Annotated in this window: 56 protein-coding genes and 1 pseudogene (1 of these 57 only partly in view); 33 read left to right on the top strand and 24 right to left on the bottom strand. The window is 70.7% G+C overall.

Translation table 11 applies throughout. The annotated features are described in order from the left end of the window. Positions 1 to 354, top strand: partial view of a sulfate transporter family protein gene (locus tag VQ03_RS17130; protein ID WP_048452100.1) — the 3' end only. 396 nt of this gene lie to the left of the window's left edge; only the last 354 of its 750 coding nucleotides appear in the window; its start codon lies beyond the left edge, outside the window; the stop codon is at positions 352 to 354. 40 nt (positions 355 to 394) lie between these two features. Then, the gene (locus tag VQ03_RS17125) at positions 395 to 2,017 is read left to right on the top strand and encodes an isovaleryl-CoA dehydrogenase (protein WP_048452099.1); all 1,623 of its coding nucleotides are present in this window, start codon (positions 395 to 397) and stop codon (positions 2,015 to 2,017) included. A gap of 195 nt (positions 2,018 to 2,212) precedes the next feature. Here the strand turns inward: VQ03_RS17125 and VQ03_RS17120 are convergent, their stop codons facing one another. Then, complete coding sequence (locus tag VQ03_RS17120) at positions 2,213 to 2,638, bottom strand: DUF2306 domain-containing protein (protein ID WP_342586467.1); 426 nt, start codon at positions 2,636 to 2,638, stop codon at positions 2,213 to 2,215. Positions 2,639 to 2,792: 154 nt separating this feature from the next. Here VQ03_RS17120 and VQ03_RS17115 point away from each other — a divergent pair, with 154 nt between their 5' ends. The 7 genes from VQ03_RS17115 (at position 2,793) to VQ03_RS17085 (ending at position 10,143) form a co-directional block, all read left to right on the top strand. After that, positions 2,793 to 4,421, top strand: a complete 1,629-nt coding sequence (locus tag VQ03_RS17115; protein WP_048452098.1) for an ABC transporter substrate-binding protein — start codon at positions 2,793 to 2,795, stop codon at positions 4,419 to 4,421. Positions 4,422 to 4,708: 287 nt separating this feature from the next. Beyond that, on the top strand, positions 4,709 to 5,662 hold the full coding sequence (locus tag VQ03_RS17110) for an ABC transporter permease (protein ID WP_048452097.1): 954 nt from the start codon (positions 4,709 to 4,711) through the stop codon (positions 5,660 to 5,662). A gap of 4 nt (positions 5,663 to 5,666) precedes the next feature. Then, positions 5,667 to 6,578, top strand: a complete 912-nt coding sequence (locus VQ03_RS17105) for an ABC transporter permease (protein WP_048452096.1) — start codon at positions 5,667 to 5,669, stop codon at positions 6,576 to 6,578. Further along, on the top strand, positions 6,575 to 7,615 hold the full coding sequence (locus VQ03_RS17100) for an ABC transporter ATP-binding protein (RefSeq protein WP_048452095.1): 1,041 nt from the start codon (positions 6,575 to 6,577) through the stop codon (positions 7,613 to 7,615). Before VQ03_RS17105 ends, VQ03_RS17100 begins: the two co-directional genes overlap by 4 nt. Positions 7,616 to 7,622: 7 nt before the next feature. Beyond that, complete coding sequence (locus VQ03_RS17095; RefSeq protein ID WP_048452094.1) at positions 7,623 to 8,636, top strand: ABC transporter ATP-binding protein; 1,014 nt, start codon at positions 7,623 to 7,625, stop codon at positions 8,634 to 8,636. Between the two features lie 113 nt (positions 8,637 to 8,749). Further along, positions 8,750 to 9,076, top strand: a complete 327-nt coding sequence (locus VQ03_RS17090; protein ID WP_053078623.1) for a (2Fe-2S) ferredoxin domain-containing protein — start codon at positions 8,750 to 8,752, stop codon at positions 9,074 to 9,076. 11 nt (positions 9,077 to 9,087) lie between these two features. Continuing rightward, complete coding sequence (locus VQ03_RS17085) at positions 9,088 to 10,143, top strand: lysylphosphatidylglycerol synthase domain-containing protein (protein ID WP_048452092.1); 1,056 nt, start codon at positions 9,088 to 9,090, stop codon at positions 10,141 to 10,143. Here VQ03_RS17085 and VQ03_RS17080 read toward each other — a convergent pair. Beyond that, a complete protein-coding gene (locus tag VQ03_RS17080) occupies positions 10,140 to 10,700 on the bottom strand; it encodes an ankyrin repeat domain-containing protein (protein ID WP_245292110.1) in 561 nt (186 codons plus the stop codon). The two genes, VQ03_RS17085 and VQ03_RS17080, sit on opposite strands and share 4 nt — an antisense overlap. A 245-nt stretch (positions 10,701 to 10,945) precedes the next feature. Here VQ03_RS17080 and VQ03_RS17075 point away from each other — a divergent pair, with 245 nt between their 5' ends. Together VQ03_RS17075 and VQ03_RS17070 are read left to right on the top strand one after the other, a co-directional pair. Continuing rightward, positions 10,946 to 13,330 (top strand): bifunctional diguanylate cyclase/phosphodiesterase, encoded by a 2,385-nt coding sequence (locus VQ03_RS17075; protein ID WP_048452091.1) that lies wholly within the window; start codon positions 10,946 to 10,948, stop codon positions 13,328 to 13,330. Between the two features lie 118 nt (positions 13,331 to 13,448). After that, complete coding sequence (locus VQ03_RS17070; protein ID WP_048452090.1) at positions 13,449 to 15,074, top strand: alpha-D-glucose phosphate-specific phosphoglucomutase; 1,626 nt, start codon at positions 13,449 to 13,451, stop codon at positions 15,072 to 15,074. A 67-nt stretch (positions 15,075 to 15,141) separates the two neighbouring features. Here the strand turns inward: VQ03_RS17070 and VQ03_RS17065 are convergent, their stop codons facing one another. Next, positions 15,142 to 16,044, bottom strand: a complete 903-nt coding sequence (locus VQ03_RS17065) for a DMT family transporter (RefSeq protein ID WP_053078622.1) — start codon at positions 16,042 to 16,044, stop codon at positions 15,142 to 15,144. 105 nt (positions 16,045 to 16,149) lie between these two features. On the opposite strand from VQ03_RS17065, the gene VQ03_RS17060 reads away from it, so the two are divergent. The 9 genes from VQ03_RS17060 (at position 16,150) to VQ03_RS17020 (ending at position 24,570) form a co-directional block, all read left to right on the top strand. Next, positions 16,150 to 16,962, top strand: coding sequence for an IclR family transcriptional regulator (locus tag VQ03_RS17060; protein ID WP_048452088.1), 813 nt, complete (start codon positions 16,150 to 16,152; stop codon positions 16,960 to 16,962). A gap of 178 nt (positions 16,963 to 17,140) precedes the next feature. Next, a complete protein-coding gene (locus tag VQ03_RS17055) occupies positions 17,141 to 18,514 on the top strand; it encodes an MFS transporter (protein WP_048452087.1) in 1,374 nt (457 codons plus the stop codon). A gap of 69 nt (positions 18,515 to 18,583) precedes the next feature. Then, complete coding sequence (pcaH, locus tag VQ03_RS17050; protein ID WP_048452086.1) at positions 18,584 to 19,312, top strand: protocatechuate 3,4-dioxygenase subunit beta; 729 nt, start codon at positions 18,584 to 18,586, stop codon at positions 19,310 to 19,312. Positions 19,313 to 19,316: 4 nt separating this feature from the next. Then, positions 19,317 to 19,952, top strand: a complete 636-nt coding sequence (gene pcaG, locus VQ03_RS17045) for a protocatechuate 3,4-dioxygenase subunit alpha (RefSeq protein ID WP_048452085.1) — start codon at positions 19,317 to 19,319, stop codon at positions 19,950 to 19,952. 149 nt (positions 19,953 to 20,101) lie between these two features. Continuing rightward, the gene (locus tag VQ03_RS17040) at positions 20,102 to 20,950 is read left to right on the top strand and encodes a 3-oxoadipate:acetyl-CoA acetyltransferase (RefSeq protein WP_048452084.1); all 849 of its coding nucleotides are present in this window, start codon (positions 20,102 to 20,104) and stop codon (positions 20,948 to 20,950) included. Between the two features lie 4 nt (positions 20,951 to 20,954). Further along, complete coding sequence (locus VQ03_RS17035) at positions 20,955 to 22,313, top strand: class-II fumarase/aspartase family protein (protein WP_048452083.1); 1,359 nt, start codon at positions 20,955 to 20,957, stop codon at positions 22,311 to 22,313. A gap of 26 nt (positions 22,314 to 22,339) precedes the next feature. Then, the gene (gene pcaDC, locus VQ03_RS17030) at positions 22,340 to 23,521 is read left to right on the top strand and encodes a bifunctional 3-oxoadipate enol-lactonase/4-carboxymuconolactone decarboxylase PcaDC (protein WP_048452082.1); all 1,182 of its coding nucleotides are present in this window, start codon (positions 22,340 to 22,342) and stop codon (positions 23,519 to 23,521) included. A 69-nt stretch (positions 23,522 to 23,590) separates the two neighbouring features. Next, positions 23,591 to 24,238, top strand: coding sequence for a TetR/AcrR family transcriptional regulator (locus tag VQ03_RS17025; protein ID WP_048452081.1), 648 nt, complete (start codon positions 23,591 to 23,593; stop codon positions 24,236 to 24,238). Positions 24,239 to 24,312: 74 nt separating this feature from the next. After that, positions 24,313 to 24,570, top strand: a complete 258-nt coding sequence (locus VQ03_RS17020; protein WP_157064142.1) for a hypothetical protein — start codon at positions 24,313 to 24,315, stop codon at positions 24,568 to 24,570. 21 nt (positions 24,571 to 24,591) lie between these two features. Here the strand turns inward: VQ03_RS17020 and VQ03_RS17015 are convergent, their stop codons facing one another. Further along, the gene (locus VQ03_RS17015; protein WP_048452080.1) at positions 24,592 to 25,377 is read right to left on the bottom strand and encodes an SDR family NAD(P)-dependent oxidoreductase; all 786 of its coding nucleotides are present in this window, start codon (positions 25,375 to 25,377) and stop codon (positions 24,592 to 24,594) included. 53 nt (positions 25,378 to 25,430) lie between these two features. Beyond that, complete coding sequence (locus VQ03_RS17010; RefSeq protein ID WP_048452079.1) at positions 25,431 to 25,880, bottom strand: cupin domain-containing protein; 450 nt, start codon at positions 25,878 to 25,880, stop codon at positions 25,431 to 25,433. Between the two features lie 306 nt (positions 25,881 to 26,186). Between VQ03_RS17010 and VQ03_RS17005 the strand changes: the two genes are divergently transcribed. From VQ03_RS17005 to VQ03_RS16990, 4 genes are all read left to right on the top strand, one after another. After that, entirely contained in the window at positions 26,187 to 26,585 is a 399-nt protein-coding gene (locus VQ03_RS17005; RefSeq protein ID WP_167376105.1) for a copper chaperone PCu(A)C, read from the top strand. 142 nt (positions 26,586 to 26,727) lie between these two features. Then, complete coding sequence (locus VQ03_RS17000; protein WP_048452078.1) at positions 26,728 to 28,494, top strand: PQQ-dependent dehydrogenase, methanol/ethanol family; 1,767 nt, start codon at positions 26,728 to 26,730, stop codon at positions 28,492 to 28,494. Between the two features lie 69 nt (positions 28,495 to 28,563). Then, a complete protein-coding gene (locus VQ03_RS16995; protein ID WP_048452146.1) occupies positions 28,564 to 29,073 on the top strand; it encodes a c-type cytochrome in 510 nt (169 codons plus the stop codon). Continuing rightward, the gene (locus tag VQ03_RS16990; RefSeq protein ID WP_048452077.1) at positions 29,051 to 29,677 is read left to right on the top strand and encodes a hypothetical protein; all 627 of its coding nucleotides are present in this window, start codon (positions 29,051 to 29,053) and stop codon (positions 29,675 to 29,677) included. Before VQ03_RS16995 ends, VQ03_RS16990 begins: the two co-directional genes overlap by 23 nt. Before the next feature lie 19 nt (positions 29,678 to 29,696). Here the strand turns inward: VQ03_RS16990 and VQ03_RS16985 are convergent, their stop codons facing one another. Together VQ03_RS16985 and VQ03_RS33110 are read right to left on the bottom strand one after the other, a co-directional pair. Then, the gene (locus VQ03_RS16985; protein ID WP_048452145.1) at positions 29,697 to 31,778 is read right to left on the bottom strand and encodes a methyl-accepting chemotaxis protein; all 2,082 of its coding nucleotides are present in this window, start codon (positions 31,776 to 31,778) and stop codon (positions 29,697 to 29,699) included. 217 nt (positions 31,779 to 31,995) lie between these two features. Further along, positions 31,996 to 32,226 (bottom strand): hypothetical protein, encoded by a 231-nt coding sequence (locus tag VQ03_RS33110; RefSeq protein WP_157064140.1) that lies wholly within the window; start codon positions 32,224 to 32,226, stop codon positions 31,996 to 31,998. Between the two features lie 65 nt (positions 32,227 to 32,291). On the opposite strand from VQ03_RS33110, the gene VQ03_RS16980 reads away from it, so the two are divergent. After that, positions 32,292 to 32,657: a hypothetical protein gene (locus tag VQ03_RS16980; protein WP_053078620.1), complete on the top strand. Its 366-nt coding sequence runs from the start codon at positions 32,292 to 32,294 to the stop codon at positions 32,655 to 32,657. Between the two features lie 4 nt (positions 32,658 to 32,661). Here the strand turns inward: VQ03_RS16980 and sfsA are convergent, their stop codons facing one another. Then, positions 32,662 to 33,369, bottom strand: a complete 708-nt coding sequence (sfsA, locus tag VQ03_RS16975) for a DNA/RNA nuclease SfsA (RefSeq protein WP_048452076.1) — start codon at positions 33,367 to 33,369, stop codon at positions 32,662 to 32,664. 138 nt (positions 33,370 to 33,507) lie between these two features. On the opposite strand from sfsA, the gene VQ03_RS16970 reads away from it, so the two are divergent. The 4 genes from VQ03_RS16970 to VQ03_RS16955 all read left to right on the top strand — a co-directional run bounded on the left by VQ03_RS16970 (position 33,508) and on the right by VQ03_RS16955 (position 36,453). Continuing rightward, positions 33,508 to 34,260: a competence/damage-inducible protein A gene (locus tag VQ03_RS16970; protein WP_048452143.1), complete on the top strand. Its 753-nt coding sequence runs from the start codon at positions 33,508 to 33,510 to the stop codon at positions 34,258 to 34,260. Between the two features lie 6 nt (positions 34,261 to 34,266). After that, positions 34,267 to 34,773 carry a xanthine phosphoribosyltransferase gene (gene gpt, locus VQ03_RS16965; RefSeq protein WP_048452075.1) on the top strand — a complete coding sequence of 169 codons (507 nt, stop codon included), beginning with the start codon at positions 34,267 to 34,269 and terminating at the stop codon, positions 34,771 to 34,773. A gap of 176 nt (positions 34,774 to 34,949) precedes the next feature. After that, positions 34,950 to 35,600 carry a transglutaminase-like cysteine peptidase gene (locus VQ03_RS16960; protein WP_048452074.1) on the top strand — a complete coding sequence of 217 codons (651 nt, stop codon included), beginning with the start codon at positions 34,950 to 34,952 and terminating at the stop codon, positions 35,598 to 35,600. Positions 35,601 to 35,745: 145 nt separating this feature from the next. Further along, on the top strand, positions 35,746 to 36,453 hold the full coding sequence (locus VQ03_RS16955; protein WP_048452073.1) for a transglutaminase-like cysteine peptidase: 708 nt from the start codon (positions 35,746 to 35,748) through the stop codon (positions 36,451 to 36,453). Positions 36,454 to 36,477: 24 nt separating this feature from the next. On the opposite strand, the gene VQ03_RS16950 is transcribed toward VQ03_RS16955, so the two are convergent. From VQ03_RS16950 to VQ03_RS16945, 3 genes are all read right to left on the bottom strand, one after another. Then, entirely contained in the window at positions 36,478 to 37,017 is a 540-nt protein-coding gene (locus VQ03_RS16950) for a BTAD domain-containing putative transcriptional regulator (RefSeq protein ID WP_053078619.1), read from the bottom strand. Positions 37,018 to 37,056: 39 nt separating this feature from the next. After that, on the bottom strand, positions 37,057 to 37,218 hold the full coding sequence (locus VQ03_RS33105; RefSeq protein WP_157064139.1) for a hypothetical protein: 162 nt from the start codon (positions 37,216 to 37,218) through the stop codon (positions 37,057 to 37,059). Positions 37,219 to 37,327: 109 nt separating this feature from the next. Next, positions 37,328 to 37,657, bottom strand: a complete 330-nt coding sequence (locus VQ03_RS16945) for a DUF6949 family protein (RefSeq protein WP_048452072.1) — start codon at positions 37,655 to 37,657, stop codon at positions 37,328 to 37,330. A gap of 253 nt (positions 37,658 to 37,910) precedes the next feature. Here VQ03_RS16945 and VQ03_RS16940 point away from each other — a divergent pair, with 253 nt between their 5' ends. Continuing rightward, positions 37,911 to 38,618: a hypothetical protein gene (locus VQ03_RS16940; RefSeq protein ID WP_053078618.1), complete on the top strand. Its 708-nt coding sequence runs from the start codon at positions 37,911 to 37,913 to the stop codon at positions 38,616 to 38,618. A 90-nt stretch (positions 38,619 to 38,708) separates the two neighbouring features. On the opposite strand, the gene VQ03_RS16935 is transcribed toward VQ03_RS16940, so the two are convergent. From VQ03_RS16935 to VQ03_RS16920, 4 genes are all read right to left on the bottom strand, one after another. Then, entirely contained in the window at positions 38,709 to 38,906 is a 198-nt protein-coding gene (locus VQ03_RS16935; RefSeq protein WP_210344710.1) for a DUF3126 family protein, read from the bottom strand. 281 nt (positions 38,907 to 39,187) lie between these two features. Then, complete coding sequence (gene cysE, locus VQ03_RS16930) at positions 39,188 to 40,027, bottom strand: serine O-acetyltransferase (protein ID WP_048452071.1); 840 nt, start codon at positions 40,025 to 40,027, stop codon at positions 39,188 to 39,190. A 135-nt stretch (positions 40,028 to 40,162) separates the two neighbouring features. Then, positions 40,163 to 40,954, bottom strand: coding sequence for a response regulator (locus tag VQ03_RS16925; protein WP_048452070.1), 792 nt, complete (start codon positions 40,952 to 40,954; stop codon positions 40,163 to 40,165). A gap of 201 nt (positions 40,955 to 41,155) precedes the next feature. Continuing rightward, positions 41,156 to 41,383 (bottom strand): hypothetical protein, encoded by a 228-nt coding sequence (locus VQ03_RS16920; RefSeq protein WP_048452069.1) that lies wholly within the window; start codon positions 41,381 to 41,383, stop codon positions 41,156 to 41,158. Between the two features lie 314 nt (positions 41,384 to 41,697). On the opposite strand from VQ03_RS16920, the gene VQ03_RS16915 reads away from it, so the two are divergent. Then, a complete protein-coding gene (locus tag VQ03_RS16915; RefSeq protein ID WP_048452068.1) occupies positions 41,698 to 43,446 on the top strand; it encodes an ATP-binding response regulator in 1,749 nt (582 codons plus the stop codon). 139 nt (positions 43,447 to 43,585) lie between these two features. Here VQ03_RS16915 and VQ03_RS16910 read toward each other — a convergent pair whose 3' ends face one another. From VQ03_RS16910 to VQ03_RS16875, 9 genes and pseudogenes are all read right to left on the bottom strand, one after another. Next, complete coding sequence (locus VQ03_RS16910; RefSeq protein ID WP_048452067.1) at positions 43,586 to 44,065, bottom strand: DUF2306 domain-containing protein; 480 nt, start codon at positions 44,063 to 44,065, stop codon at positions 43,586 to 43,588. A 122-nt stretch (positions 44,066 to 44,187) separates the two neighbouring features. Beyond that, entirely contained in the window at positions 44,188 to 44,478 is a 291-nt protein-coding gene (locus tag VQ03_RS16905) for a formate dehydrogenase subunit delta (RefSeq protein ID WP_048452066.1), read from the bottom strand. Between the two features lie 10 nt (positions 44,479 to 44,488). Beyond that, the gene (gene fdhD, locus VQ03_RS16900) at positions 44,489 to 45,310 is read right to left on the bottom strand and encodes a formate dehydrogenase accessory sulfurtransferase FdhD (RefSeq protein WP_083468055.1); all 822 of its coding nucleotides are present in this window, start codon (positions 45,308 to 45,310) and stop codon (positions 44,489 to 44,491) included. Beyond that, positions 45,297 to 48,158, bottom strand: a complete 2,862-nt coding sequence (gene fdhF / locus VQ03_RS16895) for a formate dehydrogenase subunit alpha (protein WP_048452064.1) — start codon at positions 48,156 to 48,158, stop codon at positions 45,297 to 45,299. The genes fdhD and fdhF overlap by 14 nt, the downstream gene beginning before the upstream one ends. Before the next feature lie 11 nt (positions 48,159 to 48,169). Further along, the gene (locus VQ03_RS16890) at positions 48,170 to 49,732 is read right to left on the bottom strand and encodes a formate dehydrogenase beta subunit (protein ID WP_048452063.1); all 1,563 of its coding nucleotides are present in this window, start codon (positions 49,730 to 49,732) and stop codon (positions 48,170 to 48,172) included. Further along, positions 49,729 to 50,226 carry a formate dehydrogenase subunit gamma gene (locus tag VQ03_RS16885; protein ID WP_048452062.1) on the bottom strand — a complete coding sequence of 166 codons (498 nt, stop codon included), beginning with the start codon at positions 50,224 to 50,226 and terminating at the stop codon, positions 49,729 to 49,731. The genes VQ03_RS16890 and VQ03_RS16885 overlap by 4 nt, the downstream gene beginning before the upstream one ends. 61 nt (positions 50,227 to 50,287) lie before the next feature. Then, positions 50,288 to 50,521 (bottom strand): hypothetical protein, encoded by a 234-nt coding sequence (locus VQ03_RS33100; protein WP_157064138.1) that lies wholly within the window; start codon positions 50,519 to 50,521, stop codon positions 50,288 to 50,290. 123 nt (positions 50,522 to 50,644) lie between these two features. After that, positions 50,645 to 50,839, bottom strand: a pseudogene (locus VQ03_RS16880) (methyl-accepting chemotaxis protein); the annotation flags it as partial. A 15-nt stretch (positions 50,840 to 50,854) separates the two neighbouring features. After that, positions 50,855 to 51,763, bottom strand: coding sequence for a LysR family transcriptional regulator (locus tag VQ03_RS16875; RefSeq protein WP_048452060.1), 909 nt, complete (start codon positions 51,761 to 51,763; stop codon positions 50,855 to 50,857). A gap of 300 nt (positions 51,764 to 52,063) precedes the next feature. Between VQ03_RS16875 and coxB the strand changes: the two genes are divergently transcribed. Beyond that, on the top strand, positions 52,064 to 52,936 hold the full coding sequence (coxB, locus tag VQ03_RS16870) for a cytochrome c oxidase subunit II (RefSeq protein WP_048452059.1): 873 nt from the start codon (positions 52,064 to 52,066) through the stop codon (positions 52,934 to 52,936). An 83-nt stretch (positions 52,937 to 53,019) separates the two neighbouring features. After that, a complete protein-coding gene (ctaD, locus tag VQ03_RS16865) occupies positions 53,020 to 54,648 on the top strand; it encodes a cytochrome c oxidase subunit I (RefSeq protein ID WP_048452058.1) in 1,629 nt (542 codons plus the stop codon). Positions 54,649 to 54,693: the final 45 nt, after the last annotated feature.

The raw sequence follows: 54,693 nt of genomic DNA, 5'->3' as shown, positions 1-54,693 counted from the left end.
AACCTCGCGGCCCTGGCGCTGCTGCTGGTGCCGGGCATCAACGTCGCGGCCTTCTTCCTCGCCAACACCTACCTTCTGGGCCGCGAGTATTTCGAGCTCGCCGCCGCCCGGTTCCGGCCGCTCCCCGAAGCGGGGGCGATGCGGCGCCATCACACCGCGACCGTGATGCTGGCCGGCGCCCTGCTCGCCGGGTTGATGCTGGTGCCGATCGTCAACCTGATCACGCCGCTCTTCGGCATCGCCCTGATGGTCCACGTCCACAAGGGCCTGAGCCGCGACCGGCTGCTGAAGGCGCCGGCCGCCCGCCCGCCGCTGGCGATGGACCGCGACCGGATCGACGCGGGCCGGCGCTGAGGCGGTTGCGGATCGCCCGCCTCCGGCGCACCCTGGCGCCATGCCCGGCGACACCCGAGACGTCCTGAACCAGACCCCGTCCTTCGGCGACGTGAACCTGTTCTCCGCCGATGCGCCGCTGCGAGGTGCCCTCGCGGCCTTCGGTGCCTCCACGGATGCGGACGGGCTGGCGGAGTTCGGCGCGCGCTGGGGCGCGGCCGAGCGGCTCGATCTCGGCCGCCTCGCCAACGCGCATCCGCCGATCCTGCGCACTCACGACGCGAGCGGGCGCCGGGCCGACCGGATCGAGTTCCATCCGGCCTACCACGCCCTGATGGCGGCGAGCGTCACGGATGGACTGCACGCCTCGATCTGGGACGGGGCGGATCCGAGCCGCCCCCGGGCCCGCGGCCATCTCGCCCGGGCGGCGCGCCACTACATCGTGGCCGGCGTCGAGAGCGGGCATCTCTGCCCGATGACCATGACGAGCGCGGCCGTCGCGGCGCTCGTCCCCGCCCCCGACCACCTCGCCGCCTGGCTGCCGCGGATCGCGAGCCGGAGCTACGACCCGTCCTTCCGGCCCTGGTACGAGAAGGCCGGCGTCACCCTCGGCATGGGGATGACCGAGAAGCAGGGCGGCACGGATGTCCGCGCCAACACCACCCGGGCCGAGCCCACCGGCGGCGGCACCTATGCGCTCACCGGCCACAAGTGGTTCTTCTCGGCGCCGATGTCCGACGGTTTCCTGGTGCTGGCCCAGGCCCCCGGCGGGCTGACCTGCCTCCTGGTGCCGCGGCACCGGCCCGACGGCACCGTGAATGCCCTGCACCTGCAACGCCTGAAGGACAAGCTCGGCAACCGCTCGAACGCCTCGTCGGAGGTCGAGTTCGACCGGGCCTTCGGGTGGCGCATCGGCGAGGAGGGCCGCGGCGTCCCGACCATCCTGGCGATGGTGCAGCTCACCCGGCTCGACTGCGCCGTCGCCTCGGCGGGCCTGTGCCGCATGGCCCTGGTGCTGGCCCTCCATCACGCCCGCCATCGCCACGTCTTCCAGAAGCCCCTCGTCGACCAGCCGGCGATGCGCCGGGTGCTGGCCGACCTCGCCCTCGAGAGCGAGGCGCAGACCGCACTCGCGTGCCGCCTCGCGGCCGCCTTCGACCGGAGCGAGACGGCGCGGACCCGGTTCCTCACCCCGGCGGTGAAGTACGCGGTCTGCAAGGCCGCGCCCGGCTTCGTCTACGAGGCGATGGAGGCGCTCGGCGGCAACGGCTACGTCGAGGAGAGCCCCCTACCCCGGCTCTATCGCGAGGCGCCGGTGAACGCGATCTGGGAAGGGTCCGGCACCGTCATGGCCCTCGACGTGCTGCGCGCCGCCTCCCGCGCGCCGGAGGAGGTCGTGGGCCTCGTGGCGGAGCTTGCCGAGGAGGCGGAGGGGCTGCCGGGCGTGCGCGAGGCCGAAGCCGACATCGTCGCGGCGCTCCAGGCCCCCGACGCGGAGGCCCGCGCCCGCTTCGCCACCGGCCGCCTCGCTGCCTTGGCCGCCGCCGCCTCCCTGGCCACCTGCGCGCCGCCGGCCATCGCCGAGGCCTATGCGGCGACGCGGCTCGCGCGGGAGCGGGCGCTCTACGGGGCGAACGGCATCGGGGCGGTGACGGAGGTGGCGCTGGGGCGGGCTTTGGGGTGAATTTTCCCTGTGCGCTTTCAATCTGACGACGTGTTGCACGACTGAATTTCTAAGCAAACGCCATTCATTGACCATCACATTGCCAACTCACTGTGTCATCCCGGTGCTCGCCGAAGTCGAGAACCCGAGATGACGTCGAGGATTTGAGCACCGTCGCGTGGAGCGACAGCGCTGGGAAGCCGGGAGTTGACATCCTCACCCGAACACCACGTGCCCCATGATCCGCCCCGGCAGGAGGGTGAACAATCCGGTGATCACCAGCGCGCCGAGATAGAGCCCGATCATGGTCCAGCGATGGGCCGCGACGTGTCCCCGCCTCGCGTAGAGCACGGCCCGCACCAGAAGAACGAGCGTGATCACCGACAGGAGGTGGATCCAGCTGAACGGCCCGACCTGACGCAGGCCCGAGATGCCGAACGAGCTGAGCGCCACCGCGGCCATCGGCCCGACCCAGAGCCGGCCCATCAACCGATGCCGTACGCCGCCGCGCCTCAGGCCGAATTGGAGCGCGCCGAGACCCAAGGCGGCGAGGGCCGCCGCGGCCTGGGCCCTGGTGCACGGCCTCGCCCATCTCGTCGCCGACCGGCAGATCGATGCCGCTCGGGCGGAAGCCTGCCTCACATGAGAGCAACTTCAATGTGGATCGTTCGCCCACGAACGAAGTCGCCTTGAATTTAGGCATTTCCGCTGCCCGGAAACCGGGCTCACCGCCGCGTCACAGTTGGCAGGGCTCTTGCAGCCTTCTCCCCGCCAGTCACCACGGGGACATTCCACGATGCCGCTGCCTACCCGCCTGCCCTTGCGCCGGTCCGCGCTCGGGCGAACCCTGTCCGGGCTCGCCCTCACCCTCGCGCTGGTGGGGCCTGCGAGCGCACAGGGCGTGCTGCGCATCGGCATGACCGCCTCGGACATCCCGCTCACCACCGGCCAGGCCGACAATGGCGGCGAGGGCATGCGCTTCACCGGCTACACGGTGTACGACGCGCTCATCAACTGGGACCTCAGCCGGGCCGACAAGGCCTCCGACCTGACGCCCGGCCTCGCCACCTCCTGGACGATCGACCCGGCCGACAAGACCCGCTGGACCTTCAAGCTCCGCCCCGGGGTCACCTTCCACGACGGCTCGGCCTTCGACGCCAACGCCGTGGTGTGGAACCTCGACAAGCTGCTGAAGTCGGACAGCCCGCAATTCGATCCGCGCCAGTCGGCGCAGGGCCGCACCCGCATCCCGGCGGTCGCTACGTACAAGGCCGTCGATCCGCTGACCGTCGAGATCGTCACCAAGAACCCGGACGCCACCTTCCCCTACCAGCTCGCCTGGATCCTGATGTCGTCTCCCACCAACTGGGAGAAGCAGGGCAAGAGCTGGGACGCGGTCGCCAAGGCGCCGTCCGGCACCGGGCCGTGGAAGGTGACCGGCTTCGTGCCGCGCGAGCGCCTGGAGCTGGTGCCGAACAAGGAATACTGGGACAAGGGCCGCGTTCCGAAGCTCGACAAGATGGTGCTCGTGCCGCTCCCCGAGGCCAATGCCCGGGTGGCGGCGCTCCGCTCCGGCCAGGTCGACTGGATCGAGGCGCCGGCGCCGGACGCGGTGCCCTCGCTCAAGGCCGCGGGCTTCGCGCTGGTCACCAACCTGTACCCGCATAACTGGACCTGGCACCTGTCGCGGGCCGAGGGCTCGCCGTGGAACGACATCCGCGTGCGCAAGGCCGCGAACCTCGCCGTCGACCGCGAGGGCCTGAAGGAATTTCTGGGCGGCCTCGCCACCCCCGCGCAGGGCTTCCTGACACCCGGCCATCCGTGGTTCGGCAAGCCGAGCTTCAAGGTCTCGTATGATCCGGAAGCCGCCAAGAAGCTCCTCAAGGAGGCCGGCTACGGACCGAACAAGCCGCTGACCACCAAGGTGCTGATCTCGGCCTCGGGCTCGGGCCAGATGCAGCCGCTGCCGATGAACGAGTTCATCCAGCAGAACCTCGCGGAGGTCGGCATCAAGGTCGATTACGAGGTCGTGGAGTGGAACACGCTGATCAACATCTGGCGTGCCGGCTCCAAGTCCGACAGCGCCCGCGGCGGCACCGCGATGAACTACTCCTACCTGATCCAGGATCCGTTCACCGCCTTCATCCGCCACGCCCAGTGCAACCTGGCGCCGCCGAACGGCACCAACTGGGGCTTTTACTGCGATCCGGCGATGGACAAGTTGTTCGACGAGGTGCGCACGACCTTCGAGCCGAAGGATCAGGTGGCAGTGTTGCAGAAGATCCACGAGAAGTTCGTGGATGACGCCCTGTTCCTGATGGTCACCCACGACGTCAACCCGCGGGCGATGAGCAAGAAGGTCCAGGGCTTCGTCCAGGCCCAGAGCTGGTTCCAGGACTTCTCGCCGATCACCATGGCGAAGTAGCCGCCCGCCTCCCCCTGGGAGGCCAACGATCGAACTGAAGCCATCGCGTCATTCCGGGGCCGCGCAGCGGAGCCCGGAATCCAGACGCCCAGGTTCTTCAGGACGAGGCGGGCGGCGTTCCGCTTCGTTCTGCACCACCTGCGGTTCTGGATCCCGGGCTCCGCTACGCGGCCCCGGGATGACGCGGAGGGTGGCGGACCCGTCGGGGCACAACAGGCCCCTCACCACCACGACCCCGCCCAACCCCGACCGGGCGGACCCACGACACCGACAACCGGCGCCGCCTCATGATCCTCTTCATCCTCAAGCGCATCGGCTACGCCGCCCCGGTCGCCCTGGGCGTCAGCCTGGTGTGCTTCCTCCTGGTCCACCTCGCCCCCGGCGATCCCTTGAGCGCGATCCTGCCGGTGGACGCCACCGCCGAGATGCAGGCGCAGATGCGGGCGGCCTACGGCTTCGACAAGCCGCTGCCGGTCCAGTACGGCCTCTGGCTCTGGAAGATTCTGCACGGCGACCTCGGCACCTCGATCGCCACCGGCCGTCCGGTCCTGTCGGAGGTCGGCCGCGCCGTCGGCAACAGCCTGATCCTCGCCTCGGTGGCGACGCTGATCGGCTTCACCTTCGGCACCTTCTTCGGCTTCGTCGCCGGCTATGCCCGGGATTCCTGGCTCGACCGGGCGGCCTCGTCCATCGCGGTGTTCGGGGTCAGCGTGCCGCATTACTGGCTCGGCATCGTGCTGGTGATCGTGTTCTCGGCCACCCTCGGCTGGCTGCCGCCGACCGGCGCGGGGCCGCAGGGCTCGGGCAACTGGGTCCCGGATGTCGAGCACCTGCGCTACATCCTGCTGCCGGCCATCACCATGTCGGTGATCCCGATGGGGGTGATCTCCCGCACCGTCCGGGCGCTGGTCGGCGACATCCTGCACCAGGACTTCGTCCAGGCATTGCGCGCCAAGGGCCTGTCGGAATTCGGCGTCTTCCGGCACGTGGTCAAGAACGCCGCCCCCACCGCCATCGCCATCATGGGCTTGCAGCTCGGCTACCTGCTCGGCGGCTCGATCCTGATCGAGACGGTGTTCGCCTGGCCGGGCACCGGGTTCCTGCTCAACGCCGCGATCTTCCAGCGCGACCTGCCGCTGCTCCAGGGCACGATCCTGGTGCTCGCGATGTTCTTCGTCACCCTCAACCTCCTGGTCGACGTGGTGCAGACCGCCCTCGACCCCCGCATCGAGAGGGCCTGATCCCATGTCGATCCAGACCTCCCTCACGGGCGATCCCGTCGCTTCGGTGCCGGCGCCCGAGATCCCGGTCGTGGCCTCCCGCGGCTACTGGGGCAGCGTGCTGCGGCGGCTCGCCCGCGATCCGGTGGCGATGACGGCGGGATTCGTGATCCTCGCCATCGTGCTCGCGGCGATCTTCGCGCCGCTGATCGCCCCGATGGACCCGTTCAAGGGCTCGATGGTCCGGCGCCTGCGCCATGTCGGCGATGCGACCTACTGGCTCGGCTCGGACGAGCTCGGCCGCGACATGCTCACACGGCTCCTCTATGCCGGCCGCCTGTCGCTGTTCATGGGCGTGCTGCCGGTCGTCATCGCGTTCTTCGTCGGATCGGCCCTCGGCATCCTGGCGGGCTATGCCGGCGGCCGGGTCAACACGCTGATCATGCGCGTGGTCGACGTGTTCTTCGCCTTTCCCTCGGTGCTGCTCGCCATCGCGCTCTCGGGGGCGCTCGGGGCCGGCATCCTCAACTCGATCGTGTCGCTGACGGTCGTGTTCGTGCCCCAGATCACCCGAGTCGCCGAGAGCGTCACGGTGCAGATCCGCAACCGCGACTACGTCGAGGCGGCGCGGGTCTCGGGTGCGAACCCGTTCACGGTGGTGCGGGTGCAGGTGCTCGGCAACGTGCTCGGGCCTGTCTTCGTCTATGCCACCAGCCTGATCTCGGTCTCGATGATCCTGGCCTCGGGCTTGTCCTTCCTCGGCCTCGGCGTGAAGCCGCCGGAGCCGGAATGGGGCCTGATGCTCAACACCCTGCGCACCGCGATCTACGTCAACCCGGTCGTCGCGGCGCTCCCCGGCGTGATGATCTTCATCACCTCGATCTCGTTCAACCTTTTGTCGGACGGCCTGCGCTCGGCCATGGAGGTGCGCCAGTGACCGATCTCGATCCGCGCGACCGCGGCGGTCCCGCCCAGCCGCTCCTCACCGTCGAGGGCCTGGTGAAGCATTTCGCCGGCAAGGGCGGCCTCCTCGGCAAGGGCCCTGCGGTGCGCGCCGTCGACGGCGTCGATTTCTCGGTGATGAAGGGCGAGACCCTCGGCGTCGTCGGCGAATCCGGCTGCGGCAAGTCGACGACGGCGCGGCTGCTGATGCAGATCGCCCGGCAGGACAAGGGCGACATCGTCTTCGACGGCGAATTGCTCGGCTCCCGCGCCCTCGACCTGAAGGCCTATCGCCGCCAAGTGCAGATGGTCTTCCAGGACTCTTATGCTTCGCTCAACCCGCGCTTGACGGTCGAGGAATCGGTGGCCTTCGGGCCGAAGGCGCACGGCCTGTCCTCCGCGGCGGCGCTCGCCCGCGCCCACGACCTCTTGCGCAGGGTCGGCCTGGAGCCGCGGCGCTTCGGCGGGCGCTACCCGCACGAGGTCTCGGGCGGCCAGCGCCAGCGGGTCAACATCGCCCGGGCGCTGGCCCTGGAGCCGCGGCTGCTGATCCTCGACGAGGCGGTCTCGGCCCTCGACAAGTCGGTGGAGGCGCAGGTGCTGAACCTGCTCACCGATCTCAAGCAGGAATTCGGCCTGACCTACATCTTCATCTCGCACGACCTCAACGTCGTGCGCTTCATGTCCGACCGGGTGATGGTGATGTATCTCGGCCGCGTCGCCGAGATCGGCCCGGCCGACGCGATCCTGTCCACCCCGCGCCATCCCTACACGGCGGCGCTCCTCGCCTCCCAGCCCTCGACCGACCCAAACGCGCGCCTGGAGGAGGCACCGCTCACCGGCGACCCGCCGAACCCGATCAACCCGCCCCCGGGCTGCCGCTTCCACACGCGCTGCCAGTTCGCGGCGGACATCTGCCGGACGCGCGAGCCCGGCCTTGACCCGGTGGCGCCGGCGCATTTCGCCGCGTGCCACATGGCCGTGGCCGGCTCCGGCCATCCGAAGGCTCCCCCGGTCCCGATGGCGGCGTGAGGCCCTCATGAACGCACCCTTACGCACATCCGACACCGCCACCTCCGGCGCCCTGATCGAGGTCCGCGACCTCACGGTCGACTTCCTCGGTGGCCGCAGGCCGGTCCGGGCGGTCGGCGGAGTCGATTTCACGATCCGCGCCGGCGAGGCCCTGGCGCTCCTCGGTGAATCGGGCTCCGGCAAGTCGGTCACCCTGCGGGCCCTGATGCGGCTCCTGCCCGAATCCCGCACCCGCATCGGCGGGCACCTGCGGGTCGATGGGCACGACGTGCTCGCGCTCAGACCCAAGGCCCTCTCGGCCTATCGCGGCGGCACCGTCGCGATGATCTTCCAGGATCCGGGCCTCGCCCTCGATCCGGTCTACCGGATCGGCGACCAGATCGCGGAAGCCGTCATGCGCCACGAGGGCGTCTCCCGCGCCGCGGGTCGCGCCAGGGCGCTGGAGCTGTTCGAGCGCGTCCACATCCCCTCCCCGGCCCGCCGCCTCGACGCCTATCCGCACGAGATGTCGGGCGGGATGCGCCAGCGGGCGATGATCGCGCTCGCGCTGGCCTGCCGGCCGAAGGTCCTGCTCGCCGACGAGCCGACCACGGCGCTCGACGCGACGGTGCAGATCCAGATCCTGCTGCTCCTGCGCGAATTGCAGCGCGATCTCGGCCTGGCGGTGATCTTCGTCACCCACGATGTCGGCGTGGCGGTGCAGGTCGCCGACCGGGTGGCAGTGATGTATGGCGGCCACCTCGTCGAGGTCGGGGCGAGCGGCGAGGTGATCGGCACGCCGGCCCATCCCTATACGCAGGGCCTGCTCGCCTCCCGCATCACCCCGGATTCGCCGCGGGGCGTGCGGCTGCCCACCATCCCGGGCTCGCCGCCCGACCTCAGCGATCCGCCGCCCGGCTGCCCGTTCGAGCCCCGCTGCGGCGTCGTCGTTCCGGCCTGCCGGGCGGGCCTGCCGGCGCGGGTGGCCGTGGCGCCGGGCCATGCGGCACGCTGCGTGCGGCTGGGCGAAGGAGCGCCGTAGTCGATCCTCCGTCGCGTCATGCCGCGTTGCGCCCGCTCCGGCCGGAGGCTAACTCCAGCCTGGAATCGATCGCGCAGACGGGAGACCGGGACACGGTGAGCAAGGCGCCGGTTATGAAACGCGGACCGGCCAAGGGAGCAGCCAAGGCGGCGGCCGCCCCCTTCGCCGAGATCGTGATGGTGTGCGCCAAGTGCGCCAAGCGGCAGGGAATCGGCGCCAAGGCGGTGCGGGGCGGGCTCAAGCGCGCCCTCAAGGCGGATCACCGCGGCCGCAAGGTGCGGGTCGTCGAGACCGGCTGCCTCGGCCTGTGCCCGAAGCGCAGCCTGACGCTCGCCACCGCCGGCTCCCTGGGCGAAGGCCGCCTGCTGGTGCTCGACCCGGCCCTCGAACCCGCAGCGATGCTGGATGCCCTGCTGCCCATGCGGGCCGAGGCGCCGTGAGGTCCGGGACCATGCAGGGGGCCGGGCCGCGCCCGAGCCTCGGCCGCCGCCTGCTGCGGCGGGTGCCGCTCCTCGGTGCGGCGTTCGGCGTGGTGCTGGCCCTGTGGCTCGTCGCCGCCAACGACGTCGGCGCGGTGGCGGACGCCTTCGGGCGCGTCGGCATCCTCGGCATCGCCACGGTGGTGCTGGTGCGGGTGCTGATCATCGGGCTGTGCGGCGTGGCCTGGGCCCGGGTCCTCACGGGTCTCGTCGGCGTCACCGCCGGCCCGTTCGTGCTGCTGCGCTTCGTGCGCGAGGGCGTCAACGTGCTCCTGCCCGTCGCCTCGGTCGGCGGCGAGGTGCTGGGCGCACGCCTCCTCACCTTCTGGGGCGTCACCGGCGCGGCGAGCGCCGCCGGCATCCTGGTCGACATGTTCTTCCAGGTCGTCACCCAGGCGCTGTTCGCGCTGACCGGCGTCGTGCTGCTGTCGCAACTCGAGGGCGAGCAGGCCGCGACGCTGACGGCCTGGTGCGCCAAGGGGCTCGCCCTGAGCGGCGTCGTGCTCGCCGCCTTCTTCGCGGTGCAGCGCTACGGCGGCGCCGCCTTCGTCGAGCGGCGGGTCACCGCGCTCGCGCGGCGCTTCGCGGCGGAGGGCGGGACGGCACCGGCCGGCGGCGGCGTGCAGGCGGCCCTCGACGCGGTCTGGGACCGCCGGCGCTGGCTGCCCCTCAGCCAAGGCGTCCTGCTCCACCTCGCGGCCTGGTTCCTCGGTGCCCTGGAGATCTGGATCGCCCTGCACTGCATCGGCATCGAGGGGGTGACGCTCGCCGAGGCGGTGGTGCTCGAATCCCTGAGCCAGGCGATCAAGTCCGCGGCCTTCCCGGTCCCGAGCGGGCTCGGCGTGCAGGAGGGCGGCTTCGTGCTCCTCGGCAGCCTGTTCGGCATCGATCCGCACACGGCACTCGCCCTCTCTCTGGTCAAGCGGGTGCCGGACGTGGTGCTGGGCCTGCCGGCGCTGATGGCCTGGCAGGCGATCGAGGCCCGGCGCGGGCTGATGGCGGCGAAGCCGGTGCCGCCGACGGTCTAGCGCCGCTCGCCTCCGGCGACGGCCCGGGCCAGACGATCCGGCGTGTCGGGCGCGTTCATCGCGCGGGCGGCGCTCTCGGCAGTGTGGCCGCTCGCGTCGCGGCGGGCGGGGTCGGCCCCGCGGGCGAGCAGCGCCTCCACCATCTCGACGCGGTTGAACATCGCCGCCGTCATCAGGGCGGTGCGCCCGTCCGGCCCGGCGCCGTCGATGGCGGCCCCGCCGTCGAGGAGGGCCAGCACCACCGGCATCGTGCCCTTGAACGCCGCCGCGGCGAGCGGAGTCTGGCCACGATCGTTGGCGATCTCCGGATCGGCCTTGTGCGCCATCAGCACGGCCACCGTCTCGACATGGCCGTGATAGGCCGCGAGCATCAGGAGCGTGTCGCCCTTGTCGTTGCGCAGGTTGGGCGGCAGGCCCATGCCGAGCAGCTCGCCCAGCTCCGCGTGGTGGCCGAGGCGGGCATACTGAAAGACCCGGCCCGCGAAGGCGATCGTGTCCTCGTCCAATGTCGGCTGCGCCGGGGTCCCCGGCTCCTCGTTCTGCATCGTGCTCAACATCCATGGCTCGTGGGTGGCGGATATCGCGCGAAGGGGCCGGCCGCCAAGGGGGCGGCCAGGAGATCGGCCAAGGGGTCGGCCAAACGGGTGGCCAAGAACCAGTCCCTGCGCGGCCGCGTCATCCCGTTAGGACGTCATTCACTACGCATCATAGAAATCCTGATCGGATCGAACGATGATCCAGATCTTCACTACAACCCGCGCACGGTGATGGCCACTATGAGCCCGAGCGCGAGACGCATGTTGTGACCACTCTCTACAATTGTATTTTTGAGAATCACGACCTCAAGTTGATCGTCCTCGCGGCGGTCGTCTGTACCCTCGCGGCGGCGACCAGCCTGACGCTTCTCGACCATGCCCGTCGCAATGCGGGCCGGGAGCGCCGGCTCTGGCTCTCGGTGGCCGCCGTGGCGGGCGGAATCGGAATCTGGGCGACGCATTTCATCGCCATGCTGGCCTTCTCGCCGGGGATCGCGTCGGCCTACGAACTCGGCCTGACCGGGCTGTCCCTGGTGATCGGGATCGGGATGACGGCGGCCGGATTCTGGATCGCCCTGCGGCCGGGCCTGCCCGGCGCCGCCTGGCTCGGCGGCGCGCAGATGGGCCTCGGCGTCGGCGCCATGCACTTCACCGGCATGGCGGCCTTCGAGGTCGCGGGCCGGGTCGCGTGGGATGCCGGCTTCGTCCTGGCGGCGCTCGCGGCCGGTACGGGGCTCGGCGGCCTCGCCCTTGCCACCGCCCTGCGGGCCAGCGCGATGCGCGAGAGGCTCGCCGGGGCCGGCCTGATGGTGGCCGGCATCTGCGGCCTGCACTTCACCGCGATGGCCGCCGCCGTGATCATGCCCGACCCGGCGATCGTCCTGTCGGGCACCGCGGTGCCGGCGGAGATCCTCGCCCTCGCGGTGGCGCTCGCCAGCATCACCATCCTGATCCTGGCCTTCGCGGGCCTGTGGCTGCACCTGCGCGACGAGCGCCGCTCGGCCCTCGAGAGCGACCGGATGCGCGGGCTCGCCAATGCCGCCGTCGAGGGCCTGGTGGTCTGCGACGGCGACCGGATCGTCACCGTCAACGACAGCTTCGCCGATCTCGTCGGCCGCCCGGCGGAGGCGCTGACCGGGGCGTCCCTCGCGAGCATCGTCGCCGAGCCGGTCGAGCAGGCCATGCCTGCCGAAGCCGCCGAGGGGCCCGAGGCGCCCGAGGCGCAGCTGCGCCGGGCCGACGGCACCCTGGTGCCGGTCGAGGTGATCCGCCGGGTAATCGACTTCGCCGGACGGCCGCACGCCGCCCTGGCGGTGCGGGACCTGCGGGCGCGCAAGCGCGCCGAGGCGCGGATCGCCTATCTGGCACACCACGACGCGCTCACGGGCGCGCCGAACCGCACCAGCTTCAACGCCCGGCTGGCGCAGGAACTCGCGCTGGCGCAGGCCGCCGGCCGGCCGCTGGCGGTGCTATGCGCCGACCTCGACCGCTTCAAGGAGGTCAACGACCTGTTCGGCCACGCCGCCGGCGACGCCCTGCTGCGCGCCGTCTGCGCGGCGATCATCTCGGTGCTCAGTCCCGGCCAGATGCTGGCGCGGCTGGGCGGCGACGAGTTCGCCGTTCTGGCGCCGAATCTCGATGCGGCCGGCGCCGAGGCGCTCGGAGAGGCGATCCTGGCCGCCCTGCGCCAGGCCGAGACCGGACCCGCCGGTGCGATCGCGGCGGCGAGCCTCGGCATCGCGCTCTTTCCCCATGACGGGTCTGAGCCCGAGACCCTGATGGTCCAGGCCGATACCGCCCTCTACCGCGCCAAGCAGGAAGGCCGCGGCCGCCTGCGCTTCTACGAAACGCGGATGGGCGTGCAGGTCCGCGAGCGGCGCCAGATCGAGCACGACCTGCGCCACGCCGTCGAGCGGGGCGAGCTGCGGGTCGTCTACCAGCCGCAGACCCGCATCGACACCGGCGAGGCGGTGGGCTTCGAGGCGCTGCTGCGCTGGGAGCACCCTGTGCGCGGCACCGTCCCTCCGAACCTGTTCATCCCGATCTCCGAGGAGACCGGCAGCATCTTAGGGATCGGCGAGTGGGTCCTGCGCGAGACCTGCCGCGAGGCCGCCTCCTGGGACAATCCTCTGCGCATCGCCGTCAACGTCTCGGCGGTGCAGCTCCACGCTCCCGGCTTCGCGGAGCTCGTCCACGAGGTCCTGTTCACCACCGGCCTCTCGCCGGCCCGCCTGGAGCTCGAGATCACCGAGACGGCCCTGGTGCGCGACCTGCCGCGGGCCCTCGCGACCCTGCGCCGGGTCAAGGCGATGGGGGTGCGGATCGCGATGGACGATTTCGGCACCGGCTACTCGTCGCTGTCGAACCTGCGCGCCTTTCCGTTCGACAAGATCAAGATCGATTCCTCCTTCACCCGCTCGGTCGACACCAGCGAGCAGGCCGCCACCATCGTGCGCACCGTTCTCGGCCTCGGCCGCGGCCTCGGGCTGCCGGTGCTGGCCGAGGGCGTCGAGACCAAGGCCGAACTCGAGTTCCTGGGGGCGGAGGACTGCCACGAGGCACAGGGCTACCTGCTCGGCCGCCCCGGCCCGATCGATCGCTTCCGAGACCTGACCACCGGCCGGCCGGTCGCCGCGGAGGACGCGGCGTGAGGGCGGGCGAAGCGTCCGGGCGGGCTGGCCGGCGGCGGCGAGAGGCGGCATAAGCCGGGCACGGGGTCGACCGGCAAGGGGCCGGCCGGCCCCGCCGCCTCCACCGAGACGAGACCCCATGACCGTCAAGGCCGTCCCCACGCAGCCCTTTCCCGACCAGAAGCCCGGCACGTCCGGCCTGCGCAAGAAGGTGCCGGTCTTCCGTCAGCCCGGTTACGTCGAGAACTTCGTCCAGGCGATCGTCGATTGCCTGCCCGACCGGGCCGGCACCACCCTGGTGGTCGGCGGCGACGGGCGCTTCCTCAACCGCGAGGTGGTGCAGACGACCCTGAGGATCGCGGCGGCCAACGGCTTCTCGCGCATCCTGGTCGGCCGCGGCGGCCTGCTCTCGACCCCGGCGGCCTCCTGCGTGATCCGCCGATACGGCGCGATCGGCGGCGTGGTGCTCTCGGCGAGCCACAATCCGGGCGGCCCGGAGGGCGATTTCGGCATCAAGTTCAACGGCCGCAACGGCGGACCGGCGCCGGAGCCGGTGACCGAGGCGATCTTTGCCCGCACCAGGGCGATCACCGAGTACCGCATCGTCGAGGCCGACGACATCGACCTCGACACGCTCGGCGACGTGCGCCTGGCTGAGGCGACCGTCACGGTGATCGACCCGGTGGCGGATTACGCGGCGCTCATGGAGACGCTGATCGACTTCCCCGCCATCGCGGCCCTGTTCCGCTCCGGCTTCCGGATGCGGTTCGACGCGATGAGCGCCGTCACCGGCCCCTACGCCGTGGAGATCCTGGAACGGCGCCTCGGTGCGCCGGCCGGCACGGTGGTGAATGCCGAGCCGCTGCCCGATTTCGGCGGCCACCATCCGGATCCGAACCCGGTCCATGCCCACGACCTGATGGCGCTGATGACCGGCCCGGACGCACCCGATTTCGGCGCCGCTTCCGACGGCGACGGCGACCGCAACATGATCGTCGCGCCCCATCTCTTCGTCACCCCGAGCGACAGCCTGGCGATCCTCGCCGCCCACGCGCATCTCGCCCCCGGGTACAGGGACGGCCTTGCCGGCGTCGCCCGCTCGATGCCGACGAGCCGCGCCGCCGACCGGGTCGCGGCCTCTCTCGGCATCCCGGCCTTCGAGACCCCGACCGGCTGGAAGTTCTTCGGCAACCTGCTCGATGCCGGGCGGATCACCCTCTGCGGCGAGGAGAGCGCCGGCACCGGCTCGAACCATGTCCGCGAGAAGGACGGGCTGTGGGCGGTGCTGCTCTGGCTCAACCTGCTCGCCGCGACCAAGACGCCCGCCGACCAGGTGGTGCGCGACCACTGGGCGACTTACGGGCGCGACTACTACGCCCGCCACGACTACGAGGAGGTGGAGAGCGCCGCGGCCGAGGGGCTGATGACGGCTCTTCGCGAGACGCTCGCCGGGCTGCCGGGGCAGCGCGTCGGCGCGCTGACCGTCGAGGCCGCGGACGACTTCACCTATACCGACCCGGTCGACGGCTCGGTGACGGCGCGCCAGGGCGTGCGGATCCTGTTTCGCGAGGATGCCCGGGTGGTGTTCCGCCTGTCGGGCACCGGCACGGTCGGGGCGACGTTGCGGGTCTATCTCGAGCGCTTCTCGAAGGACCGGCTCGACGCGCCGACCGCCGAGATGCTGGCCCCGGTCGTGGCGGCGGCGGAGGCCATTGCCGGGATCGTCCGGCATACCGGCCGGACCGAGCCGTCGGTCGTGACCTGAGGCGAAGGGCGTGCCGTCTCCTGAACCCTCCCCCCCCTCTGCGGGGGAGGGTTCAAGACGCGGCGCCTCACGCCGCCCCCTCCTCACCCGGTGGGGTGACCCGCGGGCGCTCGTAGTAGAGCAGGTAAAGCCCCGAGGCCGCCACCACCGCGCCGCCGATCAGCGTCCAGCGGTCGGGCAGGTGGCCGAAGACCAGGATGCCGAGGAGCACCGCCCAGAGCAGGTGGGCATAGGCGAAGGGCGCCAGCGTCGAGGCCGGCGCCCGGCGATGGGCCAGGATCAGCAGCCAGTGCCCGAGCGCCCCGAAGAAGCCGACCGAGGCGATGCCGATCCAGGTCGAGGCCTCGGCCGGCGTCTCCCACAGGAAGGGCAGGACGGGCGCGGTCAGCACCGAGCCGACGAGGCCGGTATAGAACATCGTGGTCTCGGGCGGATCGTGGGCGGCGAGCATCCGCGTCACCACGATGTAGACGCCGTTGACGAGGGCGGTCACCACGGCGAGCAGCGCCGCCGGGTGCATGCCTGAGACGCCGGGCCGGCTCACCACCAGCACCCCCGAGAATCCGACCAGCACCGCGGCCACCCGCCGCCAGCCGACCCGCTCGCCGAGAAGCGGCCCCGCGATCAGCGCCACCACCAGGGGCGAGGCGAAGGTGATCGAGGTCACCTGTGCCAGCGGCAGATAGCGGAGCGCCACGAACGAGCACATCGTCGCCGTGACCAGGCAGAGCGAGCGCAGCACCTGCAGTCCCGGCTTGCGGGTGCGCATCAGCCCGACGATGTCGCGCCGCGCGGCGAGAAAAACCGCCACGATCATGAAGCTGACGACGTAGCGGACGGCCACGATCAGCATCGGGCTCATCGTCCCGCTGAGGAACTTCGCCGACGCGTCGATCGAGGCGAAGCCCGCCACCGCGCTCACCATCAGGGCGATGCCGATCAGGGTCTCCCTCTGGCCCGTGCCGCGCATGCCCCGCCTCCCCTCTCCCGCCACCATGCCTTGACTTAGAACGGAACTCAGTTCAAATCCAGAACTGCGTTCCAGAATTGAGGGCGCGCGATACGGGCACGAGACATGGCCGGCTCCCTGCTGCGGCGCGTCCTGGATCTGGTGGAACTCCTCGCGAACCATCCGCGCGGGCTGCCGCTCCAGGCCATGGCCGAGACGTTGGATATCCCGAAGAGCGGCGCCCACCGGCTGCTGGCCGAGCTCGTCGAGTACCAGTACGTCGTGCAGGATTCCGAGACCGGCCGTTACCTCCTCACCACCAAGTTCGCGACGCTCGGCCTCAAGCACCTCTCGCGCTCGGGCGTGGTCGACGTCGCCCAGTCGGTGCTCAACCGGCTGGCGGATCTGAGCGGCGAGCTGGCCCGCCTCGCGGTGGTCGATTATCCGCGCCTGGTCTGGGTGGCGAAGGCGCAGGGCGCGCGCACCGGCCTGCGCTACGACGGCGACATGGGCACCGAGGCGCGGCTCTCCACCACCTCCACCGGCATCGCCTGGCTCGCCAGCCTCACGGACGAGGAGGCCCTGAGCCTCGTGATGCGCCAGGGGCTCGGCGCCCCGGAGCAATGCGGCCCCAACGCGCCACGCACGATCGCCGCGCTGATGGCCCTGGTGAACGAGGCCCGCGCCCGCGGCTATGCCTGGGTGCAGGACACCAACACCCCCGGCGCCGCCGCGATGGCGGCCAACATCGTGCATCCGCAGACCGGCCGGGCGGTCGGCAACCTCAGCGTCGCCGGCCCGAGCCTGCGCCTCACCGAGTCGCAGCGGGACGCGATCGCTCCGGAGCTGCTCGCGGCCGCCGCCGACCTGTCCTCGGTCGGCGCCTTCTCCGAATATCTCGGGGCGCTCGGCGGCACCGTCCCAGTGCGGCAGACCTAAGCAGACTTGCGGTGGCAAGCCAACGCTTCGGCCGCTCAGGTTCTTGTTTGGTCGCAGATTTTTGTCGCAGAACCGGCGACCACTTTTGCGAAATCTGCTGAGCGAGCCATGCTCCAGGCTTCACACGAACGGCACGCAGAAGGCCGAATCGACTTCAAACACAAACCCTTCGGGAGGAATGACGGTGTCACGGCCCCACAACGTCGATGTTCAATCCTTTATCAATGAACATCCGTTCTCTGCATTTCAGTGGACGATCTTCGCACTCTGCTTCTTCATCGTCCTTCTGGACGGGTTCGACACGGCGGCGATCGGCTATATCGCACCGTCGCTGATCACCGAATGGGGGATCGCGCGTCCGGCCCTGGCGCCGGTGCTGAGCGCGGCCCTGTTCGGCCTCGCCTTCGGCGCGCTGTCGGCCGGTCCCCTCGCCGACCGCTTCGGGCGGAAGGCCGTGCTCGTGGTCTCGGTGCTGGTCTTCGGCGCCGCCTGCCTCGCCTCCGCCTTCTCGGGCGACCTGACCCAGCTCGTGGCCTGGCGCTTCGCCACCGGGCTCGGGCTCGGGGCCGCGATGCCGAACGCCGTCACCCTGATGAGCGAGTACTGCCCCGAAGGACGTCGCGCCACGCTCACCAACGCCATGTTCTGCGGCTTCCCCCTCGGGGCGGCGTTCGGGGGCTTCCTGGCCGCCTGGATGGTGCCGCATCTCGGCTGGCGCAGCGTGCTGGTCCTCGGCGGGGTCGTGCCGCTCGTCCTCGTCGTGCTGCTGGTCTGGCTGCTGCCGGAATCGGTCCGGCACATGGTGGCCAAGGGCGCCGCGGTGGAGCGCATCCGCGCCGTGCTCGGCCGGATCTCGGCCTCGGCCTCCGCGGCGACCGCCTTCACCCTGCGCGAGAGCGCACCGGCCCCGCAGGGCCGGACCGGCAGCATCGGCGTGGTGCTGTCGCGCCGCTATCTCGTCGGCTCGGCGATGCTGTGGATCGCCTACTTCATGGGCCTGGTGATCTTCTACGCCCTGATCAACTGGATGCCGATCCTCTTCCGCGACGCCGGCCTCACGCCCGGAACCGCGGCGCTGATCACCGCCCTGTTTCCCCTCGGCGGCCTCGGGGCGATCTTCTCCGGCTGGCTGATGGACCGGCTCAACGGCAACCTCGTCATCGCGGTCTGCTTCGCCCTGACGGCGGGAGCGGTCTACGCCATCGGCCGCACCACCGGAGCGGTCGCGGTGCTGCCGGTCGTGGTGCTGGTCGCCGGCACGCTGATGAACACGGCCCAGTCCTCGCTGCCGGCGCTCGCCGCCGCCTTCTATCCGACCAGCGGGCGGGCCACCGGCGTCGCCTGGATGCTCGGCCTCGGCCGTTTCGGCGGCATCGCCGGATCGTTCCTGGTCGGCGAACTGTCGCGCCGCGAGCTGAGCTTTTCCAGCATCTTCACGATCGTCGCCGCGGCGGCCCTGATCTCCGCGGCAGCGCTCCTGATCAAATGGCTCGCCTACCCGGAAGCTGCTACCGATCCGGTGGCGGCGAAGAGCGAGGCCTTGAGCCACTGACAACCGACACGACCGCCCTCCGCGCGCGGCCTCGCGAGGCTCGGCGCCGGACATCATGAGGAGGAGACGATGAGCCAAGTCGACAGCGAGTTCCTGCAGAGGGACCGCTCGATCCACCCGCCGGCCTTCACGCCGGACTACAAGACCAGCGTGCTGCGCTCGCCGCGCCGGGCGATGCTGTCGCTGCAATCCTCCCTGTCGGAGGTGACCGGCCCGGCCTTCGGCCACTCGGAACTCGGCCCGCTCGACAACGACCTGATCCTCAACTACGCCCGCGAGGGCGAGCCGATCGGCGAGCGGATCTTCGTCCACGGCCATGTCCGCGACGAGAACGGCCGCGGCATCCCCCACACCCTGGTCGAGTTCTGGCAGGCCAATGCGGGCGGGCGCTACCGCCACCGCAACGACCGCTACCTCGCGCCGATCGACCCGAATTTCGGCGGCTGCGGCCGGACGATCACCGACGAGCACGGCTTCTACTATTTCCGCACGATCAAGCCCGGGCCCTATCCCTGGCGCAACAACCTCAATTCCTGGCGCCCGGCGCATATCCACTTCTCGGTGTTCGGCTCCGGCTTCGCCCAGCGCCTCATCACCCAGATGTACTTCGAAGGCGACCCGCTGATCTGGCGCGACCCGATGGTGCTCGGCATCCCCGACCGCTCGGCCGCCGAGCGGCTGATCGCTCCCCTCGACCTCGGCGCCGCGGTGCCGCTCGACATGCTCGCCTACAAGTTCGACATCGTGCTGCGGGGCCGCCAGCAGACGCTGTTCGAGAACAAGCTCCAGGGGAACTGAGACGATGGTCCAGCCGCTTCCCACCCGCCTGCAGGAGACCCCGTCGCAGACCGCGGGTCCCTACGTCCATATCGGGCTGATCCCGCACCAGGCCGGGTTCGACATCTTCGAGAACAACTTCTCGAACGTGCTGACCGGCCCCGAGACCCAGGGCGAGCGCATCCGGATCGAGGGCCGGGTGTTCGACGGCGCCGGCTCGCTGGTCCGCGACGCCTTCCTCGAGATCTGGCAGGCCAACGCCGCCGGCCGCTACAACCACCCGGCCGACCGCCAGGAGGGCAAGCCCCTCGACGAGACCTTCCGGGGTTGGGGCCGCACCGGCTCGGACTTCGATACCGGTGTCTGGTTCTTCGAGACGGTGAAGCCCGGCCCCGTCGACGGCCGGAAAGGTCACCGCGCGATGGCGCCGCACATCAACCTCTGGATCGCCGCCCGCGGCATCAATATCGGCCTGCAGACCCGGCTCTACTTCGCCGACGAGGCCGAGGCCAATGCCAACGATCCGGTGCTGAACCTCGTCGAGCGCGGGCCGTTGCGCGACAGCCTCCTGGCGAAGCGTGAGGAGCGCGATGGGAAGGCGGTCTACGTCTTCGACATCTATTTGCAGGGGCCGAACGAGACCGTGTTCTTCGACGTGTGAGGTTCGCCTCACCCGCCTGACACACGACGCCTCATCCCACCCACGACCTCATCCTGAGGTGCGGGTGGGAAGGAGAGGACGACCATCACTCAGCTGCGCTCTCACGCCTCGTCGAGGCGGCAGAGCAGAGGAAAACCCAGGAGACCCCCATGAACCCCGTCGTCATCGCGGTCGCGATCACCGGCTCCGTCCCGCGCAAGAAGGACAACCCGGCAGTGCCCACCACCGTCGCGGAGCAGATCGAATCCACCCACCAGGCTTTTGAAGCCGGCGCCACCCTCGTGCACATCCACGTCCGCAACGACGACGAGTCGCCCTCGTCCGACCCGGACAAGTTCGCGGCGGTGCAGGAGGGCGTGCGCAAGCACTGCCCCGGCATGATCGTGCAGTTCTCGACCGGCGGCCGCGGCCGCGACCCGAGCGCGCGCGGCCTCTCGCTGGTGCACCGGCCCGACATGGCCTCGCTCTCGACCGGCTCGGTCAACTTCCCGAGCATCGTCTACGAGAACCACGCCACCCTGGTGAACGACCTCGCCGGCGCGATGCACAAGAACGGCATCCGGCCCGAGATCGAGATCTTCGACCTGTCGCACATCCACGGCGCCAAGAGGCTGATCGAGGAGGGGCTGATGGACGCCCACCCGCACGTGCAGTTCGTGATGGGCGTGAAGAACGCGATGCCGGCCGACGAGCACCTGCTCGACATCCTGCTCGCCGAGACCCGCCGGGTGATCCCGGGCGCGACCTGGACCGCCGCCGGCATCGGCCGCGAGCAGGCCCGCGTCATGGGCTGGGCGCTCGCCCGCGGCGCCGACGCGGTCCGCACCGGCCTCGAGGACAACATCCGGGTGACCAAGGACCGCCTGGCGGCGAGCAATGCCGAGCTGGTGTCCCTGGCGGCCGAGATGGTGACCCGCCACAACCGCAAGGTCGCGACCCCGGCGGAGGCCCGCGCCCTCCTCCACCTGAAGCCCTTGCACCTGAAGCCAGCGGCCTGATCCGATGACGCTCTCGGCCCTCGACTCCGCCCTGCTCGGGCCCCTCTTCGCCACGGACGCGATGCGCGCCGTCTTCGCCGACGAGGCCCGGGTCGCGGCGATGCTGCGGGCCGAGGCGGCCCTGGCGCGGGCGCAGGCGGAGGCCGGCCTGGTGCCGGCCTCCCTTAGCGTCGCCATCGAAGCGATCGCCCCGAAGGCGCTCGATCCGGCGGCTCTGGGCCGGCGCACCGCCGTCTCGGGCGTGCCGGTGATCCCGTTCGTGAAGGCGGTGCAGGGGGCGCTGCCGCCTGAGCTGGAGCCCGCCTTCCACAAGGCCACCACCACCCAGGACATCGCCGACACCGCCCTGGTGCTCCAGGTCCGCGACGCCCTCGACCTCGTGGCGGCCGACCTGCGGGCGATCCTCGACGGGCTGTCGGGACTCGCCCGCCAGCACCGCGAGACTCCCTGCGTCGGGCGCACCTACGGCCAGCACGCGGCGCCCGTCACCTTCGGCTTCAAGGCGGCGATCTGGGCGCTCGGCATCGCCGAGGTGGCGGCCCTGCTGCCCGCCTTGCGCGACCGGGTGCTGACGGCCTCCCTCGGCGGCCCGGTCGGCACGCTCGGCGGGCTCGGCGAGAAGGCGGAGGCGGTGGGAGACGGCTTCGCCGAGGCGCTGGGCCTCCATCCGGACCTCGCGCCCTGGCACACGCGGCGCGCCCGCATCGCCGAGACCGGCTCGTGGCTCGCCCTGCTGATGGGCGCGCTCGCCAAGTTCGCCACCGACGTCGCCCACCTCGCCACCACCGAGGTCGGGGAAGTGGCCGAGCCCTACGTGCCGGGCCGCGGCGGCTCCTCGGCGATGCCGCACAAGCGCAACCCGGTCTCCTCGACGGTGATCCTCTCCGCCTTCGGCGCCGCCAAGGGCACGAGCCTGACCCTCCTCGACGGGATGGCGGCGGCGCACGAGCGCCCGGCCGGCGCCTGGCACGCCGAGTGGCACGCCCTGCCGACCCTGTTCGGCCTCGCCTCCGGCGCACTCCGCGAGGCGCGCGGCCTCGCGCAGGGGCTGGTGCCCGACCCGGAGCGGATGCGCCGCAACATCGACGTGACGCAGGGCCTGCTCTTCGCCGATGCCGCCGCGAGCCGGCTGAGCCCGGTGCTGGGCGCCAAGGCCGCCCACGCCCTGGTGGAGGAAGCCGCGGGCGCCGTCCGCGACGGGCAGGGCTCGCTCCAGGAGGTGTTGCGCGCAAGGCCCGAGGCGGCGAGCGCCGATTTCGATGCCGCCTTCGATCTCGGCCCCGCCATCCGCGCCGGGGCCCGCACCGCCGACCGGGCGCTGGCGGAAGTCTCGCGCCTCGCCGCCTTCCTGCACGCCATCTGACGCCCCTCCCGCCGACCGAGGATCCCATGCCCCAGATCGAGGCCAACGGTACCCTTCTGAACTACGAGCTGTCCGGCCCGAGCGGCGCGCCGGTGGTGGTGTTCTCCAACTCGCTCGGCACCTCGCTGGCGATGTGGGACCCGCTGGTGCCTGCCTTGCGCGGCCGCTACCGCGTGCTGCGCTACGACACCCGCGGCCACGGCGCCTCGCAGGTGCGCGACCAGCGCATCGAGGTCGAGGACCTGGCCGAGGACCTGATCGGCCTGCTCGACGCGCTGAGCATCCCCCGCGCCCACGTGGTCGGCCTGTCGCTCGGCGGCATGACCGGCCAGGCGGCGGCGAGCCGCCACCCCGACCGGGTCGTCAGCCTGACCCTGATGGCCACCGCCGCCTTCATGCCGAGCGAGGCGTCGTGGAACGAGCGCGCCGAGCTGGTGCGCGAGAAGGGCACGGCGGCGATCGTCGAGGCGACGATGACCCGCTGGTTCACGCCCGACTTCCCGGCCTCCTCCCCCGACGCGGTGGCGCCGGTGCGCGAGCAGTTCGTCGGCACGGACGCCGCCGGCTACGCCGTCTGCTGCAACGCCATCGGCCGCATGGACCTGCGCCCGGTGCTCGGCCGGATCACCGCCCCGACCCTGGTCATCGCCGGCCGCGACGACCCGGCGACGCCGCCGGCCATGGCGCAGGAGATCTGCGACGGCATCCCCCAGGCCGAGCTGGTGATCCTGCCGAAGGCCGCCCACCTCCTCTCCGTCGAGCAGCCGGCGGCGACCGCGGCCCACCTCCTCGGCTTCCTCGACCGGCATCGGGAGACGCCCGAGGCGGCCACCGGCGCGGTGGCGTTCGAGACCGGTCTCACCAACCGCAAGAGCGTGCTCGGCGAGGCCCATGTCGAGCGCTCGCTCGCGGCGGCCGGCGACTTCGCCGGGCCGTGGCAGGACTTCATCACCCGCACCGCCTGGGGCGAGGTCTGGGGCGACCCGCGCATCCCGTGGAAGACCCGCTCCTTCGTGACGCTGGCCATGATGGTGGCGCTCGGCCGCGAGGAGGAGTTCAAGCTCCATGTCCGCCCGGCCCTGCGCAACGGCGTCACCCCGTCCGAGCTGCAGGCGCTGCTGATCCAGACCGCGATCTATGCCGGCGTGCCGGCGGCGAACGGCGCCTTCCGCTGGGCCCGTGAGGTGTTGGGGGAAGACATGTCCTGAGCGGCCGATGCGCCGGGGCGGCCGGGATGGTAGAGCAGACGCCATCCCGCCGCCCGCAGCCGTTAGATCATGGACGCCGTCACGCCCCGCGCCTCTTCCCGCACCAAGGATCCCGAGCGGACGCGGGCCGACATCCTGGCCGTCGCGACCGAGGAGTTCGCCAGCTTCGGCCTCAGCGGCGCCCGGGTCGACGCCATCGCGGAGCGCACCCGCACCTCGAAGCGGATGATCTACTACTACTTCGGCAGCAAGGAGGGCCTGTACCTCGCGGTGCTGGAGAAAGCCTACGCCGACATCCGCCAGGTCGAGGCCGATCTCGACCTCGGCAATCTCGCGCCCGCCGAGGCGATCCGCCGCCTCGTCGAGTTCACCTTCGAGTACGACGAGGCCCATCCGGACTTCATCCGCCTCGTCGCCATCGAGAACATCCACCGGGGCGAGCACCTGTCGGCCTCGGAGACGATCCGCGGGCTCAACCTCGGGGTGATCCAGACCATCACCGACATCATCGCCCGCGGCCAGCGCGAGGGCACCTTCCGGACCGACGTCGATCCCCTCGACGTGCACCTGATGATCAGCGCGCTCTGCTTCTTCCGGGTCTCGAACCGCCACACCTTCGGGGCGATCTTCTCCGTCGATCTCGATGCGCCGGAACTGCGCTTGCGCCACAAGCGGATGGTCGGCGACGCGGTCCTGGGCATGCTCGCCCTGCGCTGACCGGGTCGGGAACCGGATTCGGCGCTAGGCGATTTCTTCGGAAGATCATCCGCCATCTTTCGGAGGAGAGCCCGATGACCCGGGGCACCAGCCGTCTCATCCTGCTCGCCGTCCTGGCCGCCACGCCGGTTCTGGCACAGGTGACCGACAAGCCGCTGATCGACAGCCCGCAGCGCAGCCGCGAGCAGACCCCGAACATGCCGCCGCCGCACGAGACCCTGCCCGAGCGCGTCCGGCCCGGCGACCCGGACGCGACCGGCACCGTGCGGCCGACAGCGCCGATGCCGGATCCGAAGACCAGCGACGGGGTGCTGCGGCCGCAGAAGGGGTGACGGGCGAACTGGCCGCCCGGCTCACCGCGCCGCGAGGTCCCGCCGGAGGGTCGGCAGGCCGATGCCGGCCGCATCGAACCCGCCATCCACCGCCAGGGTCTGGCCGGTGACGTAGCTCGACCGCGGACCGCACAGGTACACGATGGCGTCGGCGATCTCGCGCTCGAGGCCGTAGCGGTTGAGCGGCACGGCGTCGTGGTAATCGGCGCGGATCGCCGGGCTGTGGACCTGCTTGGCCATGGCGGTGTCCACCGGGCCCGGCGCGACGGCATTCACCCGGATGCCCAGATGGGCGAGCTCCACCGCCTGCTGCTTCGTCAGGTGCTTGAGCGCGGCCTTGCTGGTGCCGTAGGCGACCCGCAGGGTCGAGGCGCGCTGGCCCGAGATCGACGTGATGTTGACGACCGCGCCGCCGCCGCCCCGCGCCATCACGGGGGCCGCCGCCTGCACGCACAGGAACGGGCCGGTGAGGTTGACCGCGAGCACCCGGGCCCATTCGGCATGCGTCGTGTCGAGGAGCGGCTTGAACACCGCGGTGCCGGCATTGTTGACCAACGCGTCGAGGCGGCCGAAACGGGCCTCGACCGCCGCGACCGAGGCCGCCACCGCCCCCGGGTCGGCGACGTCGGCGGTCAGCGCCAGGGTCTGGTCGGGCCGGCCGAGCTCCGCGGCGGCCCTCGCCTGCGCCTCGCCGTCGATGTCGAGGAGCGCGACGCGCCAGCCCTCGTCGAGGAACAGCCGCGCCGTCGCGAGCCCGATGCCCCGCGCCGCGCCGGTGACCAACGCGACCTTGCTCTCACCCGTCATACCGTGTCCTCCCGCTGTTGTTGCGCCGTGCATCGCGGGAGGGGCGCCGGAGGTCAAGCCGGATCGGAGCCGGGGGCGTTGCGGGCCATGAAGGCCTCGGGCGTGCCGGTCGCCGGATCGACGAAGATCACGTCGGTCGGCGCGCGCCGGGGCGTGTCGACGGATAGGAAGACCACCGGCTCCTCGATCAGACGCGGCAGGGCGTGGACCACGCCGCGCTCGAAGAACAGGAGCTGGCCCGGGCCGAACTCCGCCTCGTCCGCGGCGTCGCCGATCCAGAACGTGCCCCGGCCGGAGAGCACGTAGAGGTACTCGTCGCAGCCTTCGTGGTAGTGGGCCGGCGTCGGCCGGTAGACGCGGAAGACCCGGGCGCTCGCCGCCGGGCGGTCGGTCAGGTAGGTGTCGACCAGCATCGTCGCGGCGGTGTCCGGCAGGGCGGCGGCGATCGCCCCGACGTCGAAGCGGCCCCGGGTCGGCGGGGCTTCCGGATCGGTCTTCGCCATCGCCCATCTCCCTCGCTGCACGTCACGACCTTCCAAGCTAGCGCGGCCGGACCGCCCGCGGGAGGGGGGCAGACGCAGGAGCCGAGTGCATCGGTCGCGGGCGATTTTTAAGAGCGTCTTATTCCCGGATCTTGACGGAGCACCGGTGCCGGCTACCCTCACGAGCAATTCGCCGCAAAAAGGCGAAGCTCATCTGGAGGGAGGTGAATGGATGTCCGCATCCATGTCGCGTCTTGACGCCGAGACGGCGACGCCATGCCGTTGATGACGCGTTTCTTCTGTTGGACACAGAGCGCGACCGTTGCCTTGCTGCTGGGTTGCGTCCCGGTGCTTGCCGGCGACATCGACGTGCTGCACGCCTCCGTCGCCCCCACCGAGAAGGTCGGGTCCGACATTCCGCTGCGGATGACGATCCTGAACCGCGCCGCCGAGGCCGATTCCCTGCTGCGGTTCCGCTGCCCCTTCGCGAATTTCAGCGAGCGGGTGACGGTGGACAAGGGCGGCGAGGGCCCGCCCTCGAAGCGCCCGGTCCAGTCCATCGCCCTCAAGGCCGCGGGCGAGACCGAGCTGACGCCGGAGGGCATGCACGTGATGCTGCTCCAGACCCGCCAGCCGCTCGCCGCGGGCGAGCGCTTCACCTGCGCGGCGAGCTTCCGCAAGGCCGGCTCCCTCGAGGTGCCGGTGGAGGTCCGCGCCGGCCCTTGAAGGCAGGCGCCGGCCCGTGAACGACCCGGCCCGGGAGACAGGGGTGCCGGGATTTAGGTTTAATTTCCTAACAACACGCCCGGCCGCGAGGCTGCCCGCGCCGAGGCGACACACCAAAAGACGGCGGCTTGGAGGAGACACCATGACGAAGTCCCGCGCCGCGCGGCGCATCCTCGCCGCGACCTCGCTCGCCGCCCTGGCGGCCGGCACGCTCCCCCTCGCTCCGGCTCTCGCCGCCGACGGCGTGACGCAGGACCGCCTGCTGAACGCCGACAAGGAGGAGGGCAACTGGATCCAGCACCACAAGAACTACGCCGGGCACCGCTACTCGACGCTGAACGAGATCAACAAGGGCAACGTCAAGAATCTCAAGGTCGCCTGGACGATGCATCTCGGCGGCATCGAGGGCGGCGGCATCTGGAGCCATGGCGGGCTCGAGGGCACGCCGATCGTCGAGAACGGCATGATGTACGTCACCGACGGGTGGGGCTCGGTCTACAAGATCGACACGCGCGGCGGCGAGGGCAAGCTCATCTGGAAGATGGACCCCAAGACCGACCGCGAATGGGCCGGTGCGGTCGCCTGCTGCGGCGTCAACAACCGCGGCGTGGCGCTCTGGGGCGACCTCGTGGTCAGCCACACCCTCGACGGGCGCCTGATCGCCACCAACAAGGAGAACGGCCAGGTCGCGTGGCAGCGTCAGGTCGCCGACCCGGACAAGGGCGAGACGATCACGGGCGCGCCGCTCATCGTGAAGGGGATGGCGATCTCAGGGGTCGGCGGCGCCGAGTACGGCATCCGCGGCTGGATCGCCGCCACCGACCTGAAGACCGAGAAGGAGGTGTGGCGCACCCACACCATCCCGGGCAAGGGCGAGCCGGGCTACGAGACCTGGAAGGGCCCGAACAACGCGGCCGTCAGCGGCGGCGGCTCGACCTGGGTCACCGGCACCTACGATCCCGATACCGACACGATCGTGTGGGGCGTCGGCAATCCGGGCCCGGACTGGGACAACGCCTACCGCCCCGGCGACAACCTCTACACCGACTCGACGCTGGCGCTCGACGCCACGACCGGCAAGATCAAGTGGCACTTCCAGCACACGCCGAACGACCCCTACGATTATGACAGCGTGTCGGAGAACCTGCTGGTCGACGTCGGCGGGCGCAAGCTCGCGATCGAGGCCGACCGCAACGGCTTCGCCTACGCCGTCGACCGCACCAACGGCCAGTTCGTCTGGGCGACGCCGTTCGTCAAGAAGGTGACCTGGACCAGGGGCATCAACCCCGATACCGGCAAGCCGTTCGAGTACGACCCGAACAAGGACGTGCAGCGCTACAACCCGGCGGCGACGCCGAGCGCCGAGAACAAGAACGCCGATTTCTGCCCCGGCAACATGGGCGGCAAGAACTGGCCGCCGACCGCCTACAACCCGAACCTGCAATACTGGTACATTCCGGTCATCGAGAGCTGCAACCGCGTCACCCACGAGGCGATGACGCAGGCCAACCTCAAGCCGCGGGAGTTCTTCACCGGCGGCGGGCCGAGCCAGCCGTTCCGGATCACCGGCAGCGTGACGGCGATCGACGTGAAGACCGGCAAGGTCGCCGGCAAGCACGAGACCCAGTTCCCGCTGCTCGGCGGCATGCTGGCGACGCCCGATCTCGTCTTCACCGGCGAGCCGTCCGGCGGCGTGATGGCGATGGACGCCAAGAGCCTCGAGAAGCTGTGGGAGTTCCGCACCGGCGGCGGCGTCAACGCCCCCCCGATGACCTTCACGGTCGACGGCAAGCAATACGTCGCGATCCTGGTCGGCCTCGGCGGCGCCTGGGACAAGTGGTTCATCGATTCGACCCCGGAGCTGAAGAACATCCAGACCGGCTCGATGCTCTACGTCTTCGCGCTCTGATCGGATGGTGTTTCGGGCGGGGCGCAGGAGAGCGCCCCGCCGCTCACGAGGTGCAAGCGGATGCGGAACATGGTGTTGCCGGCGTTGCTCGCCGGCCTCGTGCTCGCCTCGAGCGCGGCCTGGGCGCAAGGCGCCCGGAGCGCCGGGGGCGAGGGCGAACTCGGTGTGTTCAAGAAGGCCTGCTCCGGCTGCCACAAGTGGCATGGCGGCGGCGGGGGCGGCTATGGCGGCGAGGCCCTGTCCCTGCGCAAGACGCAGCTCGACAAGGAGCAGGTCGCCGAGGTGGTGCGCTGCGGCCGTCCGGGCACGGGCATGCCCTACCACCTGCGCGGCGCCTTCGACACGGTGAAGTGCTACGACTCGCTGAAGGCCGATATGGGCGGCAACATGCCGCCGGAGACGGCGGTGTTCCTGCGCGCCCCGGAGATCGACGCGGTCGCGAACTACGTCGTCACCCAACTCAAGGGCAAGGGCGAGCCGAATCTGGAGGAATGCACGGCCTTCTTCGGCGCGACCTCCCGGGCCTGCGACATCTACCGCAAGAAGGAGGGCTCCGATGCGCCGACGGCCTCGCATTGAGCGGGCGACGCTCGTCGCGCTCCTCTGCGCCGGCCCGGCGCTCGCGGCCGGCCCCGAGAGCGCGGACCTGCGCGACCTGCGGGTCGGGATGCCGGTCTCGGAGATCTCGCCCACCGGCTACGGCGACCTCGCCTGCCGGGAAGGCCCGCCCCGCACGCTGGCGGCCTGGGGCGACTGGCGAGCCTGCCCGGCCGATGCGGCGGGCCGGCACGCGATCGGCTTCTCCTATGCCGACGACACCACCCGCAACGGCACCCGGGTCGCCGGCCACCCGGCGCGCCTGACGCTGCTCGTCGGCGACGACGCCCGGGTCGCCGGGCTGGTGATCGAGACCGACGACGCGGTGCCGCTCTACCTGCGCAAGAAAGGCCATCTCCTCGGCATCCAGGCCCGCGGCCACTGGGGCGAGGACGGCTGGACCTGCGCCGAGGGCAAGCCCGCCGGCGACGAGACGCCGCTCGGCGAGACCTTCGTCAAGGAGGAGTGCCGCAAGGTGCTGGCGGCGAAGACCGTGACCGTGACCCGCGACCTCTACGGCCACCAGGGTGCCGACCCGCGCGCCTTCATCAGCCGGACGCGGATCGTGGTGGCGGCGACGCGGTGAAGCCGCGGGCCCCGGACCGTCAGGCCGCCCGGATCGTGGCCAGGAAGCGGGCGACCTCGCCGGTCAGCTGCTCGGTCCGCCGCGACATCGCCGAGGACGAGGCCAGCACCTCGGCGGCGGCGGCACCGGTCTCCTCCGAGATCCGGGCGACCGTGCCGATGGTGCTGGTGACGTCGCCCGTTCCGGCGGCGGCCTCGGCGACGTTGCGGACGATCTCGTGAGTCGCGGCGCCCTGCTGCTGCACGGACGCTGCGATCGCGGTCGCCACCCCGCTGATCTGCTCGATCCGCGCGGTGATGCCGTCGATGGCGCCCACGGCCCGCCCGGTCGAGGCCTGGATCGCCGAGATCTGGCTCGTGATCTCGTCGGTGGCCTTGGCGGTCTGCCCGGCCAGCTCCTTGACCTCGGCGGCGACGACCGCGAAGCCGCGCCCGGCCGGGCCGGCCCGGGCCGCCTCGATGGTGGCATTGAGGGCCAGCAGGTTGGTCTGGCTGGCGATCGAGGAGATCAGCGCCACCACGTCGCCGACCCGGGCCGCCGCGCCGCTGAGATCCTGCACGAGCAGGACCGTCTGCGCCGCCTCGGCGGCGGCGACCCGCACGAGATCGGCCGAGCCGTCCACCTGCCGGCTGATCTCGGCGATCGAAGAGCCGAGCTCCTCGGCCGCCGCCGCGACGGTGTGCACGTTGGCGGCGGTCTGTCCGGCGGTCACCGCGACCGCCTGGCTGCGATCGGCCGCCCGCGTGGCGGCGGTCGCCATGACCTGGGCGTTGGCCTGCATCTCGCTCGCCGCCTGCGATACGTGGCCGACGACTTCGCTCACCGCGCCCTCGAACTGGTCGGCGACCCGGTGCAGGTCGTCCCGGCGCCGCGACGCATCGCCGGCCCGCGCGGCGGAGGCTTCCGCTTCCAGCGCCCGGTTCCGGATCAGGCTCTCCTTGAACACGCCGACGGCGCTCGCCATCGCGCCGATCTCATCCCGGCGCCCGGTGCCGGGAATCTCGGCCTCCAGATCGCCCCTGGCCACGCGGCCGATCGCCTGAGTCATGCCGGTCAGCGGCCGGATCACCCGCACGACCGCGAGGACCAGCACGCCGATGCCGGTCGCGACCGTGGCGGCGAGGGCGGCCAGCGACAGGACCAGGCCCTCCTGCGCCTCGGCGCGACGCTCGGCCAGGATGGCGGATGCCCGGCCGAAGGCCGTGTCGCGCAGGCGCAGGACCGACGGCCACATCGGGACCGCCCGCTCGCGGTAGGCATTGCCGTCGAGCGGGAAGGCCCCGGTGTCGAAATGCGGGACGAGCTCCTTCTTCAGCTCGGCGAAAGTCTGGACGTAGCCGCGGCGCAGGCCCTCCATCGCCGCCGCGACCGCCTCGCCGGCGGTGGGATCGGCCGTCGTCCTCTCGAGGCCGGCGAGCAGCTGGTCGACGCGGCCCTGAGCCGTCCAGAACGCGATCCGCTGCTCGGGCGTCACCGGCTTGCGGGGAGCGATCAGGGTCTGGAGGAAGCCGGCCTGCCGGCCGCCGATGTCGCGCAGGTCACCGGCCGTCCCGGCGATCAGGACCCAGCGATGGGCCTTGCCGTCCGCCGCCGCGAGTTCGCGGGTCAGGCCGGAGACGGGCGCAGCGGCAGCGTCGTTGATCCCCGCCATCACCTTGGCGAGGGCGCTCTCGGCATCGCCGCGCTGTCCCGGCGGCAGGGCGAGCCGGGACTGCGCCAGGTCACGGGCCGCACCGTAGCCGGTCTCGATCTCCTTGGCCGTCGCCTGGAGGGCGCCGGCCTCCGGCAGGATCGCGGCAGCATCGACCGCCCGGCGGAGCGCCGCCACGGCCTCGTCGGACCGGCGCCGCAGGTCGGCGAGCCCGGAATGCCGCGCCGCCTCGTCGAGCGACGCCGTCGTGAGCAGCAAGCTCCACAGGCCGCGCTCCATGTTGACCGCCTGGGGGATCGCCGCGAGGGCCCGCACGACGTCGAGGCGGATGACGCTGCGATCGATCTCCGCGGTTCGGGACCGATGGAGAAATGCCATGGTGGCGGCCAGACCACACGCGATCACGCCGATCGCGACGATGGAGAAGAACAGAAGTTTCTTGATGCTCACGATCGACGTCCTCCCCGGCGCCGCCATGATGCCTCGGAACACCTAATCGGAGCTTACCATAGGCGAGGGTACGGCCCGGATCAGCAATCGTGCCGGCGCTTTGCGATCGACATGCCGAGGTCGAGGCACCCGGCGCACAGCGCCTGACGCCTCCAGCGCAGATCCATTCGGGCTTAGCCGGAACCTTCGAACGAGTCGGCGCGACGGTGCTGCGATATCACACGACCGGATCTTGCCTTTCCTTCCGCCACGTCCAGCCGTCGTCATCTGCCGCCCCCGCTGATGCGGTCGACAGGCCGGCCGGACAGACCTCCGGAACCTGGTCGGCGCGGGCCTCCCTCAGCCACGAGAAGGCGGGCGGCACACGCCCTTCCTGTCTGCCCGACAACGGCGGCTTCAGCCGCGGTTCAACGCCGGGGCGCGAGGATGCTGTCATGCCGGCGGTCATCACCGCCTCCGTCGTGCCGGCCGAAGGCTGGCCACGACGGTTCCAACTGCCAGGATTCGCCCGCCATGACCGCGCGTCCCTCGCGCTCGACAACCCGCCTCGCCCTCGGTGCCCTGGCGCTTCTCGCCCTCGCGGGCCCGGTCGCCGCCGCCGATTTCGATGAGGATCCGCCCCGCTTCGAGAGACGGGGCGACTGGCGCCCTGCGCCGCCGCCCCCGCCGCGCTTCGCGCAGGGCCCCGAATCCTGCCGGACCTTCGTCAAGCGCCGCATCGACGCCGACGGCGACGAGGTGGTGCGCCGGGTGCGGGTGTGCGACGACGGCCCCGGCTATCGCGACGGCGGCTACCGCGACGGCCCGCGCTGGGGCGGCCCGCCGCCCTGGCACCGCCGCCGGCACTGGGAGGACGAGCCCGGGCCCGGGCGCTGGTGACGTCTCATTCGACGATCGGGATCTCCGTCCCGATCGTCACCTCGCTTCGATCGATCCGGCACGCGAAGGCGTGGGCGGCGACCCCCGCCGCCCGGGCGCGCCGGAACGCGGCGGCAAAGCCCGGGTCGAGGTCGCCCGCGACCGCGAAACGCGCGGCCCGCATCTGCACCACCCAGATCACCAGGGCGCGGCCGCCCAGGCGCACCACCTCCGCGAGCTCGTCCATGTGGCGGGCGCTGCGGGCGGCGACGCAGTCCGGGAACTCGGCGAGGCCGGGGCGGCGCATCAGGTGGCAGTTCTTCACCTCGACATGGATCGGGCCGGCCGCGTCGCCGGCCAGGAAATCGACGCGGCTCGCACGGCCGTAGGGCACCTCCGCCCGCCAGGAGGTGGCGGCGGCGAGCGGCGGAAGGCGGCCTTCGTGAAAGGCCTCCGCCACCAGGGCGTTCGGCCGGGCGGTGTTGATGCCGACCCATTGCGGCCCGCCGGGCAGGTCCGCCTCGACCAGCTCCCACGACCAGGCGAGCTTGCGGGCCGGGTTGGTGGAGGCCGAGAGCAGCACCGGCCGGCCGGGCTCGACGAGCCCCAGCATCGCCCCCGGATTGGCGCAATGCGCGGTGACGAGGGCACCGTCGGCGAGCTCGATATCGGCGAGGAAGCGCTTGTAGCGGCGCACCAGCCGCCCCTCGGTCAGCGGACCCGGGAAGCGCATGGGAAAGCGATCGTGATGGGCATTCCCGGCGCTTACCCGGGAGCCGCCGAGGTGTCACGCTTGAGCCCCGGGGAGCGCCGCGATAAGGCGGGCGTCAACCATGCCGCCGCTGCGGCGGCAGCCAAGAGAACCACCCAGATGCCTGACGCCAGCCCTGCCCCGGTCACGGCCGCCATCCTGGTCATCGGCGACGAGATCCTGTCCGGACGCACCAAGGACAAGAACATCGGCTACATCGCCGAGTACCTGACCAATTCGGGCATCGACCTGCGCGAGGTGCGGGTGGTGCCGGACGTGGCCGAGGAGATCGTGGCGGCGGTGAACGCCCTGCGAGGCCGCTACACCTACCTGTTCACCACGGGCGGGATCGGGCCGACCCACGACGACATCACGGCCGATTGCGTCGCGGACGCCCTCGGCGTCGGGATCGACGTCGATCCGCGGGCGAAGGCGATGCTGCTCGAGCGGATCAAGCCGGAGGACCTGAACGAGGCCCGCCTGCGCATGGCCCGCATCCCGTTCGGCGCCGAGCTGATCGAGAACCCGATCTCGAAGGCGCCGGGCTTCATGATCGAGAACGTGATCGTGATGGCGGGCGTGCCGTCGATCATGCAGGCGATGCTCGATGCGGTCGCCCCGCGGCTCAAGACCGGGGCGCGGGTGAATGCCGAGACGATCGAGGCCGGCAACCTGCCGGAGGGCGGCTATGCGGAAGGCCTGGCGGCCATCGCCAAGGCGCATCCCGGCGTCTCGATCGGCTCCTACCCGTCGATGACGCCGGCGGGTTTCCGCAACCAGATCGTGGTGCGCGGACGCGAGCCGGAGGCCATGGCCGCGGCGCGCACCGAGATCGAGGCGCTTCTGGCGCGCCTGCAAGCCGAACGGACCTGAATCACCATGGCTGCTCCGAGCGACAAGGCTTTCCCGGTCTCCTGGGACCAGTTCCACCGCGACGCCCGGGCGCTGGCCTGGCGGCTCGCCGGCGCCGGCCCGTTCGAGGCCATCGTGTGCATCACCCGCGGCGGCCTGGTGCCGGCCGCGATCGTGGCGCGCGAGCTCGGCATCCGGCTGATCGAGACCGTGTGCGTGGCGAGCTACCACGATTACCAGGAGCAGGGCTCCCTCCAGGTGCTGAAGGACGTGGCCCCGAGCATCCGGGCCATCGGCGACGGCCAGGGCCGTGGCGTGCTGGTCCTCGACGACCTGACCGATACCGGCAAGACCGCCCAGGTGGTGCGCGCCATGCTGCCGGAGGCCCATTTCGCCACGGTCTACGCCAAGCCCGCCGGCCGGCCGCTGATCGACACCTTCGTGACCGAGGTGAGCCAGGACACCTGGATCTATTTCCCGTGGGATATGGGCCTGTCCTACCAGGCGCCGATCCAGCCCGGAACGTCCGGTTAAGGTCTTCGACCCGTTAACGCGTCACGCGGCTTTCGCCGGATCAGTTGAGCGAGGTCTTGGGCGTGTTCGCGGGGCCGGTCCTCGGGCGGGCCGATCGATAAAATTGCGCGGATCCATTTCAGCGCGGCCGAGCAGGTCGAGGGCCATTCTCCTTCGTAACGAAGGGGAAGGCGCAGATGACCACGGGTTTCGGACAGCGGGTGAAGCGGGTTCTGGTCGGCGCAGGCATGCTCTCGGCGGCACTCGTGTCGGCCCAGGGCGACGGGGCGGCGGCCCAGACCCTCGCCGCCCTGCCGATGCCGAGCGCCGGCGCCCCGGATCTCGGCCATGCCCGGCCGATCGTCGGCTGGGTCGAGTTCTGCGCGCGCTACGCCTCGGAATGCGCGGTGGATCCGGGCGAGCCGGCGCAGGTCACGCTGACCCCGCGGCTGTGGCACACGGTCACCGGCATCAACCGCCAGGTGAATACCAGCCTGCGCGCCGTCACCGACCAGGAGCACTGGGGCGTGCCGGACCGCTGGGACCTCGCCGAGGACGGCTCGGGCGATTGCGAGGACTTCCAGCTCCTCAAGCGCAAGCTGCTGGCCCAGGCCGGCCTGCCGCGCCGGGCGATGCGGATGACGGTGGTGATCGACGAGAAGGGCGAGGGCCACGCCGTGCTGATGCTGCGCACCGACCGCGGCGATCTGGTCCTCGACAACAAGACCAGCGCCGTGCTGCCCTGGCACAAGACCGGCTACACCTTCATCAAGCGCGAATCGCAGGACGCGACCGCCTGGGTCTCGCTCGGCGGCGCCACCGCCCCGACCGTCACCGCCAACCGGTGAGACGCCGAATCACTCGAAAAATCTGCGTGTCGAATTGGAACCAAAGTGCGGCACGCGCGTTTACCAGGGTTTAAATTTTTCGGTTGAGCGCCGTCCGGCCCCGTGGCAGCTTGGATGCAAGAACCAAGCTAGAGTCGATGGGGCAATGCGGGCAGTGATGGACGGCCTCGGCCGGGCGAGCCATGTCGATGTGCGGCATGTCGATCGCCAGGGCCTCCTGAAGCGCGGCGCCCGGGCGGCGCAGCTGGGACTTCTCGGTACGCTGCTGCTGATCGGCGGCGCCACCACACAGGGACAGACGCAGACCCTCGCGGCCCTGCCCGATGCCAGCGCGGCGATCGAGCGCGGCGGCGCGGCGAAGCCCGTCAGCGCCTGGACCGATTTCTGCAACCGCTATCCGGCGGAATGCGCCGTCAATACCAGCGAGCCGGCCACGCTGACGATGACGCCGTCCCTCTGGCGCACCCTCACGGCGGTGAACCGGCGCGTCAACGGCCGCATCCGGCCAATGATCGACCAGGATCATTGGGGCGTGGTCGACCGTTGGGACTTTCCCGACGACGGCCAGGGCGATTGCGAGGATTACCAGCTCCTCAAGCGCCGCATGCTGGTGGAACGCGGCCTCGCCCGCCGGGCCCTGCGCATGACCGTGGTGATCGACGAGATCGGCGAGGGCCACGCGGTCCTGATGGTCCGCACCGATCGCGGCGACTACATCCTCGACAACAAGACCAACGCGATCCTGCCCTGGCAGCGCACCGGCTATACCTACGTGAAGCGCGAGGGCCAGGACGGCCTCGCCTGGGTGTCGCTCAACGGCGTCGCGTCGCCGATCACCACGGCGAATCGCTGACCGGATCGACGGACCCGAGACGAATCAGGTCCGGCGCAGGACGTCCTCGGCGAGGCGGCCCGATTCGCCCTGGAGCTTGCGGACGTGGGCGGGAGCGCGGCGCAGCCGGTCCAGGATCTCCTGCGCCGGGCGCCGGCCCTCGTCGGCTCGACCCGTCTCGGACAGCAGGGCCGCGAGCCGGGCGCGCGCCTCGTAGCTGTGGTCGCGTTGCGAGATCGTCTCGAAAGCGTCGAGGGCCTCGTCGATCCGGCCGGTCGCGGCCAGGGCCCGGGCGTGGAGCATGCGCCCGCGCGGGCTGTCGTGATCGGGCTCCCGCACCTTGAGCGCTTCGAGTTCGGCGAGCGCATCGGCGGAACGGCCGAGTTCCAGGCCGGCCTCGGCACGCCCGAGATGGAAGACCGGCTCGTCGCCGCTCGGCCGCCGGACGATCTCGTCGTATTGCTCCCAGGCCTCCTGCCACTTGCTCAGGGCGGCGCATTCCTCGGCGAAGCGCGCCCGGTTGGCGACGGTGTCGGCATCCGCGAGCCGATCGCGCAGGATCCGGTAGGTCTTCTCGGGGTTCACGCTCCGGGCGATCGCGCGCTGGGCCGATTGCCCGCGGGGCTAGCCGAGGAGGTCCGGCAGCACTTCGACGAGGACGTAGGCGATGCCGCCGAGGGGCGGCAGCAGGATGATGATCCAGCCCCAGGGTGAGAACCGCCCGGTCTTCGCGGCGTGGACGGCGAGGGCGACGTTCAGGCAGAGAGCGAGGAGAGCGATCGGCATGGCGACACGCATCCCGTGATCGAGGGCTGCGTGCGAGTAAGGGCGCGTCTTCCCTTAGGTCAAGACGCGCTCGCGCGGGCGAGAGCGGACCCGCCCTGCGATGGGCGCCTCAGGCGCCCGAGACCAGATGGGCGAGGTCGAGCACGACCCGGCCCGAGACCAGGCTCCAGCCGCAGGCGAGCATGGTCGCCAGCATCACGAAGGGGATCGGCCGTCCCTCGATCCGCCGGCCGCGTACGGTGTTGCGCAGGATGATGAACGGCGCCCCGAAGGCGAGGATCGGCAGGGAGGCGAGCGCCACGAGGCCGCCGCTCGACAGGAGGCCGAAGCTCGCGCGCCGTGCCGTCGCCCATTCGAAGGCGCTCGCCAGCAGGCCCGCGAAGGCGAGGCCGAGCACCAGGGTCTGGAGATTCTCGAGGGCGGAGGGCGAAAGGTTCATGGGAGCTTAAACTCCGGCAAGCGCGGTCGTCCCACCCTGCGCCAAGCTCGACTTGAGGTTATGGTTAATTTTTCGTTATCCACAGGTCTTTGGGAGCGATCCCATTGCGGGATTCTCCTCGGCATGGGGCGCCGGCGCCACAGAATTCCGCCGCCAGCCGGCATTCCGGTAAGGAGCTGTTAACGGTCGGAGCCGAACGTTCCGGGAAATGCCCTTGTCGGGGCATCGATCGAACGAATCGGAGGCGGGCGCCATGGGGCCTGCGCTGAGCGCCGCGGCGGCGCGACTCGAACGGGATGTGGTACGCTCGGCGCGGCTCGGCCGCCCGGCCTCGGACCGGCCTGCCGCGGCCGGTTACCCGGCCGACCGGCGCCTGATGCTGGCGGCGGCCCTGGGACTCGCGGGGTCCCTCGGCCTCACGGGCCTCGTCGCCGCCTGGCTCGCCCGTCCGCCGGCCCCGGCCGGCCCGGTGGTGGTGAGCACGCTCACGTCCCGACCCCTGGTGCTGCCGGCCTCCTGGTTCGTGCGGCCCGGAAGCGCCACCGAGACGGTCCCGGGCCGGATCGACCTGGCGATCCCGTGGACCGAGCTGACCGGCAGCGCCCTGCCCGGCTTGATGCGGGTGACCGCGACCCGGGCGCCCGAGACCGAGGCGCCGTTGAGCCCGGCCCGGCGCTACGCCCGGTTCCTGACCGCCGAGGCGCAGCCGCTGGCCGACGGCCTGATGCGCCGTCGCTTCCGGGTGGGAACGCCGTTCGAGGGTGAGGACCTCTATCTCGCGCAAGGAGAGGGCAGCCGCTTCGCGGCGCGCTGCGCCACCGGCCCGGTACCGGATCCGGACGCTGCCTGCCTGAGCGAGGTCCGGGTCGGCGCCCTGTCGCTGCGGCTGCGCTTCTCGGCCGAGCGGCTGCCGTCCTGGAGCGCCGGCCTCGCCGGGCTGGAGCGTCTGTTCGGCCCCTGACCCGAGAGCGGCGCCCGATCGCCGTGCGATCGGACGCCGCTCTCGTGAGATGATGGCCGCGATCCGCGTCGCCGGACAACGCTGCGAGGACTACTCGTCCAGGTCAGTGTCGAGGATCGCCATCGAGAAGTTGAACGAGCGGTCGCCGTCCTCGTCATCGACCGACAGCACGCCGACGAATTCCTCGCCGATATAGACCTCGGCCGAGTCCGTCTTCTTGGGACGGGCGACGAGGCGGATGTTGTGGTTGGCGAAAGTGCGGCGCAGGTAGCCTTCCACCTTCGTCATCTCGGTCTTGTTCACGCTGGCCTCTTCACGCGCTTGGCTCGGCCGCGACGGCGCCCGAAGCGGGCGCGGCACGGGCCGCCTTCATCGAGGATCCCGAAGCCGCGGGCGGGTTCGGGATGCGACAACGCCCCTCCCCTTCGGGCATGCCGCGGGGGCTGTCCACGGGGGTTTCGGGTCGGTAGGGCCCCGCCTTGCCACGGCAGGGCCGGGTGGGCAAGGCGGCTTTGGCCCGGCGAGATCCCGGGCGTACGATCCCGAGCCCGAAGATCCCGGGCTCGGCGTCAGATCCCGTCCATCAGATGGATGAACTGGTCCATCGACCGTGCCGGGTCGGAGCAGCCGGCCGAGCCCACCACCCGGGCCGGCACGCCCACCACCGTGGTGCAGGGCGGCACCGCCTGGAGCACCACCGAGCCGGCGGCGACCCGGGCGCGGGCCCCGACCTCGATGTTGCCGAGGATCTTGGCACCGGCCCCGATCATCACGCCATGCCGGATCTTCGGATGGCGGTCGCCGCCATGCTTGCCGGTGCCGCCGAGGGTGACGCCGTGCAGGATCGACACCTCGTCCTCGATCACCGCCGTCGAGCCGACGACGAGGCCGGTGGCGTGGTCGAGGAAGATGCCGCGGCCGATCCGGGCCGCCGGGTGGATGTCGGTCTGGAAGACCTCGGAGGAGCGGCTCTGCAGGTAGAGCGCGAGGTCACGCCGGCCGCGGGTCCACAGCCAGTGGCTGAGGCGATGCGCCTGGATGGCGTGGAAGCCCTTGAAGTACAGGACCGGCTCGATCGCCCGGCCGGCGGCGGGGTCGCGGTCGATCACCGCGCCGATATCGGCCCGGAAGGCCTGGCCGATGCCGGAATCGTCCGCCACCGCCTCGCCGAAGCTCTGGGCGATCAGGTCGGCGGTGAGGGCCGGATGGCCGAGCCGCGAGGCGACCCGGTGCGCCACCGCCGATTCGAGGGTGGCGTGGTTGAGCACGCTGGCGAACAGGAACGAGGCGAGGCGCGGCTCGTCGCGCATCACGGCCTCGGCCTCCTGGCGCAGCCGATGCCAGACCGGATCGACGGTGCCGGCGACCGGACCGGCGTCGGGGATGGTGGGAGCGGGGCTGGACGACAACGACCTTCTCCTCGGCAGCCAAGGCGGGCGGACGAAACTCCCCCCGCCGCTCACGGCGCAACGGCATTCTCCCGGAATAGCGTGGCGAGACATTCCCCATTCATCAAGCCCCCCCGATGCGGGGCAGGCCCGCCCTCAATCGCCGTCGGGCCGGAAAACGTATCCCATGCCCCTGACGGTCTTGATGAAACGGGGATTTGCCGGATCGGGCTCGACCTTCTTGCGGATCCGGTTGATCCGCACGTCGATCGCCCGGTCGAACGCCTCGGGGTCGCGGGCATCCGCGAGGTCGAGCAGGCGCTCCCGGGTCAGCACGCGCTTGGGGTTGTCGAGGAAGGCCTTGAGCAGGGCGTATTCGGAGCGGGTCAGGATCTGCTCGGCGCCGGCCTCGTCGCGCAGGCGCAGGGTCTCGGTATCGACGATCATCCGGCCGAAGCGGAGGCCGTTTTCCTGCCGCCCTCCCGGCAGAGCCCCTTGCGGAGTCCCTTGCCGAGCCCCTTGCTGAGCCTCCTGCTGCATCGCCGGCCGGGCCGGTTCGGAGGGCGCGCGCGCCTGGGCCGCCCGGCGCATCACCGAGCGGATCCGGGCGACCAGCTCGCGCAGCTCGCAGGGCTTGGGGAGGTAATCGTCGGCTCCGAGCTCGAGGCCGACCACCCGGTCGATCGGGCTCGCCGTGGCGGTCAGCATGATGATCGGCACGCTCGACCGGCCCTTGAGGTCGCGCACGATCGACAGTCCGTCCTCCTCCGGCATATTGAGGTCGAGGACGATCAGGTCGGGCGTGATCTCGGCCAGCCGCCGGCGCAAGGCGCCGCCGCCGTCGCACAGGCTGACCTCGAAGCCGTGCATCCGCAGGTAATCGCCCACCATGGCGCGGGCATCGGCCTCGTCGTCCACCACGACGACGTGCGGAGCGCTCCCCGTCATCGCACCGCCCACGGGCTGCGGGCAGCCCGCCCGCTTCCCAGCCTCGCCATCATCCCGCGCCCCCGTGCCGGAGCGGCCCCGAAGCCCGGGGCGCCGGTGACGACAATGCCGTGCCGAGCGCTTTCCGTCCACGTGTCGCGCTCTCACGGGAGGCGCGGCACCGAAATTGTCCTCAGATCATCGGGTCGTCAGGGCCCCGGATCAGCCGAGGATGCCGACGAGCCGCTCGGCGATCCGGGCGCGGGAGGCGGCCGAGAGGGCGCCGGGCGCCTCGGCCTCGATCAGGGCGGCGATCTGGGCCAGGCTCGGACCGCGCGGACGGGATGCCTGCAGGAGCGCGTTCAGGGCAGCGAGGTCGTCCCGCCACGGCGCCTCCTCGGGCAGGGGAGCGGCGGTCGCATCGACATGTCCCGGGACCACGTGAAGCATGGCGTGCCTCCCTTCTCTGCAAGCGCGGCGCTTGTAGGCGGGTTCTGTTTCAAGACCATTGCATCCCGATCGTGCCGGTTCAGGATGTGCTCTCGCGCACCAGACATCCCATGTCGTCGTTCGCGCGCGGCCGCATGCGCCGACGTCGCGGCAAGATGCCGCCGGCACGGGGACCGGCCGAGACCGGCGGAGCCGCGTCGCGCGGGCCCTGTCGTCTGCGGCGAGCTTGTCGTACCGCCCTCGTCCGGCCAGGATGCCGGCACGAAGCCTTGCGGGCCTGCGCCGCGGTCGCAGTCCCGGCACCTGGACGGTCGATGAGCGAAGACGACATCCTCTTCCTGCTGCCGGACGACGAGCCCGGCGAGGACATGCCTGCCGCTTCCTGGCCGGTGATGGTGGTGGACGACGATCCGGCCGTGCACGAAGGCACCCGCTTCGCCCTGTCGGGCTACGGCCTCGACGGGGCGGGGCTCGAGCTCATCTCCGCCTACTCGGCGGCGGAGGCCAGGACCCTGCTGTCGGCCCGGCGCGGCATGGCGGTGATCCTGCTCGACGTGGTGATGGAGACCGACGATGCGGGCCTGAAGCTCGTCGACTTCGTGCGGCGCGAATTGAAGGACGACACGGTGCGCATCATCCTGCGCACCGGCCAGCCCGGCCAGGCGCCGGAGCGGCGGGTGATCGTCGATTACGACATCAACGACTACAAGGCGAAGACCGAGCTCACCGCCGACAAGCTGTTCACCAGCCTGACCGCCGCCTTGCGCGCCTACCAGCAGCTCAAGCGGCTGGAGGAGACGAGACGCGGGCTCGAGATCATCATCGACGCCGCCCCGATGCTGCTCGACTACAAGTCGATGCAGCGGCTGGCCGAGGGCGTGCTGACCCAGGTCTCCTCGCTCCTCAACGTCGCCTGCGAGGGCATCCTGGTCCTGCGCGAGCAATCCGGCCCGCAGGACGCCGTGAGCGTGCTCGCCGGCTCGGGCTGCTACCAGCACCTCGCCGGAGGGGACGGGCCGCGGCCCCTCGACGACGACGTGCGCGAGATCGTCGCCCGCGCCTTCACCGAGCGGCGCCACACCTTCGGCGACCGGTGGTCGACCCTCTACGTCCACACCGCCAGCGGCAGCGAGATCGTCGCCCTCCTGAAGGCCGACCGCTCGCTCTCGGAGACCGACCGCGCGCTCATCGGCCTGTTCACCTCGCGCCTGTCAGTCGCCTTCGACAACGTGATCCTCTACGAGCAATTGCAGCGGGCCAATATCGGCCTGGAGCAGCGGGTGGTGGAGCGCACCGGCGAGCTGATGCGGGCCAACCGCCGGCTCGCCATGCAGCGCTCGGACCTGCGCCGCGCCAACCAGCTCAAGACCGAGATCCTGGGCACGGTCGCCCACGACCTGAAGAATCCGCTCGCCGTCATCCTCGGCCGGACCGAGATGCTGGGCGACATGATCGAGGCCCGCCCGCAACCCACCGAGGCGATGCACGCCCAGATCGGCCATATCCGCGAGACGGCGCGCCGCCTGACCGGCATGATCGAGACCCTGATCGCCGACGCGATGAACGACGCCCTCGACATCACACTCCGGCGCGAGCCGGTGGATTTCGCGAGCCTCGCCCGCGAGGTGTCGCAGGCCAACGGGCCGCTGGCCGAGACCAAGGGCCAGACCCTGCGCTCGGAGATCCCCGACAGCCTCACGCTCCACGGCGACGCCGAGCGGCTGCGGGAGGCGATGGACAACCTGATCTCGAACGCCATCAAGTACTCGCCGGCCGGCGCCGAGATCGTCGTCACGGTGACGCGCGAGGCGGATGATACGATCTACGCCGTGCGCGACCACGGCCCCGGCCTGTCGCCGGAGGATATCGGCCGTCTGTTCGGGCGCTTCCAGCGCCTCTCGGCCAAGCCCACAGCCGGCGAGGGCTCGACGGGGCTCGGGCTCTCCATCGTCAAGCGCATCGCCGAACTGCATGGCGGCCGGGCCACCGCGGAGAGCCACGAGGGCGGGGCGGGATCGACCTTTGCGATTCGGCTACCGACGGGTGGTGGGGAGGCGGCGTGATGAGCTCGTGTTGACTGCCGATCAGGACGCCATCCTGCGCCGGACGCCGGCCAGCGGCTCATCGACCGGCCACGGGTCGGCGCTGCGGAGTGCAGCATCCGGGCCGCTCCTGCCAGCTACGTCTCACGGCATCTCTTGGTCATACGGCATCTCTTGCGGCTGGTTGATGGCGGAGGATGAGAGTCCGGCCGACCAGCGTCACGGTCAGCGTGACCGCAAAGGTCACAAGCCAGGCCTGGTCCGAATTTCTGAGGGGCAGGGCGCGCACGACGAGTTCGGTCGCCGCCGCGGCCAGCAACCCGACATAGGCCCACGAGATTCGGAAAAAGTGTCTCTCGCGCCAGTCGGCGCGTCGAGGTGAGCGGAGCACCGGCCACATGCCGGCAGCTATGCATGCAAGGCTTGCCAGCGCCCCGAAATGCAGGATGTTAAACCCACCCGTGAACTCGAAGACGAGCAGCGCCGCGAAATCTGCGATCAGCAGGGCATAGACGAACGCATAGCCAACGGCCCGATGCAGGCTGCCACGCTTGCGAGTCAGGAACTGCACCATTCCGAGCACGATCGCGGCCGCAGCCAGCACGGTATGAATGGCTCCCGGCATGGTGAGGCTGGGCATGTCATCTGCTCCTTCCCCGGACCGTGCTGTTACAGAGCGCGTCGCCCTGGCCCTTTCCGCTCGATCACACCGTCAGATGACCATAGGTCATCCCTGCCTGCAAGACTGCTGGGCGACCCGCCTCACCCCGCGTCGCTCGCTCCCAGCCCCTGCTCGTGCGGATCCGTCACCGCGTCGGGAATCGGGCTGCGCGCCTTCGGGGTGATCTGGAGAGCGGTCAGTGCCAGCGGGTCGAGGCCGTGATCGGCCTCCCGGCAGTAAGAGACGAGCTGGTCGCGCATGCGCGGGGTCCAGAACGCCACGATGTGCTTGTGGATGCCCGCCACCGCCTCGTCCTCCGGATAGGAGCGGAAGAAGGCGGCGATCTGGTTCGCCATGCGGACGAGCTTCTCGCTGGGATCGACGGCGCTCATGGAAAATCACTCACGGAACGGTCAGGCGCTCGGGCGCGGTGAACAGGGTGACGGTGTCGCGGCGGGCGATCGCCGCCAGGGTCAGGCCGTGGCGGGCGGCACGCTCGACCGCCAGCGAGGTCGGGGCCGAGATCGCCACCAGCACGGCCGCGCCGAAGCTCGCGGCCTTCTCGACCATCTCGAACGAGCAGCGGCTGGTGATGACGAGGAAGCCATCCTCGGGACGGATGCCGGCCCGCAGGAGCGCGCCGATCAGCTTGTCGAGGGCGTTGTGGCGTCCGACATCCTCGCGCACCATCGCGACGGTCCCGTCGCGGTCGGCCCAGGCGGCGGCGTGCACGGCGCGGGTCTCGCGGCCGAGCACCTGGAGGTCGTCGAGCGCCCGCAAGGCCCGCTCGACCGCCGAGAGAGAGACCGTGACGCCGTCTGCGGCGCGCCGCTCGGCCTTCGGGATGTCCTTCAGGTCGTCGATGCCGCAGACGCCGCAGCCGGTCCGGCCCGACAAAGCCCGCTTGCGGGCGAGGTGCTCGCGCAGCCGGCCCGGGGCGAGGTCGACGACGAGGCGCAAGCCCCCTTCCCCGGCCTCGACCACGGCGCCGCGGATCTCCTCCGCACCGGCCACGATTCCTTCGGTCAGGCTGAAGCCGTAGGCGAAATCCTCGAGATCCGCCGGCGTCGTCATCATGACCGCGTAGGGCACGTCGCCGTAGACGACGTTCACCGGCATCTCGACGGCGAGCGGGCGAGTCCCCTCCCGCTCCTCGCCGCGCCCGTAGGCGACGGTCCGGATCGGGAGGGCCTGGCTCGTCGCGACGCCGCTACTCGGCGGCATCGAGGGTTTGGGCGATGCGGGTGAGAGAGATGTCTTCCTCATAGAACCGGGCCTGCCAATCGGACGGCCGGTTGGTACGCCGAACCTGCACCGCCGTCACCTTGTACTCGGGGCAGTTGGTCGCCCAGTCCGAGTAGTCGGTGGTGATGACGTTGGCGCCGGTCTTGGCGTGGTGGAAGGTGGTGTAGACCACCCCCGGCTGCATCCGCTCGGTGACCCGCGCCTTGAGGGCGATGTCGCCGGACCGGCTCTCCAGGCTGACGAGGTCGCCGTCGACGATGCCGCGGCTCTCGGCATCGAAGGGATGGATCTCCAGCACGTCCTCCGGATGCCACAGCGAGTTGGCCGTCCGCCGCGTCTGCGCCCCGACATTGTACTGCGACAGGATCCGGCCGGTGGTGAGGACCAGCGGGAACTTGCGGGTGGTCCGCTCGTCGGAGGGCACGAACTCGGTGAGCATGAACCGGCCCAAGCCCCGCACGAAGCGGTCGACATGCATCATCGGGGTGCCCTGCGGCGCCTTGTCGTTGCAGGGCCACTGGATCGAGCCGAGTTCGTCCAGCTTGGCGTAGGAGACGCCGGCGAAACTCGGGGTCAGGGACGCGATCTCGTCCATGATCTCGGACGGATGCGCGTAGTTCATCGGGTAGCCCAGCGCGTTGGAGAGCAGCACCGTGCCCTCCCAGTCGCCGTAGCCGCCCATCGGCGGCATCACCTGGCGCACCCGGCTGATCCGCCGCTCGGCATTGGTGAAGGTGCCGTCCTTCTCCAGGAACGAGGCGCCCGGCAGGAAGACGTGAGCGTATTTCGCCGTCTCGTTCAGGAACAGGTCCTGGACGACGATGCACTCCATCGCCCGTAAGCCCGCGGTGACGTGGTGCGTGTCGGGATCGGACTGGGCGATGTCCTCGCCCTGGATGTACAGGCCCTTGAACGTGCCGGCGACGGCCTCGTCCAGCATGTTGGTGATGCGCAGGCCCGGATTCGGCGACAGCGAGGCGCCCCAAAGGGCCTCGAAGGTCTCGCGGGTCGCGTCGTCCGAGACGTGGCGGTAGCCGGTCAGCTCGTGCGGGAACGAGCCCATGTCGCAGGAGCCCTGGACGTTGTTCTGGCCCCGCAGCGGGTTCACGCCCGCCCCCGGCTTGCCGATATTGCCGGTGGCCATGGCGAGGTTCGCCATGCCCATCACCATGGTCGAGCCCTGGCTGTGCTCGGTCACGCCGAGGCCGTAATAGATCGCCGCCGCGCCGCCGGTGGCATAGAGCCGGGCGGCCGCCCGCACCTCGGCCGGGTCGCAGCCGGTCAGCTCCTGCACCGCTTCCGGAGCGTGGCGCTCGTCGGCGATGAAGCGGGCCCAGATCTCGAAATCCTTCAGGTCGCAGCGCTCGCGGACATAGGCCTCGTCGATCAGGCCTTCCGTCACGATGGTGTGGGCGAGCGCGTTGACCATCGCCACGTTGGCGCCGGGCTTGACGGGCAGGTGGTGCGTCGACCGGATATGGGGCGACTTGACGAGGTCGATCCGCCGCGGGTCGATCACGATCAGCTTGGCGCCCTGGCGCAGGCGCTTCTTCATCCGCGAGCCGAAGACCGGGTGGCCGTCGGTCGGGTTGGCGCCGATCACCAGGATCACGTCGGAATCTTCGACCGACTTGAAGTCCTGGGTGCCGGCCGAGGTGCCCAGCGTCGACATCAGGCCGTAGCCGGTCGGCGAGTGGCAGACGCGGGCGCAGGTATCGACGTTGTTGTTGCCGAAGCCGGCGCGGACCAGCTTCTGGACGAGGTAGGCTTCCTCGTTGGTGCAGCGCGACGAGGTGATGCCGCCGATCGAGTCCTTGCCGTACTGGGCCTGGATGCGCTTGAAGGCCGAGGCCGCGTGCTGGATCGCCTCCTCCCAGGACACCTCGCGCCAGGGATCGGTGATCTTGTCACGCACCATCGGCTTGGTGATGCGATCCTTGTGGGTGGCGTAGCCGTAGGCGAAGCGGCCCTTGACGCAGGAATGGCCCTCGTTGGCCTTGCCGTCCTTATAGGGCACCATGCGGACGATCCGGTCGCCCTGCATCTCGGCCTTGAAGGCGCAGCCGACGCCGCAATAGGCGCAGGTCGTGACCTTGGAATGCTCCGGCTGGCCCATTTCGATGACGGACTTCTCCTGGAGCGTCGCCGTCGGGCAGGCCTGCACGCAGGCCCCGCAGGAGACGCACTCGGAATTGAAGAAGTCGGTCGGCCCAGCCGCCACCCGCGAATCGAAGCCGCGGCCGGAGATGGTCAGCGCGAAGGTGCCCTGCACCTCCTCGCAGGCCCGGACGCAGCGGTTGCAGACGATGCACTTCGACGGGTCGTAGGCGAAGTACGGGTTCGACTCGTCCTTCGGCAGATAGAGCTCGGAATTCTTCGAGACGTGGTTCGCCCCGTCATAGCCGTAGCGCACCTCGCGCAGGCCCACCGTGCCGGCCTGCGTCTGCAACTCGCAATCGCCGTTGGCCGAGCAGGTCAGGCAGTCGAGCGGGTGGTCGGAGATGTAGAGCTCCATCACCCCCTTGCGCAGGCGCGCGAGCTTGTCGCTCTGCGTGTGCACCACCATGCCGTTCTCGGCCGGCGTCGTGCAGGAAGCCGGCGTGCCGCGTCGCCCGTCGATCTCGACGAGGCAGAGGCGGCAGGAGCCGAAGGGCTCGAGCGAATCGGTGGCGCAGAGCTTCGGGATCTGGGTGCCCGCGTGCATCGCCGCCGCCATCACCGAGGTGCCGGCGGGCACCGTCACGCTCTGGCCGTCGATCGTCAGCGTCACGCTCTGGTCGGAGACGCGGATCGGGGTGCCGTAGTCGATTTCCTTGATGAGGGCCATCGGACGCGTCCTCACTCGGCGGCCAGCGGCAGCTTGGCGCCGCGGCCGGAAAAATCTTCCGGGAAATGGGTGAGCGCGCTCATCACGGGTACGGGCGTGAGCCCGCCCATGGCGCAGAGCGAACCGTCGGTCATGACCTCGCAGAGGTCGGTGACGAGGGCGAGGTTCTCGCGGGGCGATTCGCCGGCGAGCACCTTGTCGATCGTCTCCATGCCGCGCACAGCGCCGATCCGGCACGGCGTGCACTTGCCGCAGGACTCGGCGGCGCAGAACTCGAAGGCGAAGCGGGCCTGGCGGGCGAGGTCCACGGTGTCGTCGAACACCACGATGCCGCCGTGGCCGAGCAAGCCCTTCTTGGCCGCGAAGGCCTCGTAGTCGAGGGGTGTATCGAGGAGGGCTTCGGGGAAGTAGGCCCCGAGCGGCCCGCCGACCTGCACCGCCCGCAACGGCCTCCCTGAGGCGGTGCCGCCGCCGAAATCCTCGATGACTTCGCGGAGCGTCAGCCCGAAGGCGGTCTCGATCAGGCCGCCGCGCTTGACGTTGCCGGCGAGCTGGATCGGCAGGGTGCCGAGCGAGCGGCCCATGCCATAAGCCGCGTAAGCCGGGCCGCCATGCTCCAGGATCCACGGGACGGCGGCGAAGGAGAGCACGTTGTTGACGAGCGTCGGCTGCCCGAACAGGCCCTTGAGGGCCGGGATCGGGGGCTTGGCCCGCACGATGCCGCGCTTGCCCTCCAGGCTCTCCAGCAGCGAGGTCTCCTCGCCGCAGATATAGGCGCCGGCACCCAGCCGCACTTCGAGATGGAAGGCGTGGCCGGAGCCCATCACGTCCGCGCCGAGGTAACCGGCCCGCTCGGCGGCGCCGATCGCGGTTTCCAGCGCCGCGAAGGCATGGGGATACTCGGAGCGGCAATAGATGTAGCCGCGAGTGGCGCCCACCGCGACCGCCGCGATGGTCATGCCCTCGATCAGCGTGAGGGGATCGCCCTCCATCAGCATCCGGTCGGCGAAGGTGCCGGAATCGCCCTCGTCGGCGTTGCAGACCACGTATTTCTGCGGCGCTTGCGCCAGCATCACCGTGTTCCACTTGATGCCGGTGGGGAAGCCGGCACCACCCCGGCCGCGGAGCCCCGAGGCCTTCACCGCCTCGACGGTGCCGGCGGGCCCGGCCTTGAGCGCCGCTTCGAGGCCGCGATAGCCGCCATGGCCCCGGTAATCCTCGACCGAGGCCGGATCGATCACGCCGCAGCGGCCGAAGGTCAGGCGCTGCTGGCGGGCGAAATAGGACTGGTCCTCCGGCCGGCCGATCCGCAGGCGATGCGCGCCGCCTTGCGTCAGACCGGCATCGAGCAGGGATTCGATGTCGCCCGGCCGCACCGGCCCATAGGCGATGCGCCCCTCCGGCGTCTCGACTTCCAGAAGCGGCTCCAGCCACAGCATGCCGCGCGAGCCGGTGCGGACCAGATTCAGGTCGAGGCCGCGGGCCGTGGCGGCGCGGGTCAGCGCCCTGGCGACGCGGTCGGCGCCGAGCGCGAGGCTCGCGGCATCCTTCGGGAGATAGATCGTGATGCTCACGCGGCCCGCTCCGTCAGCGCACCCGCCAGGGTGTCGAGGTCGAGGCGGCCGACCGGCTCGCCATCGACCAGGGCGGCAGGGCCGCAGGCGCAGAGCCCGAGGCAGAAGACCGGCTCGACCGTCACCTGCCCGTCCCGGGTGGTGCCGTGCCAGGAGACGTCGTAGCGGCGCAGCACGTCCTCGTGCAGCGCGTCGGCGCCCATCGCCTGGCAGGCCTCGGCCCGGCACAGCTTCACGGTGTGGCGGCCCGCCGGCTCCTTGCGGAAATCGTGGTAGAAGGTGAGGCAGCCGTGGACTTCCGCCCGCGACAGGTTCAGCGCCTCGGCGATCAGCGGCACCGAAGCGGCATCGACGTAGCCGAAGGCCTCCTGCAGCGCGTGCAGGATCGGCAGGGTCGCCCCCTCGCGGTGGGCATGGCCGGCGATGATCCCGGCCGCCCGCTCGGCGTCCCAGGGTTCGTGCGCGGCTCCTCGGCCAAGGTCTCGGCCCGACATCGGTTTCCAACCCAGATCGTTATCGCTCTAATGTTCAACCTCGCCGGTCCGGGAGGCCGGATCAATCGCGCGGTTCGGTGATGCGACAAGGAATTTTTGTTGAAACGGGCCTGCACAGGGGAGAAAGGCAGCGTGAGTGACGCGCCTGCGACCAAAGTCCCCGAAGGGCGATCGGGTTGACGATCACCCCGCGCAAACCCGGTTGCCCCTGCACCCTTTCCACAGGCCCATCATCGATTTTGCCGCTGAGCTTGCGGATGACGCAGAGTCCGATCACGCCGTAATCGCTGTCCACGTCGAAGGATCATAAGGTCCCGATCGGACCGATCGCCCGCCTGGAAACTTAACCACCGGTCTTCGTCCAGGAGCCAGGCGGCAGAGCCCGAAAACCCCGAAACACGGATGGCTCCGGCTGCCTGGTCTCGTTCACCTCCGCGACGGCGGCTTGGGCGAGCCCGGCCGAGCTCTGCCCCTGGCTGGCCATCTCGTACACCGACGCACCGAGTTCCTCGGCGGCCGCCGCCACGGTGTCGACGTTGACGGCGGCTTCCTCGGCAGCGGCCGCGACGGTCGTCGACCGGCCCGCCGTCTCGGTGGCGGCCATGGTCCCCTGCACCGGCCCGAATGCTCAAAGCGCCGCCACCTCCGCCGCCAATTCGGGCGCGATCGCCCGCGCCTCGGAGAGGAAGGCGGCGACGAGCGGGGTCATCGGGTCGCGCTCGGGCACGATGAGGCCGATCGTGTGGCTGACATCCGGGTCGGTGATCGGCACCGCCCGCACCCGCTCGGTGAGGCGGAAGGTCTCGGCGAGGGCCGCCGGCATGATGCTCGCCCACTTGGCGGTGCGCACATGGGTGACGAGCACGATCATCGAGTTCGATTCGAGGAGCGGGGCCGGCTCGGCGCCCGCGGCGCGCAGGTGGCGGTCGATGATGCGGCGGTTCTGCATCGCCGGGGTCAGCAGGCAGAGTGGGATGCGCCCGACCTCGGCCCAGGTGACGCTGTCGCGCCCGCCATAGATCCCGTCGGCGGCGGTGAGCAGCCGGTAGTGCTCGCGGTAGAGCGGAAGCGCCGTGACGCGGCCGAGGGGCTCGTCCTCCAGGTAGGTCAGCCCGGCATCGAGCTCGAGATTGGCGATCTGCCGGCCGATCTCGTGCGAGGTCGAGGACTGCACCGAGAACCGTACCGCCGGGTGACGGGCGCGGAACGGCGTCGTGAGCGCGGCGACCATCGGGGTCGCGGTCGGCACCGCCGCCATCCGCAGCGTGCCCGACAGGCCGCGGCGCAGGGTCGCCACCTCCTGGCGCATCGCCCGGACATCCCCGACGATGCGTCGCGCCCAGTCGAGCACCCGCTCGCCTTCCGGGGTGAAGCCCTGGAAGCGCGAGCCGCGTTGCACCAGGAGCACACCGAGGCGCTCCTCGAGCTGCTTGACCCCCGCCGAGAGGGTCTGCTGCGACACCCCGCAGGCCTGGGCGGCGCGGCCGAAATGCTGCTCGCGGGCCAGCGCCAGGATGAACTCGAGACGGTCGATCATCGAAGGGTAAGGGGCACGTCCGGCCGTCCGAAGTCGCGCCGCGGAATCGCGCGCTGTTTTACGGAATCATTCGAGCCTCCGGACGAATGTCCAGTGCCTACAAGCGATTTCCGGACGCCGATGCGACGCCAACGCCGTTGCGCTTGCGGCGACAGTGTGGTGAGAGACGCCGACCGGGTCTCGGCCGGAAACCGGCCGCAGGGCGGCGAGCCGGCACCGCGCGGCCGAAACGGGACGGCGCTCCCGCCGCGCGGGCAGCCGTTGCCGGCAGACAGCCTGTTGGGGAGCATCGAGGGCACCATGGGGATGGCGAGGGCGCAAGGACGGCCGGCGGGCCGGGGCTTCTGGGGACGCGCCGCGGCGCTGGCAGCGACCGGAATCCTGGGCTCCGCGACGGTCGCGGCGGCGGCGGGCGTGGGCCAGCCGGTGCCGTGGCAGATGGACCTGCAGCAGCCGGTGACCGAGGTGGCGACGGAAATCTACAATTTCCACCACCTCCTGAACTGGATCATGCTGGTCGTCGTCCTGTTCGTGCTCGCGCTGCTGATCGCGGTGGTGGTCAAGTTCAACGAGCGCAAGAACCCGACCCCGTCACGCACCACCCACAACACGATGCTCGAGGTCGCCTGGACGATCGTCCCGGTGCTGATCCTGGTGGCGATCGCGATCCCGTCCTTCCGGGTGCTGCGCACGCAGCTCTCCGACCCGAAGGCCGACCTGATGGTCAAGGTCATCGGCCACGCCTGGTACTGGTCCTACGAGTATCCGCAGGATGTCGGCGGCTTCAAGTTCGACGCCAACCTGCTGGAGGGCGAGGACCAGGAGAAGTCCGGCCAGCCCAAGCTGCTCGCCACCGACAACGAGATGGTGGTGCCGGTGAACAAGATCGTGAAGATCCAGGTCACCGCCGCCGACGTGATGCATTCCTGGGCGATGCCGTCCTTCGGCTTCAAGATCGACGCGATCCCCGGCCGCCTCAACCAGTTCTGGTTCAAGGCCGACCGCGAGGGCGTCTATCACGGCCAGTGCTCGGAGCTGTGCGGCCAGCGCCACGCCTACATGCCGATCACCGTGAAGGTGGTGAGCGAGCAGGCCTTCCAGGCCTGGACCGCCGAGGCCAAGACCAAGTTCGCCCGCACCGACGGCGGCGCCAAATTCGCCGACGCGCGCTGATTTCATGACGCGGGGCGCCGCCGCCGGCGCGCCCCGCCCCTTTCGCCAGACCGACCGAGACATTCCTCGAAGAGGCTGACCCCATGGCTCACGCCGTCACGGCAGGGCACGACCACGCCCACGACCACACGCCACCGTTCTTCCAGCGCTGGTTCAACTCGACCAACCACAAGGACATCGGCACGCTCTACCTGCTGTTCGCCTTCTCGGCGGGCATCGTCGGCGCGTTCCTGTCCTTCGGCATCCGGATGGAGATGGAGGCTCCCGGCCTCCAGTACTTCTCCAACCCGCAGACCTACAACGTGTTCGTGACCGGGCACGGCCTCATCATGGTGTTCTTCATGGTGATGCCGGCCCTCATCGGCGGGTTCGGCAACTGGTTCGTGCCGCTGATGATCGGCGCGCCGGACATGGCGTTCCCGCGCATGAACAACATCTCGTTCTGGCTGACGGTCGCGGGCTTCATGAGCCTCGTCTGCTCGCTGTTCGTCGAGGGCGCGCCCGGCGCGGTCGGCGCCGGCACCGGCTGGACCGTCTACCCGCCGCTCTCCACCGCCGGCCATCCCGGCCCGGCCGTCGACTTCGCGATCTTCGCCCTGCACCTGTCGGGCGCCGGCTCGATCCTCGGCGCCATCAACTTCATCACCACCATCCTGAACATGCGCGCGCCGGGCATGACCCTGCACAAGATGCCGCTGTTCGCCTGGTCGATGCTGGTGACCGCCTTCCTGCTGCTGCTGTCGCTGCCCGTGCTCGCCGGCGCGATCACCATGCTGCTCACCGACCGCAACTTCGGCACGACCTTCTTCGATCCGGCCGGCGGCGGTGACCCGATCCTGTACCAGCACCTGTTCTGGTTCTTCGGCCACCCCGAAGTCTACATCATGATCCTGCCGGCCTTCGGCATCGTCTCGCACATCATCTCGACCTTCTCGCGCAAGCCGGTCTTCGGCTACCTGGCGATGGCCTACGCGATGGTGGCGATCGGCGTCGTCGGCTTCGTGGTGTGGGCCCACCACATGTACACCGTGGGTCTCACGCTCCAGACCCAGTCCTACTTCGTGTTCGCCACCATGGTGATCGCGGTTCCCACCGGCGTGAAGATCTTCTCCTGGATCGCCACGATGTGGGGCGGCTCGATCCGCTTCACCGCCGCCATGCACTGGGCCGTCGGCTTCGTGTTCCTGTTCACCGTCGGCGGCGTCACCGGCGTGATCCTGGCCAACGCCGCCGTCGACCGCTACCTGCACGACACCTACTATGTCGTGGCGCACTTCCACTACGTGCTGTCGCTCGGCGCGGTGTTCATCATCTTCGCCGGTGTCTACTACTGGTTCCCGAAGATGACCGGCCGCATCATACCGGAATGGGCCGGCAAGCTGCACTTCTGGCTCGCCTTCATCGGCGCCAACGTGCTGTTCTTCCCGATGCACTTCCTGGGTCTCGCCGGCATGCCGCGTCGCTACGCCGACTACCCGGAGGCCTTCGCGGGCTGGCACTGGGTCGCCACGATGGGCGGTCACATCTTCGCGCTGGGCATGGTCGTGTTCGTCATCGGCGTCGTCCTCGCCTTCCGCTCCAAGGAGCGGGCCGCGGACAACCCGTGGGGCGAGGGTGCCACCACCCTGGAGTGGACCCTGACCTCGCCGCCGCCCTTCCACCAGTACGAGACCCTGCCGGTGATCGTGGACGAGCCGTCCCACGCCCACTGAACGGAACACGGTTCGCCGCGAAATCCCGCGGCGAACCAACATAGG

The sequence above is a fragment of the Methylobacterium tarhaniae genome (genome assembly GCF_001043955.1).
In the GTDB taxonomy this organism is placed as follows: Bacteria; Pseudomonadota; Alphaproteobacteria; order Rhizobiales; family Beijerinckiaceae; genus Methylobacterium; species Methylobacterium tarhaniae.
The sequence above is the reverse complement of the archived record's forward strand: the minus strand, read 5'-3'. Positions and strand labels throughout refer to the sequence as shown.

Excerpts from the sequence above, each read along its gene's own strand:
- VQ03_RS17125 (WP_048452099.1), top strand. The coding sequence starts at position 395 with ATGCCCGGCGACACCCGAGACGTCCTGAACCAGACCCCGTCCTTCGGC.
- VQ03_RS17115 (WP_048452098.1), top strand. The coding sequence starts at position 2,793 with ATGCCGCTGCCTACCCGCCTGCCCTTGCGCCGGTCCGCGCTCGGGCGA.
- VQ03_RS17110 (WP_048452097.1), top strand. The coding sequence starts at position 4,709 with ATGATCCTCTTCATCCTCAAGCGCATCGGCTACGCCGCCCCGGTCGCC.
- VQ03_RS17105 (WP_048452096.1), top strand. The coding sequence starts at position 5,667 with ATGTCGATCCAGACCTCCCTCACGGGCGATCCCGTCGCTTCGGTGCCG.
- VQ03_RS17095 (WP_048452094.1), top strand. The coding sequence starts at position 7,623 with ATGAACGCACCCTTACGCACATCCGACACCGCCACCTCCGGCGCCCTG.
- VQ03_RS17090 (WP_053078623.1), top strand. The coding sequence starts at position 8,750 with ATGAAACGCGGACCGGCCAAGGGAGCAGCCAAGGCGGCGGCCGCCCCC.
- VQ03_RS17085 (WP_048452092.1), top strand. The coding sequence starts at position 9,088 with ATGCAGGGGGCCGGGCCGCGCCCGAGCCTCGGCCGCCGCCTGCTGCGG.
- VQ03_RS17080 (WP_245292110.1), bottom strand. The coding sequence starts at position 10,700 with ATGTTGAGCACGATGCAGAACGAGGAGCCGGGGACCCCGGCGCAGCCG.
- VQ03_RS17070 (WP_048452090.1), top strand. The coding sequence starts at position 13,449 with ATGACCGTCAAGGCCGTCCCCACGCAGCCCTTTCCCGACCAGAAGCCC.
- VQ03_RS17065 (WP_053078622.1), bottom strand. The coding sequence starts at position 16,044 with ATGCGCGGCACGGGCCAGAGGGAGACCCTGATCGGCATCGCCCTGATG.
- VQ03_RS17060 (WP_048452088.1), top strand. The coding sequence starts at position 16,150 with ATGGCCGGCTCCCTGCTGCGGCGCGTCCTGGATCTGGTGGAACTCCTC.
- VQ03_RS17055 (WP_048452087.1), top strand. The coding sequence starts at position 17,141 with ATGACGGTGTCACGGCCCCACAACGTCGATGTTCAATCCTTTATCAAT.
- pcaH (WP_048452086.1), top strand. The coding sequence starts at position 18,584 with ATGAGCCAAGTCGACAGCGAGTTCCTGCAGAGGGACCGCTCGATCCAC.
- pcaG (WP_048452085.1), top strand. The coding sequence starts at position 19,317 with ATGGTCCAGCCGCTTCCCACCCGCCTGCAGGAGACCCCGTCGCAGACC.
- VQ03_RS17040 (WP_048452084.1), top strand. The coding sequence starts at position 20,102 with ATGAACCCCGTCGTCATCGCGGTCGCGATCACCGGCTCCGTCCCGCGC.
- VQ03_RS17035 (WP_048452083.1), top strand. The coding sequence starts at position 20,955 with ATGACGCTCTCGGCCCTCGACTCCGCCCTGCTCGGGCCCCTCTTCGCC.
- pcaDC (WP_048452082.1), top strand. The coding sequence starts at position 22,340 with ATGCCCCAGATCGAGGCCAACGGTACCCTTCTGAACTACGAGCTGTCC.
- VQ03_RS17025 (WP_048452081.1), top strand. The coding sequence starts at position 23,591 with ATGGACGCCGTCACGCCCCGCGCCTCTTCCCGCACCAAGGATCCCGAG.
- VQ03_RS17020 (WP_157064142.1), top strand. The coding sequence starts at position 24,313 with ATGACCCGGGGCACCAGCCGTCTCATCCTGCTCGCCGTCCTGGCCGCC.
- VQ03_RS17015 (WP_048452080.1), bottom strand. The coding sequence starts at position 25,377 with ATGACGGGTGAGAGCAAGGTCGCGTTGGTCACCGGCGCGGCGCGGGGC.
- VQ03_RS17010 (WP_048452079.1), bottom strand. The coding sequence starts at position 25,880 with ATGGCGAAGACCGATCCGGAAGCCCCGCCGACCCGGGGCCGCTTCGAC.
- VQ03_RS17000 (WP_048452078.1), top strand. The coding sequence starts at position 26,728 with ATGACGAAGTCCCGCGCCGCGCGGCGCATCCTCGCCGCGACCTCGCTC.
- VQ03_RS16995 (WP_048452146.1), top strand. The coding sequence starts at position 28,564 with ATGGTGTTGCCGGCGTTGCTCGCCGGCCTCGTGCTCGCCTCGAGCGCG.
- VQ03_RS16990 (WP_048452077.1), top strand. The coding sequence starts at position 29,051 with ATGCGCCGACGGCCTCGCATTGAGCGGGCGACGCTCGTCGCGCTCCTC.
- VQ03_RS33110 (WP_157064140.1), bottom strand. The coding sequence starts at position 32,226 with ATGACCGCCGGCATGACAGCATCCTCGCGCCCCGGCGTTGAACCGCGG.
- VQ03_RS16980 (WP_053078620.1), top strand. The coding sequence starts at position 32,292 with ATGACCGCGCGTCCCTCGCGCTCGACAACCCGCCTCGCCCTCGGTGCC.
- sfsA (WP_048452076.1), bottom strand. The coding sequence starts at position 33,369 with ATGCGCTTCCCGGGTCCGCTGACCGAGGGGCGGCTGGTGCGCCGCTAC.
- VQ03_RS16970 (WP_048452143.1), top strand. The coding sequence starts at position 33,508 with ATGCCTGACGCCAGCCCTGCCCCGGTCACGGCCGCCATCCTGGTCATC.
- gpt (WP_048452075.1), top strand. The coding sequence starts at position 34,267 with ATGGCTGCTCCGAGCGACAAGGCTTTCCCGGTCTCCTGGGACCAGTTC.
- VQ03_RS16960 (WP_048452074.1), top strand. The coding sequence starts at position 34,950 with ATGACCACGGGTTTCGGACAGCGGGTGAAGCGGGTTCTGGTCGGCGCA.
- VQ03_RS16955 (WP_048452073.1), top strand. The coding sequence starts at position 35,746 with ATGCGGGCAGTGATGGACGGCCTCGGCCGGGCGAGCCATGTCGATGTG.
- VQ03_RS33105 (WP_157064139.1), bottom strand. The coding sequence starts at position 37,218 with ATGCCGATCGCTCTCCTCGCTCTCTGCCTGAACGTCGCCCTCGCCGTC.
- VQ03_RS16945 (WP_048452072.1), bottom strand. The coding sequence starts at position 37,657 with ATGAACCTTTCGCCCTCCGCCCTCGAGAATCTCCAGACCCTGGTGCTC.
- VQ03_RS16940 (WP_053078618.1), top strand. The coding sequence starts at position 37,911 with ATGGGGCCTGCGCTGAGCGCCGCGGCGGCGCGACTCGAACGGGATGTG.
- VQ03_RS16935 (WP_210344710.1), bottom strand. The coding sequence starts at position 38,906 with ATGACGAAGGTGGAAGGCTACCTGCGCCGCACTTTCGCCAACCACAAC.
- VQ03_RS16925 (WP_048452070.1), bottom strand. The coding sequence starts at position 40,954 with ATGACGGGGAGCGCTCCGCACGTCGTCGTGGTGGACGACGAGGCCGAT.
- VQ03_RS16920 (WP_048452069.1), bottom strand. The coding sequence starts at position 41,383 with ATGCTTCACGTGGTCCCGGGACATGTCGATGCGACCGCCGCTCCCCTG.
- VQ03_RS16915 (WP_048452068.1), top strand. The coding sequence starts at position 41,698 with ATGAGCGAAGACGACATCCTCTTCCTGCTGCCGGACGACGAGCCCGGC.
- VQ03_RS16910 (WP_048452067.1), bottom strand. The coding sequence starts at position 44,065 with ATGCCCAGCCTCACCATGCCGGGAGCCATTCATACCGTGCTGGCTGCG.
- VQ03_RS16905 (WP_048452066.1), bottom strand. The coding sequence starts at position 44,478 with ATGAGCGCCGTCGATCCCAGCGAGAAGCTCGTCCGCATGGCGAACCAG.
- fdhD (WP_083468055.1), bottom strand. The coding sequence starts at position 45,310 with ATGCCGCCGAGTAGCGGCGTCGCGACGAGCCAGGCCCTCCCGATCCGG.
- fdhF (WP_048452064.1), bottom strand. The coding sequence starts at position 48,158 with ATGGCCCTCATCAAGGAAATCGACTACGGCACCCCGATCCGCGTCTCC.
- VQ03_RS16885 (WP_048452062.1), bottom strand. The coding sequence starts at position 50,226 with ATGTCGGGCCGAGACCTTGGCCGAGGAGCCGCGCACGAACCCTGGGAC.
- VQ03_RS16875 (WP_048452060.1), bottom strand. The coding sequence starts at position 51,763 with ATGATCGACCGTCTCGAGTTCATCCTGGCGCTGGCCCGCGAGCAGCAT.
- coxB (WP_048452059.1), top strand. The coding sequence starts at position 52,064 with ATGGGGATGGCGAGGGCGCAAGGACGGCCGGCGGGCCGGGGCTTCTGG.
- ctaD (WP_048452058.1), top strand. The coding sequence starts at position 53,020 with ATGGCTCACGCCGTCACGGCAGGGCACGACCACGCCCACGACCACACG.